This is a genomic window from Flavobacterium frigidimaris, assembly GCF_002217275.1.
Taxonomy (GTDB): Bacteria; Bacteroidota; Bacteroidia; order Flavobacteriales; family Flavobacteriaceae; genus Flavobacterium; species Flavobacterium aquidurense.
Genome location: NZ_MUGV01000019.1, coordinates 57672 through 115342 on the forward strand (window position 1 = coordinate 57672; position 57671 = coordinate 115342).

The 57671-nt window shown below is 33.2% G+C and carries 55 protein-coding genes (2 of these 55 cut by a window edge); 22 read left to right on the plus strand and 33 right to left on the minus strand.

The genetic code is table 11. The features are described 5' to 3' along the window. The 10 genes from B0A65_RS11715 to B0A65_RS11760 all read right to left on the minus strand — a co-directional run. Positions 1–502, minus strand: the 5' portion of a protein-coding gene (locus B0A65_RS11715; protein ID WP_074661214.1) for a leucine-rich repeat domain-containing protein. It extends 98 nt beyond the left edge of the window; the window shows 502 of its 600 coding nt (coding positions 1–502); it begins with the start codon at positions 500–502; its stop codon lies beyond the left edge, outside the window. Between the two features lie 122 nt (positions 503–624). Then, positions 625–1053, minus strand: coding sequence for a hypothetical protein (locus B0A65_RS11720; protein WP_074661211.1), 429 nt, complete (start codon positions 1051–1053; stop codon positions 625–627). 142 nt (positions 1054–1195) lie between these two features. Then, positions 1196–2068, minus strand: a complete 873-nt coding sequence (gene sucD, locus B0A65_RS11725; protein WP_007808093.1) for a succinate--CoA ligase subunit alpha — start codon at positions 2066–2068, stop codon at positions 1196–1198. A gap of 84 nt (positions 2069–2152) precedes the next feature. After that, entirely contained in the window at positions 2153–2515 is a 363-nt protein-coding gene (locus B0A65_RS11730) for a nuclear transport factor 2 family protein (protein WP_074661209.1), read from the minus strand. 1 nt (position 2516) lies between these two features. Continuing rightward, positions 2517–3446 carry a UDP-3-O-(3-hydroxymyristoyl)glucosamine N-acyltransferase gene (locus tag B0A65_RS11735; protein ID WP_074661206.1) on the minus strand — a complete coding sequence of 310 codons (930 nt, stop codon included), beginning with the start codon at positions 3444–3446 and terminating at the stop codon, positions 2517–2519. Between the two features lie 137 nt (positions 3447–3583). Next, positions 3584–4150: an elongation factor P gene (gene efp / locus B0A65_RS11740; protein WP_074661204.1), complete on the minus strand. Its 567-nt coding sequence runs from the start codon at positions 4148–4150 to the stop codon at positions 3584–3586. Between the two features lie 91 nt (positions 4151–4241). Next, entirely contained in the window at positions 4242–5027 is a 786-nt protein-coding gene (lpxA, locus tag B0A65_RS11745; protein ID WP_017497513.1) for an acyl-ACP--UDP-N-acetylglucosamine O-acyltransferase, read from the minus strand. 74 nt (positions 5028–5101) lie between these two features. After that, positions 5102–6490 carry a bifunctional UDP-3-O-[3-hydroxymyristoyl] N-acetylglucosamine deacetylase/3-hydroxyacyl-ACP dehydratase gene (locus tag B0A65_RS11750; RefSeq protein ID WP_074661717.1) on the minus strand — a complete coding sequence of 463 codons (1389 nt, stop codon included), beginning with the start codon at positions 6488–6490 and terminating at the stop codon, positions 5102–5104. Next, positions 6483–7526, minus strand: coding sequence for a UDP-3-O-(3-hydroxymyristoyl)glucosamine N-acyltransferase (gene lpxD / locus B0A65_RS11755; RefSeq protein WP_074661201.1), 1044 nt, complete (start codon positions 7524–7526; stop codon positions 6483–6485). Before lpxD ends, B0A65_RS11750 begins: the two co-directional genes overlap by 8 nt. A 39-nt stretch (positions 7527–7565) precedes the next feature. Beyond that, positions 7566–8795 (minus strand): HD domain-containing protein, encoded by a 1230-nt coding sequence (locus B0A65_RS11760; protein WP_074661198.1) that lies wholly within the window; start codon positions 8793–8795, stop codon positions 7566–7568. Between the two features lie 222 nt (positions 8796–9017). Here B0A65_RS11760 and porX point away from each other — a divergent pair, with 222 nt between their 5' ends. The 6 genes from porX to B0A65_RS11790 all read left to right on the plus strand — a co-directional run bounded on the left by porX (position 9018) and on the right by B0A65_RS11790 (position 14047). Beyond that, positions 9018–10571, plus strand: a complete 1554-nt coding sequence (gene porX / locus B0A65_RS11765) for a T9SS response regulator signal transducer PorX (RefSeq protein ID WP_074661196.1) — start codon at positions 9018–9020, stop codon at positions 10569–10571. A gap of 86 nt (positions 10572–10657) precedes the next feature. Continuing rightward, positions 10658–11065, plus strand: a complete 408-nt coding sequence (gene tsaE, locus B0A65_RS11770; protein ID WP_074661194.1) for a tRNA (adenosine(37)-N6)-threonylcarbamoyltransferase complex ATPase subunit type 1 TsaE — start codon at positions 10658–10660, stop codon at positions 11063–11065. Between the two features lie 50 nt (positions 11066–11115). Beyond that, positions 11116–11859 carry a hypothetical protein gene (locus B0A65_RS11775; protein WP_074661191.1) on the plus strand — a complete coding sequence of 248 codons (744 nt, stop codon included), beginning with the start codon at positions 11116–11118 and terminating at the stop codon, positions 11857–11859. A 17-nt stretch (positions 11860–11876) separates the two neighbouring features. Beyond that, positions 11877–12341 (plus strand): GNAT family N-acetyltransferase, encoded by a 465-nt coding sequence (locus tag B0A65_RS11780; RefSeq protein ID WP_074661190.1) that lies wholly within the window; start codon positions 11877–11879, stop codon positions 12339–12341. 83 nt (positions 12342–12424) lie between these two features. Continuing rightward, positions 12425–13624, plus strand: coding sequence for an alanine dehydrogenase (locus B0A65_RS11785; protein WP_072970800.1), 1200 nt, complete (start codon positions 12425–12427; stop codon positions 13622–13624). Between the two features lie 36 nt (positions 13625–13660). Next, a complete protein-coding gene (locus B0A65_RS11790) occupies positions 13661–14047 on the plus strand; it encodes a DUF4258 domain-containing protein (RefSeq protein WP_074661189.1) in 387 nt (128 codons plus the stop codon). Between the two features lie 76 nt (positions 14048–14123). On the opposite strand, the gene ung is transcribed toward B0A65_RS11790, so the two are convergent. After that, positions 14124–14792: a uracil-DNA glycosylase gene (ung, locus tag B0A65_RS11795; RefSeq protein WP_074661186.1), complete on the minus strand. Its 669-nt coding sequence runs from the start codon at positions 14790–14792 to the stop codon at positions 14124–14126. Between the two features lie 110 nt (positions 14793–14902). On the opposite strand from ung, the gene B0A65_RS11800 reads away from it, so the two are divergent. From B0A65_RS11800 to B0A65_RS11810, 3 genes are all read left to right on the plus strand, one after another. Continuing rightward, complete coding sequence (locus tag B0A65_RS11800) at positions 14903–17068, plus strand: endonuclease MutS2 (RefSeq protein ID WP_074661184.1); 2166 nt, start codon at positions 14903–14905, stop codon at positions 17066–17068. A 361-nt stretch (positions 17069–17429) separates the two neighbouring features. Continuing rightward, positions 17430–17735 (plus strand): GIY-YIG nuclease family protein, encoded by a 306-nt coding sequence (locus B0A65_RS11805; RefSeq protein WP_074661183.1) that lies wholly within the window; start codon positions 17430–17432, stop codon positions 17733–17735. 106 nt (positions 17736–17841) lie between these two features. Next, complete coding sequence (locus B0A65_RS11810) at positions 17842–18285, plus strand: thiol-disulfide oxidoreductase DCC family protein (RefSeq protein WP_074661181.1); 444 nt, start codon at positions 17842–17844, stop codon at positions 18283–18285. A 240-nt stretch (positions 18286–18525) separates the two neighbouring features. On the opposite strand, the gene ettA is transcribed toward B0A65_RS11810, so the two are convergent. The 3 genes from ettA to holA all read right to left on the minus strand — a co-directional run bounded on the left by ettA (position 18526) and on the right by holA (position 21541). After that, positions 18526–20217, minus strand: a complete 1692-nt coding sequence (gene ettA, locus B0A65_RS11815; protein WP_026985169.1) for an energy-dependent translational throttle protein EttA — start codon at positions 20215–20217, stop codon at positions 18526–18528. 70 nt (positions 20218–20287) lie between these two features. Continuing rightward, positions 20288–20464, minus strand: coding sequence for a CAL67264 family membrane protein (locus tag B0A65_RS23275; RefSeq protein ID WP_089069631.1), 177 nt, complete (start codon positions 20462–20464; stop codon positions 20288–20290). A 72-nt stretch (positions 20465–20536) separates the two neighbouring features. Further along, positions 20537–21541, minus strand: a complete 1005-nt coding sequence (holA, locus tag B0A65_RS11825; RefSeq protein ID WP_074661714.1) for a DNA polymerase III subunit delta — start codon at positions 21539–21541, stop codon at positions 20537–20539. 96 nt (positions 21542–21637) lie between these two features. On the opposite strand from holA, the gene B0A65_RS11830 reads away from it, so the two are divergent. Genes B0A65_RS11830 through B0A65_RS11840 form a run of 3 tightly spaced genes read left to right on the plus strand, consistent with a single transcriptional unit; the run spans position 21638 to position 23997 of the window. Then, positions 21638–22090: a type I restriction enzyme HsdR N-terminal domain-containing protein gene (locus B0A65_RS11830; RefSeq protein WP_074661180.1), complete on the plus strand. Its 453-nt coding sequence runs from the start codon at positions 21638–21640 to the stop codon at positions 22088–22090. A gap of 19 nt (positions 22091–22109) precedes the next feature. Continuing rightward, on the plus strand, positions 22110–23129 hold the full coding sequence (locus tag B0A65_RS11835; protein ID WP_074661178.1) for a glycosyltransferase family 2 protein: 1020 nt from the start codon (positions 22110–22112) through the stop codon (positions 23127–23129). 34 nt (positions 23130–23163) lie between these two features. After that, on the plus strand, positions 23164–23997 hold the full coding sequence (locus B0A65_RS11840) for an OmpA/MotB family protein (RefSeq protein ID WP_074661177.1): 834 nt from the start codon (positions 23164–23166) through the stop codon (positions 23995–23997). 189 nt (positions 23998–24186) lie between these two features. Here the strand turns inward: B0A65_RS11840 and B0A65_RS11845 are convergent, their stop codons facing one another. Together B0A65_RS11845 and B0A65_RS11850 are read right to left on the minus strand one after the other, a co-directional pair. After that, positions 24187–24807, minus strand: a complete 621-nt coding sequence (locus B0A65_RS11845; protein ID WP_074661175.1) for an L-threonylcarbamoyladenylate synthase — start codon at positions 24805–24807, stop codon at positions 24187–24189. A gap of 175 nt (positions 24808–24982) precedes the next feature. Further along, positions 24983–27319: an ATP-dependent helicase gene (locus B0A65_RS11850; protein ID WP_074661174.1), complete on the minus strand. Its 2337-nt coding sequence runs from the start codon at positions 27317–27319 to the stop codon at positions 24983–24985. Between the two features lie 287 nt (positions 27320–27606). Between B0A65_RS11850 and B0A65_RS11855 the strand changes: the two genes are divergently transcribed. Continuing rightward, the gene (locus B0A65_RS11855; RefSeq protein ID WP_074661172.1) at positions 27607–27885 is read left to right on the plus strand and encodes a hypothetical protein; all 279 of its coding nucleotides are present in this window, start codon (positions 27607–27609) and stop codon (positions 27883–27885) included. On the opposite strand, the gene B0A65_RS11860 is transcribed toward B0A65_RS11855, so the two are convergent. Then, complete coding sequence (locus tag B0A65_RS11860; RefSeq protein ID WP_074661171.1) at positions 27869–28168, minus strand: hypothetical protein; 300 nt, start codon at positions 28166–28168, stop codon at positions 27869–27871. The two genes, B0A65_RS11855 and B0A65_RS11860, sit on opposite strands and share 17 nt — an antisense overlap. 93 nt (positions 28169–28261) lie before the next feature. Beyond that, positions 28262–29029 carry a sulfite exporter TauE/SafE family protein gene (locus B0A65_RS11865; RefSeq protein WP_074661169.1) on the minus strand — a complete coding sequence of 256 codons (768 nt, stop codon included), beginning with the start codon at positions 29027–29029 and terminating at the stop codon, positions 28262–28264. 125 nt (positions 29030–29154) lie between these two features. On the opposite strand from B0A65_RS11865, the gene B0A65_RS11870 reads away from it, so the two are divergent. Further along, a complete protein-coding gene (locus tag B0A65_RS11870) occupies positions 29155–29676 on the plus strand; it encodes a DUF7935 family protein (RefSeq protein ID WP_072970813.1) in 522 nt (173 codons plus the stop codon). Between the two features lie 80 nt (positions 29677–29756). Here the strand turns inward: B0A65_RS11870 and B0A65_RS11875 are convergent, their stop codons facing one another. Both B0A65_RS11875 and B0A65_RS11880 read right to left on the minus strand, forming a co-directional pair. Then, positions 29757–30656, minus strand: a complete 900-nt coding sequence (locus B0A65_RS11875) for a patatin-like phospholipase family protein (RefSeq protein WP_074661167.1) — start codon at positions 30654–30656, stop codon at positions 29757–29759. A 266-nt stretch (positions 30657–30922) separates the two neighbouring features. Continuing rightward, positions 30923–32983, minus strand: coding sequence for a M1 family metallopeptidase (locus B0A65_RS11880; protein WP_074661165.1), 2061 nt, complete (start codon positions 32981–32983; stop codon positions 30923–30925). A 94-nt stretch (positions 32984–33077) separates the two neighbouring features. On the opposite strand from B0A65_RS11880, the gene B0A65_RS11885 reads away from it, so the two are divergent. Beyond that, complete coding sequence (locus B0A65_RS11885) at positions 33078–33824, plus strand: Dph6-related ATP pyrophosphatase (RefSeq protein WP_074661163.1); 747 nt, start codon at positions 33078–33080, stop codon at positions 33822–33824. Positions 33825–33902: 78 nt separating this feature from the next. On the opposite strand, the gene B0A65_RS11890 is transcribed toward B0A65_RS11885, so the two are convergent. Both B0A65_RS11890 and B0A65_RS11895 read right to left on the minus strand, forming a co-directional pair. After that, entirely contained in the window at positions 33903–34448 is a 546-nt protein-coding gene (locus B0A65_RS11890; protein ID WP_074661162.1) for a DUF1697 domain-containing protein, read from the minus strand. Between the two features lie 76 nt (positions 34449–34524). Continuing rightward, positions 34525–34935: a hypothetical protein gene (locus B0A65_RS11895; protein WP_074661160.1), complete on the minus strand. Its 411-nt coding sequence runs from the start codon at positions 34933–34935 to the stop codon at positions 34525–34527. 265 nt (positions 34936–35200) lie between these two features. Here B0A65_RS11895 and recG point away from each other — a divergent pair, with 265 nt between their 5' ends. Beyond that, positions 35201–37309, plus strand: coding sequence for an ATP-dependent DNA helicase RecG (recG, locus tag B0A65_RS11900; RefSeq protein ID WP_074661158.1), 2109 nt, complete (start codon positions 35201–35203; stop codon positions 37307–37309). 249 nt (positions 37310–37558) lie between these two features. Here recG and B0A65_RS11905 read toward each other — a convergent pair whose 3' ends face one another. The 3 genes from B0A65_RS11905 to B0A65_RS11915 all read right to left on the minus strand — a co-directional run bounded on the left by B0A65_RS11905 (position 37559) and on the right by B0A65_RS11915 (position 39746). Further along, complete coding sequence (locus tag B0A65_RS11905) at positions 37559–38164, minus strand: PAS domain-containing protein (RefSeq protein WP_074661157.1); 606 nt, start codon at positions 38162–38164, stop codon at positions 37559–37561. 96 nt (positions 38165–38260) lie between these two features. Continuing rightward, positions 38261–39124, minus strand: coding sequence for a hypothetical protein (locus B0A65_RS11910; protein WP_074661155.1), 864 nt, complete (start codon positions 39122–39124; stop codon positions 38261–38263). Positions 39125–39149: 25 nt separating this feature from the next. Further along, complete coding sequence (locus tag B0A65_RS11915) at positions 39150–39746, minus strand: peroxiredoxin family protein (protein WP_074661153.1); 597 nt, start codon at positions 39744–39746, stop codon at positions 39150–39152. 528 nt (positions 39747–40274) lie between these two features. Between B0A65_RS11915 and B0A65_RS11920 the strand changes: the two genes are divergently transcribed. The 5 genes from B0A65_RS11920 to B0A65_RS11940 all read left to right on the plus strand — a co-directional run bounded on the left by B0A65_RS11920 (position 40275) and on the right by B0A65_RS11940 (position 47787). Beyond that, positions 40275–41336, plus strand: a complete 1062-nt coding sequence (locus tag B0A65_RS11920; protein WP_074661152.1) for an efflux RND transporter periplasmic adaptor subunit — start codon at positions 40275–40277, stop codon at positions 41334–41336. 105 nt (positions 41337–41441) lie between these two features. Next, on the plus strand, positions 41442–44537 hold the full coding sequence (locus B0A65_RS11925) for an efflux RND transporter permease subunit (RefSeq protein ID WP_074661150.1): 3096 nt from the start codon (positions 41442–41444) through the stop codon (positions 44535–44537). A gap of 52 nt (positions 44538–44589) precedes the next feature. Beyond that, positions 44590–45900 (plus strand): TolC family protein, encoded by a 1311-nt coding sequence (locus tag B0A65_RS11930; protein WP_074661712.1) that lies wholly within the window; start codon positions 44590–44592, stop codon positions 45898–45900. 26 nt (positions 45901–45926) lie between these two features. Beyond that, positions 45927–46790 carry a bestrophin family protein gene (locus tag B0A65_RS11935; RefSeq protein WP_074661148.1) on the plus strand — a complete coding sequence of 288 codons (864 nt, stop codon included), beginning with the start codon at positions 45927–45929 and terminating at the stop codon, positions 46788–46790. A gap of 73 nt (positions 46791–46863) precedes the next feature. Continuing rightward, positions 46864–47787, plus strand: a complete 924-nt coding sequence (locus tag B0A65_RS11940) for an AraC family transcriptional regulator (RefSeq protein WP_074661147.1) — start codon at positions 46864–46866, stop codon at positions 47785–47787. A gap of 268 nt (positions 47788–48055) precedes the next feature. On the opposite strand, the gene B0A65_RS11945 is transcribed toward B0A65_RS11940, so the two are convergent. After that, positions 48056–48430: a DUF779 domain-containing protein gene (locus tag B0A65_RS11945; protein WP_074661145.1), complete on the minus strand. Its 375-nt coding sequence runs from the start codon at positions 48428–48430 to the stop codon at positions 48056–48058. Positions 48431–48505: 75 nt separating this feature from the next. Further along, the gene (locus B0A65_RS11950; RefSeq protein ID WP_074661709.1) at positions 48506–50011 is read right to left on the minus strand and encodes an aldehyde dehydrogenase family protein; all 1506 of its coding nucleotides are present in this window, start codon (positions 50009–50011) and stop codon (positions 48506–48508) included. A gap of 266 nt (positions 50012–50277) precedes the next feature. Between B0A65_RS11950 and pheT the strand changes: the two genes are divergently transcribed. Then, positions 50278–52707: a phenylalanine--tRNA ligase subunit beta gene (gene pheT, locus B0A65_RS11955; protein WP_394335682.1), complete on the plus strand. Its 2430-nt coding sequence runs from the start codon at positions 50278–50280 to the stop codon at positions 52705–52707. Positions 52708–52762: 55 nt separating this feature from the next. On the opposite strand, the gene B0A65_RS11960 is transcribed toward pheT, so the two are convergent. The 6 genes from B0A65_RS11960 to B0A65_RS11985 form a co-directional block, all read right to left on the minus strand. Then, positions 52763–54001 (minus strand): peptidoglycan-binding domain-containing protein, encoded by a 1239-nt coding sequence (locus tag B0A65_RS11960; RefSeq protein ID WP_074661142.1) that lies wholly within the window; start codon positions 53999–54001, stop codon positions 52763–52765. 12 nt (positions 54002–54013) lie between these two features. Next, entirely contained in the window at positions 54014–55687 is a 1674-nt protein-coding gene (locus tag B0A65_RS11965) for a S8 family serine peptidase (RefSeq protein WP_074661140.1), read from the minus strand. Between the two features lie 18 nt (positions 55688–55705). Beyond that, complete coding sequence (locus B0A65_RS11970; RefSeq protein WP_074661139.1) at positions 55706–56158, minus strand: hypothetical protein; 453 nt, start codon at positions 56156–56158, stop codon at positions 55706–55708. Further along, positions 56155–56784, minus strand: coding sequence for a hypothetical protein (locus B0A65_RS11975; protein WP_074661137.1), 630 nt, complete (start codon positions 56782–56784; stop codon positions 56155–56157). The genes B0A65_RS11970 and B0A65_RS11975 overlap by 4 nt, the downstream gene beginning before the upstream one ends. Positions 56785–56847: 63 nt before the next feature. After that, positions 56848–57558: a hypothetical protein gene (locus tag B0A65_RS11980; RefSeq protein ID WP_074661136.1), complete on the minus strand. Its 711-nt coding sequence runs from the start codon at positions 57556–57558 to the stop codon at positions 56848–56850. A gap of 18 nt (positions 57559–57576) precedes the next feature. After that, positions 57577–57671, minus strand: partial view of a hypothetical protein gene (locus B0A65_RS11985; RefSeq protein ID WP_074661134.1) — the 3' portion only. Its footprint extends 310 nt past the window's final position; only the last 95 of its 405 coding nucleotides appear in the window; the start codon falls outside the window, past its right edge — the gene reads right to left on this strand; it ends in the stop codon at positions 57577–57579.

The window sequence follows — 57671 nt, forward strand, 5'->3', positions numbered from 1 at the left end:
TCAAACTTGTTAGTTTGTTACCGGAACAATTTAAAGTTAAAAAAGTATTTACGTTTTGGCTGGATAAATTTAAACTAGTCAACTGATTATCTCCACATCCTAAACTGATTAAATTGGGTAATCCGCTTACATCAATATCTGTAATTTGGTTTCTGGAACATTCCAGGGATATAATTTTCATTCCATTAAGATCAAATACACTAACTTTATTATCGTTAAAAGAAAGATATTTCAGATTCGAAAAATTTTTGACACCTTCCAACGATACAATATTAGAATTTGCCAGAAACAATTCTGTGATTTTTAAAGCTTCACTACTCTCAATTTCTCCATTTTCATTTGTGTCTATTTTAACGGACTTTCCATTTAAATTAGCGATATTATTTGTTTCATTAGCCTCCAGTAACTTAGCCTTAAAATTAGCATCGGGAAAATTAATAGTTTGGGCATTTATAAAAGAAGAAAATAAAAAAAACAGCAACAGCAAGTAGTTCTTGATCATAGGTTTAGTTTGGTTTTGGTTTTTAAATATATAAAATCAAAAACTTAAAACCTAAAAATTCATAAAAAAAGCCTTACTAAATACTTAGTAAGGCTTTTTTAAAGATTTTATTGAAATAACTTTTAGAAAGCTACATTCCATCTTGGTAATTTTGCATTTTCATCTAAGAAATTTTGTAAAACCTGACCTTCAACTGCCGTTGGGATCGCTTTTACATCTCCATTAAAAGTCTCATACCAAACTACTTCTAAAGCATCAATGCTTTCTAATTTCATTTGTGCTGGCCAAGAGTATTTTCTTCCTGTTTTTGCAAATTGGTGACCGTTTACGATTTTGTCGTATAAACCGCCATTTTTGCTTTTTAAAGTTCCGTCATTTTGAACAGTTCCTGTAGAAGCAACCATTATCAATTCTTTTGCATCGCCTTCAATAGCGTAAACAACAAAAATTCCGGCACCACCTTCAGGAGCGTTACAAACTTGTTCTAAACTATCTTCGATTGTAAAAGTAAAACTGTTGCTTACTTTAAACTTTTTTAATTCTTTACTCATCTTTCTAATTTTAAGCTTCTAAGACATTAAGTGACTAAGTTGCTAAGTTTTTAAACTATATTCCAATCATTTTAAAAATGTAAAAAAGTCTCAACACAATATTGAGACTTTTTTTGGAATTTTTTATTTTGAATATTGGAGATTATCCAAGTACTTCTTTTACTTTTTTACCAATTTCAGCTGGTGAATCAACAACGTGAATTCCGTTGTCTCTCATGATTTGTTTTTTAGCAGCAGCTGTATCATCAGAACCACCAACAATAGCACCTGCGTGACCCATCGTTCTACCTGCAGGAGCAGTTTCTCCAGCGATAAAACCAACAACTGGCTTACGGTTACCATCAGCTCTAACCCATTTAGCAGCATCAGCTTCTAATTGACCTCCAATTTCACCAATCATGATGATAATTTCAGTTTCCGGATCGTTCATTAATAATTCCACAGCTTCTTTAGTTGTAGTTCCAATAATTGGATCTCCACCAATTCCGATAGCTGTAGTAATTCCTAAACCTTGTTTTACAACCTGGTCAGCAGCTTCGTAAGTTAAAGTTCCTGATTTTGAAACGATACCAACAGTACCTTTTTTGAAAACAAAACCTGGCATAATACCAACTTTAGCTTCTCCCGGAGTAATAACACCTGGGCAGTTTGGTCCGATTAATCTAGAATTTCTTTCTTTAACATAATTATTTGCTTTAATCATATCTGCTACAGGAATTCCTTCTGTAATAGCAATAATTACTTTAATTCCAGCATCAGCAGCTTCCATAATTGCATCAGCAGCAAAAGCTGGTGGTACAAAAATGATAGATGTATCAGCTCCAGCTTGATCAACAGCATCTTTTACTGTGTTAAAAACCGGACGATCTAAATGGCTAGTTCCACCTTTACCAGGAGTAACACCACCAACAACATTAGTACCGTACTCAATCATTTGAGAAGCGTGGAAAGTTCCTTCGCTTCCTGTAAATCCTTGAACAATTATTTTGGAATCTTTATTAACTAAAACACTCATGATATATATTTTATGTAGTTTTTAAAATTGTGATGCAAAAGTAAGGTTTTGTAATGTATTTTAATCTTTTTGTCTTCAAAAAAATTAAGAAAATTGACTCATTTGATAACCGCGATACAATTTATCATCCTTAATTTGCCAAATTGTAGAAAAATGGGCTAATAACATCTCTTCTCTTGGATTTTCAATCGTTTTCACAAAATGAGAATAACGTATTGAAACCAAGTCATCTTCAGCAATAATATGACTGATTCTAACTTTGGAACGTACATACGCACGACTAAGTTCATTGGCCATATTAACCATAGAATCATAATCCATCTGAATCAATCCTTTACTGCTATTCCACTCCACTATAATATCCGGATGCAAATAGGTTTTAAGGATTTCACTATCAATTAAGGCATCCGACTTATAAAATTTTTGAACAAATTCTTTTATAGACATATTACTTCAATTTATTTAGAATTTCAGGAATCTTTTTGATATTAGCTAATTGTTTTAACTTTTCTCGTGATTCTTCGATTGGAGTTCCAAAATAAGATTTTCCACCTTCAACTGATTTAGTAACTCCGGTTTGTCCCATAATAACAGCCTTCGCTCCTATCGTGATACCACTGGTTGTACCAACCTGTCCCCAAAGCGTGACTTCATCTTCAATAATAACACAACCAGCTATACCGGTTTGTGAAGCTATTAAGCACTTTTTTCCAATAACGGTATCATGTCCTACATGAACCTGATTGTCAATTTTTGTTCCTTCTCCAATTGTTGTATCTCCTGTAACACCTTTATCAATGGTACAAAGAGCTCCAATTCCAACATTATCTTCGATAACAACCCTACCTCCTGAAATTAACTGATCAAACCCATCCGGACGTTTTTTATAATAAAAAGCATCCGCTCCTAAAATTGTTCCTGCATGAATAATTACATTATCTCCAATTACAGTATGATCGTAAATAGAAACATTTGAATGTATTAGGCAGTTTTTACCAATTTTAACGTGGTTTCCAATAAAACTATTTGGCTGAATTAATGTTCCTTCTCCGATTTCTGCAGAAGCTGCAATAGCTACATTTGCATGTTGAAAAGGCTTAAAATGTTTGGTTAAGGTATTAAAATCCCTGAAAGGATCATCAGAAATTAAAAGGGCTTTACCTTCAGGGCAATCTACTTTTTTATTAATTAAAACAATAGTCGCTGCTGATTGCAAAGCTTTGTCATAATATTTAGGGTGGTCAACAAAAACAATATCTCCTGATTCAACAACATGTATTTCGTTCATGCCTAAAACCGGGAAGTTCTGGTCACCAATAAATTCGCAATTAAGCAAACTTGCAATTTCTTGTAAAGAATGAATCTTTGGAAATTTCATATATTTTAATTAGAAAATTTGTTAATTAGAGAATGTGTCAATTAGAAAAATGCGTCAATTAGAAAATAAAAATTATTCAATTTCTGAGTATGTATCAATTTTCTAATTGACTCATTGACAAATTATCTAATTAAAAATTACTCTTTTACACGCTCCATGTAAGATCCTGAAGCAGTATCAATTTTAATTTTATCACCTTCGTTGATAAATAACGGAACGTTTACTGATGCTCCTGTTTCTACCGTAGCAGATTTTGTAGCATTTGTAGCAGTATTTCCTTTTACACCTGGCTCTGCATAAGTAACTTCAAGAACTACAGAAGATGGCATATCTACAGATAATGGTAAATCCGTTTCAGTATTTACCTGAACCATTACACTTGTTCCTTCTTTTAATAATCCCGGAGCATCCAAAATGTTTTTATTCAAAGAAATTTGCTCAAAAGATTCTGTATTCATAAAATGAAATTCATCTCCTTCAGCATATAAAAACTGGTAGTTATGCGTCTCTACACGCACATCGTCAATTTTATGTCCTGCAGAGAATGTATTATCCAATACTCTTCCTGTAGTTAAACTTCTCAATTTTGTTCTTACGAAAGCAGGTCCTTTTCCAGGTTTTACGTGAAGAAATTCAACGATTTTATAAATATCGTGATTGAATTTAATACACAATCCGTTTCTAATATCTGATGTAGATGCCATTTTGTTTTGTTTTTTTAATTTGTTGAATCGTTTATTCGTTTAATTGTTTATTCGATTAAACGATCAAACAAATAAACAGTTAAACGGTATTTTAATAATTTCCTGAATAACCTTTCATAATTCCTCTTGATGAATTTCTGATAAAATCTAAAATCTCATCTCTCTCAGGAGTAGCTTCCATTTCTGCTTCAATAATACTTAAAGCCTGAGTGGTATTGTAATTCTTTTGATATAAAATTCTGTAAATTTCCTGAATTTCTCTAATTTTTTCTGTGCTAAAACCTCTTCTTCGTAAACCAACTGAATTGATTCCAACATAAGATAACGGTTCTTTAGCAGCTTTTGTATAAGGAGGGACATCTTTTCTTACCAAAGATCCGCCAGAAATCATAGCATGATCTCCAATATGGATGAATTGGTGAATCGCTGCCAAACCTCCAATTACAGCATGGTTTCCAACAACAACGTGACCTGCTAATGCAACTCCGTTTACAATAATGGCATTATTTCCAATTTCGCAATCGTGCGCAATATGCGCATAAGCCATTACTAAACAGTTGTTTCCAAGAATAGTCTGACCTGAAGCAACTGTACCTCTATTTATAGTAACACATTCTCTAATCGTACAATTATCTCCAATAATAGCAAGAGAATCCTCTCCGCCAAATTTTAAATCTTGTGGCACTGCAGAAATTACGGCTCCTGGAAAAATATTGCAATTTTTTCCAATACGAGCACCTTCCATAATGGTCACATTAGAACCAATCCAAGTACCGTCACCAATAATTACATTATTGTGAATTGTTGTAAAAGGTTCAATTACAACATTTTTAGCGATTTTAGCGCCGGGATGAACATAAGCTAATGGTTGATTCATCTGTATGTTTTATATTTTAAATTAAAATAGTCTAATTTGGGCAACAAACGTAAACAATAAAATTGACTTAATTATTATTGTTTTCTTGCAATTTGAGCCATTAATTCTGCCTCAGTTACTAATTTTCCGTTTGCATAAGCATTTGCCTGCATATGACAGATTCCTCTTCTGATAGGAGAAATCAATTCACATTTGAAAATTAATGTATCGCCCGGCAATACTTTGTGTTTAAATTTAACATTATCTATTTTCATAAAATAGGTCAAATAGTTTTCAGGATCCGGAACGGTGCTTAAAACCAAAATTCCGCCCGTTTGTGCCATCGCTTCAACGATTAAAACACCTGGCATAACCGGTGCTTCAGGAAAATGCCCTACAAAGAAATTCTCATTCATAGTAACATTCTTCATACCAACCACATGACTATCTGACATTTCTATAATTCTATCAATTAATAAAAATGGAGGTCTGTGAGGTAAAACAGCCATGATTTTATGAATATCCATCAACGGTTCCAAATTCAAGTCATAAACCGGCACATGGTTTCTTTGCTCAATTTTAATAATTTTTGCTAATTTTTTTGCAAACTGAGTATTTACGTAATGCCCTGGTTTATTAGCAATAATTTTTCCTTGAATTCTAACTCCGATTAAAGATAAATCTCCAATAACGTCAAGCAATTTATGTCTTGCCGCTTCGTTTGGATAATGTAGTGTAAGGTTATCTAAAACTCCGTTTGGTTTAACCGAGATTTTATCTTTTCCAAACGCTTTCTTTAAATTTTCCATTGTAGCATCAGAAATTTCTTTATCTACATATACAATGGCGTTGTTTAAATCCCCACCTTTAATTAATCCGTTTTCTAATAAAGATTCTAATTCGTGCAAGAAACTAAATGTTCTTGAATTAGCAATTTCATCTTTAAAATCGGCGATACTTTTTAAAGTAGCATTTTGAGTTCCTAAAACTTTAGTGCCAAAATCAACCATTGCAGTTACCTGATAATCATCGCTTGGCATCACCAAAATCTCGCTTCCGGTAGTTTCATCAGTAAAAGAAATAACTTCTTTAACTACATAAACATTACGTTTAGCATCTTGTTCTTCGATTCCGGCTTTTTCAATTGCTTCAACAAAATATTTTGAAGAACCGTCCATTATTGGAAGCTCAGAAGCATCTAATTCTATAATGACATTATCCAAATCACAGCCAACTAATGCAGCCAAAACGTGCTCTGGAGTTTGAATTTTTACACCTAATTTTTCTAAATTGGTACCTCTTTGTGTATTAACAACATAGTTAGCATCAGCCTCAATGACTGGTTGACCTTGCAAATCTACTCTTACAAAAGTGAAACCATTATTAATTGGAGCTGGTTTAAAAGTCATTGTAACTTCTTTTCCAGTGTGTAATCCAACTCCTGTTAGTGAAATTTCATTTTTGATGGTCTTCTGTTTAACCATTATTTCCATTTTTTGGGTTTATTATTTGTTTTTTTAATTCGTCCAGTTCGGACACAATTTTCGGTAAATTCTTAAAATGAACATACGATTTATTAAAATCAGTATATCCAAGTGAAGGCGTTCCTTGCAATATCTCATCATCCTTGATGTTTCTTGCGACTCCTGATTGAGCCTGAAGCCTTACATTATTACCTATAATCAAATGTCCTGCGATACCAACTTGCCCGCCAATCATACAGTTTTCGCCAATTTTTGTAGAACCTGCAACGCCTGATTGAGCAGCAATTACAGTATTTTTACCAATTTCTACATTATGGGCAATCTGAATCTGATTGTCTAATTTTACTCCTTTTCTAATAATAGTAGAACCAAGAGTTGCTCTGTCAATTGTAGTATTGGCTCCAATATCTACATTATCTTCTATAATTACATTCCCAATTTGAGGTACTTTACTATAAACACCCTCTTCATCTGGCACAAAACCAAAACCATCCGCACCAATTATAGTTCCTGAATGAATGGTGCAATTGTTTCCGATAACGGTTTCTGAATATATCTTAGCCCCGGCAAAAATATATACATTGTCGCCAATAACAACATTATCGCCAATAAAACTGTTTGGATAAATTTTCACATTAGTACCTAAAACCACATTTTGTCCTATATAACTAAAACTCCCTAAATATAAATTTTCGCCATATTTAGTTCCTTCAGACATAAAAGATTGCGCTTCTATTCCGTTTTTATTCAACTTTACCTGATTGTAAAACTGCAAAAGTTTAGAAAAAGACGCATAAGCATCTTCAACTTTTATCAAGGTTGTAGTAATTTCCTGTTCTGGTACAAAGCTATCATTAACAATTGTCACCGAAGCCTTGGTAGTATATATGTAGTTGATATATTTGGGATTAGCCAAAAAAGTAAGCGATCCTTCCTCGCCTTCCTCTATTTTAGATAGCCGAGAAACTTCTGCGTTAGGATTCCCAACAACTTCTCCTTCTAAAATTCCTGCTATTTGTTCTGCTGTAAATTTCATTGCGACAAAAATATAAAAAATAGATTTTAAATGTTAATTTTAGATAAGTTGTTTTGGAAAACAGATGTAATATTTTGTCACCAATTTAGATAACGATTTCAAATTCAACTGATCAGACGCTTCTACAACATCTTCAATTGTTTTATCTTTTTTCAAAATTCGTATCGGTTCAGCCTCTTTACTGTAAGCCTGGTTTTTAATTTTTCCTCTAAAAATAAAATATCCGGCATCTACAGACGAAATATGATGTTCTTCTGCAAATTCTTCTTTCATTGATTGCGATTCTTCCATCGGGATTTTTTCCGCACTCAGTTTTATCTTCAATAAATCCCTGTTAATGATCATTTTACTTAAAGTAGAAAGTATAAAATCATCTTGTTTTTGCCACGCTTTTAAAGCGCTTATAATATCAAAATCGTCTAATTGAGAGAATAAATCCAATTTTTCGGCATCAAAATCTTCCAGGGCTACTTTGTTTTGCATAAAAAACAAAAGTGGCTCACTGCAAGGTAAGGAGTTTCCTTTTAATGTTAGTTCTTTGGCTCTTTTCAATACTTTCATCAAAATTAACTCGGCCACTAAACTTGTTTTATGCAAATAAGCCTGCCAATACATTAATCTTCTCGAAAGCAGGAATTTTTCTACTGAATAAATTCCTTTTTCTTCGATAACCAAAACACCATCAACAACATTCATCATCTGAATTAAACGCTCCGAATTGACATTTCCTTCAGCAACTCCGGTATAAAAACTATCACGTTTTAAATAATCCATTCGATCCATATCTAATTGACTTGAAATCAATTGCAACATGAACTTTCTGTGATATTCGCCTTTAAAAACCTGAATGGCCAAACTCAGTTTTCCATCAAATTCTTCATTCAACTGGTTCATGAATAACAATGAAATTGCTTCATGATTTACATCTTCAACAATACTTTTTTCCATAGCATGAGAAAATGGCCCATGACCAATATCGTGCAATAAAATAGCTATCAATAAAGCACATTCTTCATCATTTGAAATAGCAACTCCTTTAAAACGAAGTGTTTCAACAGCTTTCTGCATCAAATGCATACATCCTAAAGCATGGTGAAAACGTGTATGATTAGCACCCGGATAAACCAAATACGATAAACCCATTTGCGAAATACGGCGTAATCGCTGAAAATACGGGTGTTGAATTAAGTCGTAGATGAGTTCGTTCGGTATAGAAATAAACCCATAAATAGGGTCATTGAATATTTTTAATTTATTGATATGAGTCACTATTTGGTTATTTTTAGGTCAACAAATATAAGTAATTAACTATAAACAGCTTTGTGTTTTACTCTTAAAAATTAACAGCAATTCGCTTTGATTTTCAATGTTATAACTAATTTCAGAAAAGACTTTATCGAAAAATCATAATTCATTATTCCGAATTTTATACTATTTTTAATACTTTTTAAGTTCTATACTTTTAAATTGCATTAAAAACTAATTACGTTTATGGATAAGATAAAAATACTTTGGGTCGACGATGAAATCGATCTTTTAAAACCACATATATTATTTCTGGAGAAAAAAAACTACGCTGTAACTACTTGTAACAACGGATTAGACGCTATTGCTCTATTTGAAGAAGACAATTTTGATATTGTTTTTTTGGATGAAAATATGCCCGGAATGAGCGGTTTGGAAACACTTTCTGAAATGAAAGAAAAAAAATCGGCCATTCCTATGATTATGATTACCAAAAGTGAAGAAGAATATATAATGGAAGAAGCCATTGGTTCTAAAATCGCTGATTATTTAATTAAACCCGTAAATCCAAATCAGATTTTATTGAGTTTAAAGAAAAATCTGGATCATTCACGCTTAATTTCTGAAAAAACAACTTTAGATTACCAGAAGGAGTTCCGCAAAATTTCAATGGAATTAGCAATGGTTAATTCTTTTGAAGATTGGGTTGAATTGTATAAAAAGCTGATTTTCTGGGAATTAGAATTAGAAAATATTAACGATCAGGGAATGATTGAAATCCTTGAATCTCAAAAGGTTGAAGCCAATTCGCAATTCGGAAAATACATTGAAAGAAATTACGAAGACTGGTTTGCACCAAAAGCAGATAAACCAATTCAATCACATAATTTATTCAAGGAATTAGTAGTTCCGGAACTTAAAAAGAAAGACAAACCAATCTTGTTTGTTGTAATTGACAATTTGCGTTATGATCAATGGAAATCTTTTGAAACTGTGGTTTCTAACTATTATAAATTAGAAAAAGAGGTTCCCTATTTCTCTATACTTCCAACAGCGACGCAGTATGCCAGAAATGCTATTTTCTCTGGGTTATTACCAATCGAAATGGAAAAGCAATTCCCACAATATTGGAAAAATGATGTTGAAGATGGTGGAAAAAACCTTTATGAAGCCGAATTTCTTTCGGCCCAACTAAAACGTTTGGGATTAAATCTAAAGGAAGATTATTTTAAAATCACCAATTACGCAGGTGGTAAAAAACTAGCAGAAAACTTCAAAGCTTTAAAAGGCAACGATTTAGTAACAGTTGTTTACAATTTTGTAGATATGTTATCGCACGCTAAAACTGAAATGGAAGTAGTAAAAGAATTGGCTTCTGACGATAAAGCGTATCGTTCTCTGACTTTGAGCTGGTTTAAGAATTCTCCATTATTAGAAATCATTCAGCAAGCACAATTGTTAGGCTTTAAATTAATTCTGACTACAGATCACGGGACAATTAATGTAAAAAACCCGTCAAAAGTGGTTGGAGATAAAAATACAAGTTTAAATTTGCGTTATAAAACAGGGCGTAGTTTAACTTACGAACAAAAGGATGTGTACGTTGTAAAAGAACCGAAAGACATTGGCTTACCAGCCATAAACATGAGTAGTTCCTTTATATTTGCTAAAAATGATTTCTTTTTGGCTTACGTAAACAACTATAATCATTATGTAAGTTATTACAGAAATACGTATCAGCACGGCGGAATTTCATTAGAAGAAATGATTATACCGTTTTTGGTTTTTAACCCGAAATAAAAAGTATTCAGTCGCAGTTTACAGTCGCAGTTGAAAACTTAAAACTGTGACTGTAAACTGAGACTATATAATAAATAAATATAAAAATGAATATCGTTTTTTCATTAGATCAAATTCAGGAAGTAGCGGAGCAAATTATAGCTTCAAATCCAAAAAAAATCATTCTTTTTAATGGTGAAATGGGAGTTGGAAAAACTACTTTAATCAAACAATTATGCAAAAGTTTAGGGGTTGAAGGCGCTACAAGCAGCCCAACCTTTTCTTTAGTTAATGAATATTATACTTCTAACAATCAAATTGTTTATCATTTTGATTTTTACCGTTTAAATAAAGAAACAGAAGCACTTGATATTGGTGTTGATGATTATTTGTATTCTGGAAATTGGTGTTTTATTGAATGGTCTGAAAAAATTGCCAGTTTAATTCCGGAAGAACATTCTACAGTGACAATTGAGTTATTGACTGATGGAAAGAGAACTTTGGAATTAAAATAATTATTTGTATTTTTGTAAGATTATATTTACAAATAAACGAATAATTATTTATGACAAACAAACAAAGAAGCAAGTACAAAAAATGGGGAATTATCGTAATATGTAGTTTAGTTTTAATATCTGCGATTGGATTTTTTACATTCAAAGAAAAAACTAAATCAGAAGAAGCTGAAACTACTTATGAATCTGATAAAGAATGGTCTAGTGGCTGGGTGTCAATAGAAGATTGCAACTATTGGGGAGCTCGAACATTTACAATTTCAGAATACGATGATATTCCATTAAATTTTAAAAGAGGAATTGTAAAAATTTTTAAAGACAATAAATATTATAATATAGATGGAGACGATAGTCAATATTTTTTCACAAAAATAAAAGATCGGGCAAAAAAGGTAATTGCATATGGTAATTTCACCAACAATAAAAGTGCACAAAATATTGAATTGGCATTTTTATTGGAAAAACAAGATTTCGAAAGTAGTATTATATACATAATATCAGAACGTGGTGATGTTCTATTCAAAAAAGAATATCATAGCGAACTACCAACCATTACCAGTTTTAAAAAAAAGGCATTGATTTATTTAGAAGAAATGAAACTTACTCCTTCTCCAGCAGATGGAATTTTATTAAAATTTAAAAGCTACAAGAGAGTTATTATTTATAATAAAGACTCTAAGAAATTTGAAGATTACTATCAATATGACAACGAGGACTTAAATAGAAAGGACGAATTTGAAGAAGATGGCGAAAGCGAAGAACCTGTTGAGAAAAGTACAGATAGCATTCAATAAATTAGTTTAAATACAATATGAATACAGTAGAAATAATCCCCTATTCTCCAGATATAAAAGACTACATCAAAATCTTAAATATAGAATGGCTTCAAAAGTATTTTAGAGTTGAGGAGAAAGATGAATTAGTGCTTTCAAATCCACAAGAAGAAATTATTAATAAAGGTGGAATGATTTTCTACGCCAAATATAATGATGAAATCCTGGGAACAGTTTCGTTAATGAAGATTGATAATACTACTTTCGAATTGAGTAAAATGGCTGTTTCAGACAAAGCCCAAGGTCTCGGAATGGGAAATAAGCTATTAGTTCATTGCATAGCTGTTGCAGAAGAAAATAACATCAAAAAATTACTTTTGTACTCTAATAGAATTCTACTTCCTGCGCTACATTTATACGAAAAATTTGGCTTTGTTGAAGTTCCATTAGGAGATGTCAGCTACGAAAGAGCCGACATAAAAATGGAAAAAACAATCTCTTAATATTGACTTTTACTATTAGCAGAAAATTTGCACTAATTTTAAAACTTTTTACGTAATTTGTACTCTTAATATTTGCACAACCCATGTCAATTACTTTAACTCCATTTACGAAACAACAATTGTTGCCACAAGAAGAAAAACTTGAAGTGGGCCGATTTAAAAGAGAACTTTTCATAGGAATACCTAAAGAAACCAGTTATCAGGAACGTCGTATTTGCCTGACGCCGGACGCTGTAAATTCACTTACCTATGAAGGTCATCGTGTAATGATTGAGTCTGGAGCCGGAGAGAGTTCGAGTTATTCTGATAAGGAATATAGCGATGCAGGTGCAGAAGTTACAAAAGATACTAAAAAAGTTTTTGGCTGTCCGATGTTACTTAAAGTAGAACCGCCAACTTTGGCTGAAATAAAGATGATTAATCCTGAAACGATTATTATTTCAGCTATTCAATTAAAGACAAAAAAGAAAGAATACTTTGAAGCTTTAGCGCAAAAAAAGATAACTGCCTTAGCATTTGAATATATCAAAGATGAAGACGGATCCTATCCTGCAGTAAAATCCTTAAGCGAAATAGCGGGAACAGCTTCTATACTTATTGCTGCCGAATTAATGATTACGGATGAATTTGGTAAAGGACTTTTATTTGGAAATATTACCGGAGTCCCTCCTACTGAAGTTGTGATTTTAGGTGCCGGAACTGTTGGTGAATTTGCTGCTAAAACAGCAATTGGACTTGGTGCAAACGTAAAAGTTTTCGATAATTCGATTACTAAATTACGTCGTCTACAGAATAATTTAAATCAAAGAATTTTCACTTCAACAGTTCAGCAAAAAGCTTTATTAAAAGCTTTGAGACGTTGTGACGTAGCCATTGGCGCCATGCGTGGAAAAGAACGCTGCCCAATTGTAGTAACAGAAACTATGGTGGAGCATATGAAAAAAGGAGCCGTAATTGTCGATGTTAGTATTGATACCGGTGGATGTTTTGAAACTTCAGAAGTTACTACTCATGAAAAACCAACTTTCATAAAAAGTAATGTTTTGCATTATTGTGTACCAAATATCCCGTCAAGATATTCCAAAACTGCCTCATTATCAATCAGTAATATATTAACGCCATATCTACTTCAAATAGCAGACGACGGTGGTTTGGAAAGCTCTATCAGATGTAATAAAGGTTTGAAAAACGGAGTTTATTTATACCACGGAATCCTAACAAATAAAGCAATTGGCGATTGGTTTGATTTGCCAGACAACGATATTAATTTACTTGTATTTTAAAGGAACTTTAGCTTACCTTTGCAAAAAAATTATTTCATGAAGTTCGTACATCGTTTTGCTTATTATTTGATTGGTTTGATTATGGGATGCTTTTTTGTAGCCCTTGTTTTTAGTGGAAAAGATACGCGTTGCAATTACTTTCCAAATGCCAGGGTTTTAAATAATTTACGCACAAAACCTTTTCAATATTCCGATAAAGCAATTCAGACTTTGAACGAAAAATGGGTTGACACTACAGATATCAAAAATACGCTACAATTTGGAGATGTTGATTTTGATCAAAGTAATGTTCCGTTTAATAAAGGGAAATTATATATCATCGAAGGAAAGACAGTAAAAAACCAGGAGATTATCCTTAAAATTACGAATTATGAGAATAAAGCGGTTTTAGAAGAAATTGTAAAGAAACCGGCTGAAAAATAAAAACACAGTTTTCAGAATTTTTACTAACTAGAATTTGCAAAATATTCAATTGGTAAAAATTCGTCTAATTAGTGTTTTACCACTCAATTTCCTTAAGTCCTTTTGACCTCAGAAACACATTTGTTTTACTAAAATGTTTATTACCAAACCATTTTCCCTGATTGGCACTCATTGGAGATGGATGTCCTGATTCTAAAACATAATGTTTTGAACGATCAATTTTTAATCCTTTTTTCTGAGCAAAGCTCCCCCATAATAAAAAGACAACATTTTCGTTTTTATCTGAAATCGTCTGAATAACGGCATCTGTAAAAAGATTCCATTTTAAATGTTTATGACTATTTGGGACGTCTTTTCGAACTGTCAAAGAAGCATTCAAAAGTAAAACACCCTGATCTGCCCATTTTTCTAAATTCCCGGAAGTTGGCATAAAAACAGAATCTAAATCTGAATTTATTTCCCTGAAAATATTACGTAAAGAAGGCGGGATTTTTACATTATCATTTACTGAAAAGCTCAAACCATTAGCCTCTCCCGCTCCATGATAGGGATCCTGGCCAATAATAACCACTTTTACATCTTTGAAAGAACAGTGATTAAAAGCAGAAAAAATCAAATCTAAAGGCGGATAGCATATATGATGTTTGCAATCTTCCTCTAAAGAGGAAAGCAATTCGTTAAAATACGGTTTTGCAATTTCGTTAGCTAAAACATCTTGCCATTCCTTAGAAAGATTAATTTTCATATAATTAAATTTATTACAAATTTCGCAAAGTTTTTTTCAAAGTACTAATTAATAGTACTATTTCGTTTTAAAACTTTGTAACTTTGAACCTTTACAACTTACGATATATAATGATATCCATTACCGAAAAAACATTACAAGATTTACAATTTCCAACAGTGCTCGAAACCATTTCGGCTGGCTGTAACACAGATATTGGAAAAGAAAAAGCTTTACAAATAACACCATTTAGAGACAAAGAAACCTTGATGCAGGCTTTGATGCAGACATCAGAATATGTTTCGTCTTTTCAAAATAACAACGCTATTCCGAATCACGGATTTGACGCTATTACACACGAAATCAAATTTCTGGCAATTGAAGATAGTTTTCTGGAGGTTGGTAGTTTTAGAAAAATTGCTACACTTTCATCGACTACAAATTTTCTTTTAAATTTCCTGAAAAAATTCGATGATTATTATCCAAATTTAAACGCTAGAGCTTCAAGAGTTGAATATACAAAGGACATTGTAACTTTAATCGACGCGATTGTAGATAAATATGGAGAGATAAAAGACAATGCATCTCCTGCTTTACTAAGTATTCGTCAGAATATGAATATTGTTCGCGGTAAAGTCAATCAAAGTTTTGGAGTTGCTCTTTCACATAATAACAGCCTTGGTTATCTGGACGATATTAAGGAAAGCTTTGTTCAAAACCGTAGAGTATTAGCGGTTTTAGCCATGTACCGTCGCAAAGTAAAAGGTTCTATTTTAGGAAGTTCTAAAACCGGAAGTATCGCTTATATTGAACCGGAAGCTACTTTACAATATTCCAGAGAATTAGCGAATCTGGAATATGAAGAAAAAGAAGAAATTACCCGAATTCTAAAACAACTATCCAATCAAATTCGTCCTTATTTACCTTTATTAATTGAGTATCAGGAATTTTTAAGTGATATTGATGTGGTTTCCGGAAAAGCTAAATATGCTAATAGAATCAACGGAATATTACCGACAATTACCGAAGAAAGAAGATTATTCTTTAGAGAAGCGTATCATCCTATTTTGTATTTGAATAATAAGCAAAAAAACGAAGTTACACATCCGCAAACTATTGAATTAAAACAAGATAACAGAATTATTGTAATCTCAGGTCCAAATGCAGGTGGGAAAACTATTTCGCTTAAAACCGTTGGTTTATTGCAATTGATGTTACAATCAGGAATGTTGATTCCTGTTCACGAACGTAGTGAAACTTTCTTATTTGACAGAATTTTAACTGATATTGGAGACAATCAATCTATTGAAAATCATTTAAGTACTTATAGTTATCGTCTAAAAAACATGAATTACTTCTTGAAAAAATGCAACAAGAAAACCATGTTTTTGATTGATGAATTTGGTACGGGTTCTGATCCGGAATTAGGTGGTGCTTTGGCTGAAATTTTCTTAGAAGAATTTTACCATCGTGAAGCCTTCGGAATTATTACAACACATTATTCCAATTTGAAAATTCTCGCTAACGAATTGCCATTTGCAACAAATGCAAATATGATGTTCGATGAGAAATCATTGGAGCCAATGTATAAACTGGCTTTGGGTCAGGCAGGAAGTTCATTTACTTTTGAGGTTGCCTTAAAAAATGGTATTCCGTTTGGATTGATCAATCGAGCCAAAAAGAAAATTGAAGTTGGAAAAGTTCGTTTTGACAAAACGATTGCAACTCTTCAAAAAGAAAGATCAAAGCTTGAAAAAACTTCCATTAATTTAAAGGAAGAAGAAACTCGTGCACGTGAGGAAAGCAAAAAGATGGAAAACATTAATGTAAAAATCAAACAAAAACTGGAAAGCTACCAGGAATTATATGATAGCAACCAAAAGACGATTTACATTGGTCAGAAAATTGAAGACATCTCTGAAAAATATTTTAACAATAAAAACAAGAAGGAACTTATTGGTGAGTTTTTGAAAATCATAGAAATTGAAAATTCAAAACGTAAAAAAGCAACTCCAAAAGAAGCTAAAGCTATAATCGAAAAGAAAAAAGAAGTTATTGCTGAAGTTTCAGTTCAGGTTGAAGAAATTCGAAAAGAGAAAAAAGAAAAGAAACTCAAACCTGTTATCGAAAAACCAAAACCAATTTTAAAAGTTGGTGACCGTGTAAGAATGTTAGATGGAAGATCTGTTGGAAGTATCGATTCAATAGAAAAAAATAAAGCAACTGTAAATTACGGAATCTTTACTTCGAAAGTAAGTTTAGATGAATTGGAATTTGTTGAGGCGGGGAAGAAATAAGTTTTCAGTCGCAGTCTCGGTTTTCAGGTTTTAAATTATGAAGGGAAATATTAAAAAATCAAAATAAAGCGATTTAAACAAAGATCTTCAAAAATACGAGAGTCAACATCCGAAATTTACAAAAAGCTTTTAAAATAAATTTATGAGGGTCTATTTTGATTTGGTAAATTTATTAAATTATAACTCTTAATAGATAAAATATATAATACTAAAAATCTTACATAAACTTATTTTTTTTAGTTTTGTCATTGCGAGGAACGAAGCAACCACACGAACATAAGTAAGTTCACACTTGCTTAATGGAATCAAAGCGCTATTCCCTCTTTTTCTTCAAGAAATTGACAACTCAAAAAAATAAAATATGAAACCAGGATTCGTATACCTCATTACCAATAAACATCAAACAGTAATTTACACTGGTGTAACTTCAAATCTACCAAAAGGAATTCTAGAACATAAAAATAAAAAGTACCCAAAATCGTTCTCTGCAAAATATAATGTAAATATTCTAGTTTATTACGAACAATTTCAATTGATCGAAGATACAATAGGTAGAGAAAAGCAAATCAAAGCTGGATCAAGAGAAGCAAAGAATGAACTCATTCATTCGATGAATCCAACTTGGAAAGATTTGTTTGAAGAAATTGAAGGCATAATGATAGTATAATAAAAATGAAAAAACACAGTGTGGTTGCTTCGTTCCTCGCAATGACCTTGCATGTGCGGCTTTACGAGGAACGAAGCAATCTCACCAAAATAAGCAATTACAGTATATGAAAACACAAACCGAAATTGCGTCATTACTTGCAAACATTCCTAAAGACAAAAAAATAATCCTTTTCGACGGCGTTTGCAATCTTTGCAACAGCGCAGTTCAATTTATCATCAAAAATGATAAAAAAGATATTTTTCGTTTTGTCGCTTTACAATCAGAATTGGGAAATGAAATTTGTAGATATATTGGGGTTGATCAAAATAAAATAGATAGTATAATTTTATATCATCCTGGAGTTGCTTACTATTATAAATCTTCAGCAGCTATAGAAATAGCAGAAGACTTGGGAGGAATTTATAGCTTGATTTCGATATTTAAAATTTTTCCTGAAAAATTAAGGAATTATATTTACGACTATATTGCCAAAAACCGATATAAATGGTACGGGAAAAAAGAAAGCTGCATGATTCCTACGCCGGAATTAAAAGCGAAGTTTCTTTAAAAATTCCAATTTATAAATTCCAAATTCCAATCTTTACACAATATTGTCATTTCGACGAAGGAGAAATCCCCCGCAAGTAACTCCGCAACGAGAGTCTAATCTTTGTCGAATTTCTAGTGTGATTTCTCCTTCGTCGAAATGAACATAAAATGCGTGAATAAACAAAATTAAAAAATCCCAAATTCAAATCAGGTAAAGATTGGAATTTGGGATTTTAAAAATTGAAATTTAACTAGAAAACTATCTAATCAACTTTCTGTATTTTAAACGTTTTGGAGTTAAATCTCCACCTAAACGTTTCTTTTTATTTTCTTCATATTCAGAGAAACCACCTTCAAAATAGTACACTTCAGAATCTCCTTCGAAAGCCAGAATGTGAGTACAAATTCTATCTAAGAACCATCTGTCGTGTGAAATAATAACGGCACAACCAGCAAAATTCTCTAAACCTTCTTCAAGAGCACGAAGTGTATTTACATCTAAATCATTCGTAGGCTCATCTAATAAAAGTACGTTTCCTTCTTCTTTCAAAGTCATTGCAAGGTGCAAACGGTTACGTTCTCCACCAGACAACATTGAAACTTTTTTATTTTGTTCTCCACCACCAAAATTAAAACGAGATAGATAAGCTCTTGAGTTTACTTGCTTTCCTCCCATCATAATCAATTCCTGACCGTCAGCAAAGTTTTCCCATATTGATTTATTTGGATCAATATTAGAGTGTGATTGATCTACGTAAGCGATTTTTACAGTTTCTCCAACTGAAAATTCTCCGCTATCTGTAGCTTGCTCCCCCATAATCATTTTAAAAATGGTCGATTTACCAGCACCGTTTGGTCCGATAATTCCAACAATTCCGGCTTGTGGCAATGTGAAATTTAAATTATCATATAATAATTTATCACCAAAAGCTTTGGCAACATTTTTAGCCTCAATAACATTGGTTCCTAAACGTGGACCGTTCGGGATATAGATTTCCAGATTTTCATCCAGTTGTTTTTGATCTTCGTTTAATAACTTATCGTAGTTCTGTAAACGTGCTTTTTGTTTTGTCTGACGACCTTTTGCTCCCTGACGAACCCAGTCCAACTCGCGCTCTAATGTTTTTCTACGTTTAGACGCTACTTTTTCTTCTTGTGCCATACGACTAGATTTTTGATCTAACCAAGAAGAATAATTTCCTTTCCACGGAATACCTTCTCCTCTATCCAGCTCTAAAATCCAACCTGCTACATTGTCAAGGAAATATCTATCGTGCGTTACCGCAATTACAGTTCCGGCATATTGTGCTAAATGTTGTTCTAACCAAAGTACCGACTCAGCATCTAAGTGGTTGGTAGGCTCATCTAATAACAATACATCTGGTTGTTGCAATAATAAACGACATAAAGCCACACGACGACGCTCTCCTCCTGAAAGGTTTTTGATCGGCGTATCACCTTCAGGTGTACGCAAAGCATCCATTGCGATTTCTAGTTTTGTATCAATTTCCCAAGCACCAAGAGCATCAATTTTATCCTGTAAAGCTGCCTGACGATCCATCAACTTATCCATTTTATCAGGATCTGAATAGTTTTCTTCAAGACCGAATAAGTCATTAATTTGATTGTACTCTTCTAAAACTGCCATAGTTTCAGCAGCTCCTTCACGAACAATTTCAATAACCGTTTTAGAATCATCAAGAATTGGTTCCTGCTCTAAATAACCTACAGTATAACCTGGTTGAAAAACAACATCACCCTGATAATTTTTATCTACTCCGGCAATAATTTTCAAAAGAGAAGATTTTCCAGAACCGTTTAAACCTAAAATACCAATTTTTGCTCCGTAAAAGAAACTCAAATAGATATTTTTAAGAACTGGTTTGTCTGCTCCCTGATAGGTTTTACTCAACTTTTGCATTGAGAAAATTACTTTCTTATCGTCTGACATTTTATATGTTTTTTATTTTAATTAATTATTTTTTATTGACTTTTGATCTTTTAATTGCAAACTGATTTTGCTAAACTCTTCCTTTCAACGCATTAAAAACCCATGCATTAGCAAAGAAACCAACGCCAACGGCTACAAATCCCCAGCCTGATACTTCGCTGTATCTAAAAGCACCAAGACCTATAAGCAACAATCCCATAAGTATCATTATAAAAGTAGCCCATCCTAAAACGGTATTTTTATTCATTCCCATAATTGTGATAATTATTTTTTAATGTGATTTATTTTTAGAAGTGCAAATATCGTGAATTTTCACGGCTTAATTAAATATTTTATATAGCATTTCTTTTAGTAAATCTGATTGCGGTAAAGCATTGGCTCCAACTCCTTTACTTTTAATGTCAATATCACGTAAGGCACCTATAATTTGGCTCACTTTTCGCATGGGATAATTCTTTATAGCCAAGTCATATTCCTTTAAAAAATAAGGATTTACACCAATTGCAGCAGCCACATTTTTAGGATTTTTATCCTTAAGCCCATGGTATTTTAAAAGCTGAACAAAAAAGCCAAAAACCAAACCAGTTGTCATTACAAGTGGATATTCTTTAGGATTATGAGCAAAGTTTTCTGCAATTTTATACGCTTTCAACTGATTGCGTTCTCCAATTGCTTTTCGAAGTTCAAACACATTATAATCTTTACTGAAACCAATATTTTCCTCGATATGTTGTGGTGTAATCATCGTTCCCTGAGGTAAAATAATCTGTAATTTCTCTAATTCATTATTAATTTTACTCAAATCGGTTCCTAAAAATTCAACCAACATCGCATTCGCTTTTGGATCAATGGTGTATTTTTTTCCGGCAAGAATTCGTTTTATCCAGTCGCCTACCTGATTTTCGTATAATTTTTTACTCTCGTAAACGATTCCGTTTTGCGCTAATAATTTAGTGACTTTTTTACGTTTGTCAAGTGTTTTGTATTTGTAGCAAAAAACTAAAACCGTTGTTTCCATTGGATTATTTACATACGATTCGATTTTATCTATTGTTCTGGATAAATCTTGTGCTTCTTTTACAATAACAACTTGACGATCAGCCATCATAGGATAGCGCTTGGCCGTTGAAACAATATCTTCAACAGAAACATCTCTTCCATATAAAACTGTTTGATTAAAGCCTTTTTCTTCTTCAGAAAGAACATTCTGCTCGATATATTCTGCTAGTTTATCAATATAATAAGGCTCTTCACCCATTAAAAAATAAATCGGTTTTATATTTCCTGCTTTAATATCATTAACAATTTTTACAACTTCGTCCATTCCAATCTTTTGTTTCAAGTTTAAAGTTTCAGGTTCTGGTTTCAATAACTTGAAACTTTAAACTTGAAACCTGAAACTATTTTATATTTTTGCTTTATGTTAAAGCTAAATTTTCCTTCCTATACTTTTCGATTCAAAAATAGCGAAAATAAAGTGTCTATTTTTGATGAAATCAGAAAAAAATTTATCATTCTCACCCCGGAAGAATGGGTTCGCCAGCATGTTGTTCATTATTTAATGAATGAAAAAAAATATCCAAAATCTTTAATCAATGTTGAGAAAGTTTTAACAGTCAATGGTTTACGAAAACGATACGATGTAGTGGTATTCAATTCTGATGGTTCTATACATATATTGGTAGAATGCAAAGCACCGGAAGTAAAAATATCACAGGCAACTTTTGATCAAATTGCACGTTATAATATGACAATGCAGGCACGGTTTTTGAAAGTCACAAATGGTCTGAATCATTTTTATTGTCAGATGGATTTTGAAAATGAAAAATATGAGTTTTTAAAGTCACTACCCGATTACAAAGAAATTTATTAAATTATAACATCAAATACTTTTGGATAAAATAGCAGTTGTCATTTTAAATTGGAACGGAATAAAATTGCTTGAGCAGTTTTTGCCTTCAGTTCTTCAATTTTCAGCAGAAGCTACGATATATGTAGCCGATAATGCTTCTACAGATGCTTCCGTAAATTTCGTTAAAGAAAACTTTCCAACCGTAAAAATTATCCAAAACAATGGGAATCATGGTTTTGCAAAAGGCTATAATGACGCTTTAAAAGAAGTAAATGCCGAAATATACGCTTTAGTCAATTCGGACATTGAAGTAACAGAAAATTGGCTCCAACCCATTATTGAAACTTTTGACACCGAAAAGCAGACTGCTATTATTCAACCAAAAATTCTTGATTTTAAAAACAAGGAATATTTCGAATACGCCGGTGCAGCTGGTGGATTTATTGATAAATATGGTTTTCCATTTTGTCGCGGACGTATTTTCGATACCATTGAAAAAGATAACGGACAATACGATGATAACATTGAACTGTTCTGGGCTTCAGGAGCCTGTTTTTTTATAAGAAGAGAAGTCTACAATGATCTGAAAGGCTTTGATGAAAGTTTCTTTGCACACCAGGAAGAAATTGATTTATGCTGGCGTGCCGCAAATGAAGGCCATATCATTAAATACAACTCCAAATCAGTTGTTTATCATGTGGGTGGCGCAACATTACAGCAAGGAAATCCGAAAAAGACCTATTTAAATTTCAGGAATTCATTACTAATGCTCGTGAAAAATCTACCTAAAAAAGGTTTATTTTTTATCATTTTCTTCCGTATGGTTTTAGATGGTATTGCGGGTATCCGTTTTCTTACACAGGGAAAATTCAGTCATACTTTTGCAATTTTAAAGGCGCATTTCTCTTTTTATTGCATATCTTTAAAGTATCTGCGAGAAAGAAAAGATTTTCAAATACAACAATACTATACCGTAAAAAGTATCGTTTACCTATATTACATAAAGAAATTGCTTGTTTTTAAAGAAATCTTTAACAGTAATCAAAATATTAAAAACTAAATTTGTAATCAACGTTTAATTAAATATAATACCTATGAGAAAAATAGTTATCGCACTATCAGTATTAATGGCCTTAACTTCGTGTGTATCGAAAAAGCAATACGCAGCATTAGAAGCTAAGAACAAAGAGACACAAGATTTATTAAACTCTTGCACAGTTAAATTAAATTCTTGTTTAGAAGAAAAAGCAGGATTAGCAGCAACAGCTGAAAGTTATAAAGCACATAATCAAGACTTAATAAACAGTTCTAAGGATTTAACTGTATTAACTACTAAGGGAGCTGAAAATCTTGAAAAATCTTTAGAAAGTTTAAAAGAGAAAGATTTAAAAATCTCAAGACTTCAGGATGCTTTAACTAAAAAAGACAGTGTAACTTTAGCTTTAGTTACAAGTTTAAAAGGTGCTGTTGGAATCAACGATCCGGATATCGAAATCAATGTTGAAAAAGGAGTAGTATTTATTTCTATTGCAGATAAACTATTATTTAAAAGTGGTAGCTATGATGTAAGTGATAAAGCGAAATCTGTTTTAGCAAAAGTTGCAAAAGTTGTTAACGACAAACCAGATTTTGAATGTATGGTTGAAGGTCACACTGATGATGTTCCATACAAAAGCAATGGTGTAATATTAGACAACTGGGATTTAAGTGTTAAACGTTCTACATCTATTGTACGTGTATTAACAAACGACCTTGGTGTTAACCCTGCAAAACTAATTGCTGCTGGTAGAAGTTCATATGTACCATTAGTTGCTAATGATACTCCTGAAAACAAAGCTCGTAACAGAAGAACTCGTATTGTGGTTATGCCAAAAATCGATCAATTCTACGATATGATTGAAAAAGAAATGAAAAAACAAGCTAAATAATTTAGCGTTTTACATACTTTATAAAACAGAAAAAGCAGGTCAATTGACCTGCTTTTATGTATCCTTAATTTTTTTAATAACCAATTAAATATAAATCAAGAATAGCATTATTTTTAATTAACTAACTAAATTTTAACTATAATAAAGTTAGTTATTTATTTCAAACTTTTATGCAATTTCAGTTTTTTTTTACAAAATTCCAATATCTCCTTTTCCTTCTCTGACAATTATTGGCTCATGCTCTGATAAATCAATAATTGTAGAACCAACATTGTCACCATATCCTCCATCAATTACCAAATCAACAAGATTTTGCCATTTTTCAAAAATTAGCTCTGGATCTGTTGTATATTCTATAACGTCATCTTCATCACGTATAGATGTTGAAACGATTGGATTTCCAAGTTGCCGAACAATTTCAAGAACAATATTATTATCCGGAACACGAATACCTACCGTAGTTTTCTTTTTGAATTCTTTTGGTAAATTATTATTTCCCGGCAAAATAAAAGTATACGGTCCTGGTAAAGCTCTTTTTAAAATTTTAAACGTTGCTGTATCAATCTGCCTTACGTAATCTGATAAATTACTTAAGTCATGACAAATAAACGAAAAATTTGCTTTCTCTAACTTAACTCCCTTAATTTTTGCAATTTTTTCTAAAGCACGTGAATTGGTAATATCGCAACCTAAACCATAAACAGTATCTGTGGGATAAATTACCAAACCACCATTCTGAAGGACTTTAACCACTTTTGCAATTGCAGCTTCACTTGGTTTATCAGGATATATTTTTATAAATTCGGCCATCTAAAATTTTGTTTAAAGTTTAATTTTGTTTTAGGTTTCAAGTTCGAAAATCGTATAATACCTAACCGTAAAGTTCGCAAAGATTTACGCTATGAACGCAAAGGTTATATGTAAGCTTTACTGTTAAATTATGTTCAAAGCAGGAAACTTGAAACCTGAAACTTTGAAACTTTATTTAACCTATTACATCTAGTTTTGCAAATCGGAGTAATAATTTCTTAATTCCGCCAACTTCAAATTTAATTTCAGCTTTTTTATCTGCTCCAAAACCCTCTAAGTTAACCACTTCACCTTTTCCAAAACGTTCGTGCATTACTACGTTTCCGATCGTTAATTTGCTGTCAAATAAATTGGGTGCAGCTGAATTTGGATTATTAGACACTACAGGTTTCAACTTTCTGATATTCAAATCTGGTTTTGGCTCGTTATCCGTAATATGTTTCGGTGGCGTTCCTCCTATTGGTTTTGCCAACCTTAATTTCGATTTATCTACATCTCCAAAAATATCACTATCAATCTGTGATTTATAGCGGTAATTGCTTTCTGCAGGCGTTAAGTATTCTAAATATTGCGGATCAATTTCTTCAATAAAACGAGAAGGTTCACTATCTGTCAATTTCCCCCAACGATAACGCGATTGTGCATATGTCAAATACGCCTGATGTTCTGCGCGAGTTAAAGCTACATAAAATAATCGACGTTCTTCTTCCAATTCACTTCTGGTACTCATACTCATGGCACTCGGAAACAGATCTTCTTCCATTCCCACTACAAAAACATGCGGAAATTCAAGTCCTTTTGCTAAGTGAATCGTCATCAAAGCCACACGATCCTCGTCAGAAGTATCTTTATCTAAATCCGTCGCAAGCGCTACATCTTCCATAAATTCAGATAATGCTCCTCTTGCACCGTCAATCTCTCTCTGACCTTCAGTAAAATCTTTTATACCATTTAAAAGTTCTTCGATATTCTGAATTTTTGCCATTCCTTCCGGCGTAGCATCTTTCTTCAATTCCTGAACCAAACCCGTTTTTTTTGCAACGTGGTCTGTAATATAAAAAGCATCCTGATTTTCATTGATTACCTGAAAACTCTGAATCATAGTCACAAAATCATTCAGTTTGTTCTTTGTTCCGGTATTCAGTTTCAAATCGATTTTATCGATATTAACCATTACTTCCCAAATCGAACGCTTGTAATGATTGGCTGCAATAGTTAATTTTTCTACTGTTGTATCTCCAATTCCACGAGCCGGATAATTGATTACACGAATTAAAGCCTCCTCATCTTTTGGATTAATTACCAAACGCAAATAACACAATACATCTTTGATTTCCTTACGTTGATAAAAAGATAATCCACCATAAATTCGATACGGAATATCACGTTTTCTCAATGCATCCTCCATTGCGCGCGACTGCGCATTAGTACGATACAAAATGGCAAAAGCTCCATTGTTAAGCTGATTTTGCATTTTCTGTTCAAAAATGGTGCTGGCCACAAAACGTCCTTCTTCTGCATCTGTCAGGCTACGATGCACTTTAATTTTCGCGCCAAAATCATTCGCCGTCCAAACAACTTTATCTAATTTGGTTTTATTATGCTCCATTATCGTGTTTGCCGCTTCCACAATATTTCGGGTCGAACGGTAATTTTGCTCTAAACGAAACATTACAACACCTTCATAATCCTTCTGAAAATTCAGGATATTATTAATGTTCGCACCACGAAAGGCATAAATACTCTGCGCATCATCTCCAACAACACAAATATTTTGAAATTTATCTGATAAAGCCCTTACAATCAAATACTGAGAGTGATTTGTATCCTGGTACTCATCAACCAGAATATAACGAAAACGATTCTGATATTTCGCTAAAACTTCTGGAAAACGAGTCAATAACTCATTGGTTTTCAGTAATAAATCATCAAAATCCATTGCGCCGGCTTTAAAACAGCGGTCTACATATTGTTGGTAAATTTCACCTAATCTTGGTCTTTTTGCCATTGCATCGGCTTCAACCAATTCAGGATCATTGAAATAAGCTTTCACTGTAATCAAGCTGTTTTTATAACTTGAAATTCGGCCTAAAATCTGCTTTGGTTTATAGATATCACGATCCAACTGCATTTCCTTAATAATTGAAGAAATAAGTCGAGCTGAATCTTGGGAATCGTAAATTGTAAAATTGGAAGGGTATCCTAAATGATCCGATTCTGAACGCAGAATACGGGCAAAAATCGAGTGGAAAGTTCCCATCCACAAATTCTTCGCTTCTGTTGCGCCCACAATATCCGAAATCCTGTGTTTCATCTCACGGGCCGCTTTATTCGTAAAAGTAAGTGATAAAATGTTGAATGCATCAACACCCTGCGCCATCAAATAAGCAATTCTAATCGTTAAAACACGAGTTTTTCCAGATCCTGCACCAGCAATAATAATCATTGGCCCGTCCTTCTTTAAAACGGGTTCTCGTTGTGCTTCGTTGAGCTGGTCAATATATTTTTGCATGAAATTGTTCTCCTTTAATGCAAAAATAGCAATTTAAAAAGAAAGTTCCTAAGATGCAAAAGAAAGGTTCTGAGGTTCTAAGATACTAAGGTTCTAAGTGTTTTTTTGAAGCACGGCAATTGGTATTTTTTGAAACATAGTTCCCGCTTTCGGCTATATCTCTCCGTTGCACTTCGAGGATACCGCCTCTATCGGGGTTAGGCTCAGATAATTGGTGTTTTTTTTTAATAAAAAGAAAGAAAATTCTTATTTTTTTAGTCTTATATTTGTAAACTTATGAATGAAAAATGAAAATAGAACTTACGAAAATTGCTGAAGAAAGTTATTTTGAGATTATTAATAAATATTCTGAAGCCAAGACTGCTTCTTTTTCAAAAAGTACTATTTCAATTCTACATCTAATTCAACAAAATAATCTAATTGGATCAAGATATAAAAAAACATTTTATAGAAAATTTTTAATTTCAAACCAAGTCTTTGTTTCACAAAATAGAATTTCAAATAATTTATATAACCCTTTTTTGGGACAACAAAAGAAATCCTTCAAATTTAGATATTATACTTAGCTCTTAATTTTTCTTTAAAATCTGAAAAGTCTATAGCTCTTCCCTCTTTAATATCTTCTTCGCTTTTTTCAAGTTGCTGAATTAAAATTTCTTCAGGAAATAATAAGGCCGTAATTAATTTAACTTCCTGATGGGTAAAGTTTTTTGATTTTAATTTTCTATAATATGTTGCATGTTTCAAACCTAATTTTTGCATGAAAAACTCGGCTTTATAATAAGATTTACTTATCAATTCAGGCAAATCATTAATGTAATTCTCGTAATTTTGAACTATTTCTATCATTTTATGAGACTATTAGTATTAATATTGCACAAATATAATCTAATTAAATGATAGCAAATAAAAAAGCCTATAAAACTTACCACACCAGAACCTTCATTTAAAAAACACATCATAAGCAAATCGAATCAACGTTCCAATTACCACAATCAAAAAGAAAATTCGAATAAAACCATTTCCTTTATTGATCGCTAATTTTGCACCCAGCCAACCGCCAAGTCCGTTGCTGACTGCCATCGGAATTGCAATGGTCCAAATGATCTTTCCTTTTATCATAAACAAACAAATCGAACCAAAATTTGTTGCCAGATTTACCATTTTTGCATTCGCGGAAGCATGCAAAAAATCAAAACCTAAAAGTGCTATAAAAGCCACTACAAAAAAACTTCCGGTTCCAGGGCCAATAAATCCATCGTAAAAACCAACAATTACACTTATGACAACTGCATAAATGATTTGAGTAGTAGCCGAATGATCTTTGGCAACATGCTGCCCGAAATTCTTCTTTGCATAAGTGTAAATAAACAATAAAGACAAAACTACCAGCAAAAGCGGTTTCATAAAATTATTACTGACCATGGTCAAAATTGTAGAACCCAAAAATGCTGATGGAACAGCTAAACACATCATTATCAAAAGTAATTTCCATTGAATTACTACCTTTTTCAAATATTGAAAAGCAGCAAAAGCGGTACCTGTAAAGGCCGGTAATTTTAACGTTCCAATGACTGTCGAAACAGGTAAATTTGGCAATAGAATTAATCCCATTGGAGTTTGAATCAGTCCGCCACCGCCAACAATAGCATCAATAAATCCCGCAGCAAAAGCGGCTAAACAAAGTAAAATTATAATATAGCTTTCCATTACTTTTCTGTATCGGTTGGTTTTAAGAACTGTGCACAAAAATAGAGTTCCCTTTTGTTTATTACAACAGAATTACTATTGTTTTCTCATCAAAAAGTATATTTTTGTTGAAAAATTGAACCCAAATGGACTATACAAGAATTATAGAATTAGCCAGTTATACTTTGCCTGCTATTGTGACTGGATTTGTAGCTTACAGTTTTTTTGAACTGCATATTAAAAACAACGATAAGAAACGTGCTTTTTTATTAAACAGAGAATATCAAAAACAATCATTACCAATACGTTTACAGGCTTACGAGCGTATGACTTTATATTTAGAGCGTATCAACCTAACCAAATTATTGATTAGAATTGCTCCCATATCTAACGAAAAACACGATTATGAAAACTTCGTAATCGACCAAATCGAACAGGAGTTTGAACACAACTTAACGCAGCAAATTTACATGTCTGACGAATGCTGGACGATCATAACGACTGCTAAAAATTCAACTATACAAATTATTCGCAAAGCTGCAATGAGCGACAGAGTGGATAGTGCAGATAAATTGAGAGAGAAAATTTTGAATGATTTATTAGAGAAGCAATCACCTAGTAATGCTGCTTTAGGGTACATTAAAAATGAGGTTTCGGAGTTGTGGTAAATAATTTAAGATTATTGATTTTAGATTTCAGATTTTAGATTATTGGTAGCAATCAAAAATCTAAAATCAGAATTCTAAAATCACTTATTATCACTCATAACTTCAGACTTATTCTGAGCATATTCATAACCTTGTTGCCACCATTCTTTCATCACTTCTTTATTAAAAATAAGGGCGTTGTCTGTTAGTTTTATTGGAGTGTAATATAAGTTAAGTTTCACATTCTTGTTATTTGCCATCAGTTTTCCTATAGCAATATCATGTTTTTCAACTTGATCTAAAGCAATTCTGAACAAATCAATCATTAACGAGAATGGGTTTTTACCAATAACCGTTTTATCCATATTTACTTCAGTTTCTAAGATAATAACATCAATTTCTGTGGCTCCACGGTTGATAGCTTCACGAATCGGAACCAGGCTTGAAAACCCTCCATCACCATATTCGCAATTGTCTTTCTCCACCAAACTCATAAACGGGACATAGTTGCTCGAGATCCACGACCAATCGCAAAACTCCTCATACGTACAATCTTTTACTGATTTGTATTCTGATTCATTTCGAGTAAAATTAGTTACAGTAATAACAACATCGTTATTTAGTTTTTTAAGTTTGTTAAAATCAGAAAGAGAAAAGTTATTTCGGATATATCTCTTCAGTCCTTTGCTTTCTCCAAAAGTTCTTTTTCCTTTAAAAAACTGTCGCAACACATTGAAGTGATTAATCGTTACAATGTCAACTCCATCTTTATTTTTAACTACAAACGGGCAAATATTAAAAATACTTCCCATGGTAACATTCGTATAAACCGAGTGAATTTTTTTGATATGTCCCAAAGCCAAATGCGGAATAAGCAAACTTCCGGTAGAAGTTCCTAAAAACAAATCGTATTCGTGATTTTTTTCTTCTATTAGATATTGCGCCACACCACCGGCAAATGCGCCCTTACTTCCTCCGCCAGAAATAACCAATGCTCTCATAAATTTATTGTAGGTTTATTTTTTTTAGAAAATAGAAAAAAGAATAAAGAGCAAAGACTTTCCTATCTTTATTAAATCTTGCCTCTTGCTTCTATTCTCTGTATTCTATATTCTATTCTCTTCAATCTTTCCTCTTGCTTCTATTCTCTATATTCTATATTCTATTCGCTCCAATCTTTCCTCTTGTCTCTTGCTTCTATTCTCTATATTCTATATTCTATTCTCTATTCGCTCCAATCTTTCCTCTTGCCTCTTGCTTCTATTCTCTATTCCTTCAGCAAACGACTCAATTGAAACTGTTCATCGGGGGTCAAATTAGGCAAAATTCTTTCAAAGGAAGCACGCATATCTGAATTTTTTAATAAAAACCGAATTGTATCTCTTCCAAATTTTGAAAATTGCCACATATGATGCGTTGTTGCGCCAACTAAATTACTCAAAACCTGATCGTTAATAATTTTGAAAGCTATAAGTTTTTCGAGTGCATTTTGTCTTGTTGTCGCCTCATATTTTGTAGAAGAAAAAGAGATTAATTCAGCAACTAAAGTATCTGGACTCTCTGCATAATTTGGAGTGGATAATGCCAATGAAAGCCACATGGTACGTAAATTATAATCATTAAATCCAATCCAGTTTTTGGATTTTTCAAGATATACTGAACGATGCTCCGGGAAATTTTTCCAAAGCCAATACAATGCAATCTCCTGAGTTTGGTACGATTTATCATCAAGTAAAGTTTCATAATCAGTTCTAAAATCTTCCGGAATCTTACTCAAAGTTGTCGCAACATCCTGACGAACCTGAATGGTATAGGTTTTTAAAGCGGTTAACAATAGTGTTTTTTTGGCTTCAAATTTTTCATTTTCCAATTGATCAACAATCGCTTGCTTTACAGAATAATAAACATCTGACTCTAATGTCTTCTTAAAGAAAGCCTCTTTTTCCGCTAAAGGTGTTTTCTTTAATTTATCAACTTCTAATCGAACCTGAATTGCTTTGTTTTTACTCAGTAAAGCATTGGCTGTTGGTGTATCAAAAACAGTCGATTCTAACCAGGTTTTCTGAAATTTATCTAAATCAAAATTGGAAACTTTTTTAATTTCTTCAATGAAGTTCTGCGTATTTACGGTTTGATACGCGTACTTTTTTAAATAACTTTTTATTGCTTTTTTGAAAGCTTTGTCTCCAATCGATTCATGCAGGACAAACAACGCCCACGCCCCTTTTTCATAAAAAGTAAGCGAACTGGCTTTGGCATTTAAAACCGGAATCGTATCTGTTCTGGAAGCAAATTTAATCTGCTGTGCCGTATCGTATAATTTCGAATAAAAATAGTCATCTCCGTAAATTTCCCTTTCGGCAAGAGCAGCATAATAAGTAGCAAAACCTTCCTGAAGCCAATGATGTTTGCTGCTTTCGGCGGTAATTAAATCTCCAAACCAATGATGGGCCAATTCATGCGCATCAACATTGGTATAGTTTCGGTCTTCAAAACCAATAGAATCTACCACATATCGTGTCGCGAAAAGTGTAGAAGTTGTATTTTCCATTCCGGCATAAAGAAAATCACGAACCGGAATTTCTCTGTAAATTTCCCACGGATATTTTACTCCGATTTCATTCTCTAAAAAATCAAAAATACGCTTCGAATAGCGATAGGTTGGCTCAAAACGACTTATGTCTTTATTCTCTAAATAATATTCTAACGGAATTTTAGATTTTGCTGTCAGTTCTTTTTTATCATATTTCCCAATGGCAAGCATTAATAAATAAGAACTCATTGGTTTCTCCATTTCGTATTGCCAATGATTTGAATTTCCGTTTGACGTTTTATCTTTTAAAATTCCATTTGAAACTACCTGATATCCTGTCTCAAAGTTGATTCCTAAATTGAAAATTACTTTTTCATTTACATCATCAAAACTCGGAAACCAATTACTTGTATATCTTCCCTGCCCTTGCGTCCAGATTTGCACTTCTGAATTCTCAATAGCAACAAAATAAAGTGCCTGTTTTGGTTTAACGGAATACTCAAAAGTTAAATGGTTTTTTCCTTTTTGAAAATTATTGACAATTTGTAATTGTTTGCCTGTATTTACAAATTGAACATCCTTATTATCAATTTGAACCTTTGTAAATTCCATGTTTTTAGCATCGATTTTAATGGTATCAAGCGGTTTCAAAACCTCAAATTGATAATCAACAAAACCGGAAACCAATTTTTCTTTTGGATTTAAAGACAATTGTCCCGAAACGGTTTTGAAATCTACAAACTGAGTTTGCTGTGCAAAAAGGAATGTGGTAAATAATAGAAGGATGTATTTCATTGAAATAAATTTGTAGGCGAAATTCCAAAGTTACAAAGGTTTCATCAACAAATCGAATGAAATTTGTAAGTTTACCAGATAAAATAACAACAACGTGCCAGCACCAAAAAAAGCCTTATTCAACTGGAGCAGCGGAAAAGATTCTGCTCTTACTTTATATAAAATTCTACAAAATCCCGAATATAAAATTGAATGTTTATTGACAAGCGTTAACCAACAATTTCAACGCATTTCGATGCATGGTGTTCGTGTTGAATTACTTGAAGCACAGGCAAAAAGTATTGGTTTACCACTGGAAATTTTGCAAGTTCCTGAAATGCCTACTATGGAAGTCTATGAAAATGTTATGACTAAAGCTCTCACAGAATTAAAAAACCAGGGCATATTACATTCTGTTTTTGGAGATATTTTTCTGGAAGATTTACGTAACTATCGCGAAGACCAATTGGCAAAAATTGGTTTTGAGGGTGTTTTTCCGATCTGGAAAATTCCAACAAAAGAACTGATTCAGGAATTTATTTCATTAGGATTTAAAACGATCGTAGTTTGTGTAAACGAACGCTATCTAGATAAAAGTTTTGTGGGAAGAATAATCGATCAGGATTTTATTAATGATTTGCCTGATAATGTAGATGTTTGCGGCGAAAACGGCGAATTTCACACCTTTGCTTTTGATGGTCCGATTTTCTCTCAACCAATCAATTTTGAAATTGGAGAAATCGTCTATAGAAAATATGAAAAACCTAAAAATGAAGATTCATCCGATACGGCTTGCGATACAAGTGCCAGCGATGCTTTTGATTATGGATTTTGGTATTGCGATTTGATTCCTAAAAATTAAATTAGACAATTAGAAAATGTCTCAATTTGATAATTTAGGAATCGCTATAATTATCACATCTTCTAATTGACGCATTTTCTAATTTTCAACATACATTTTAAGCAAATTCGTAACCGTATTCCAGTTTCGAATTGTAGCAACTACATTTAGCTTTTTCTCAATGTACTTTTGATCAAATCTTGTTTTTCCTGCTCCAACAGCATATTTTATAAAAATTCTGTTGCCGTCGATAGTTGCTTCATCAGGTTTAAACTGGCTGATTTTTAAATCATTTATGTTTTCCTTTTTTAATTCAGCTGAAACAAAAGCTACGTATAGTTTTTTTGTGTCAATATCTTTTTCTTTAAGATAAGGACTGTTTTTAAAACACAATTCCAAATCTTCCTGAGTAATGACGATTGTTGGAACTTCATGTCCAAAAATCTTAAAAATTTCTTGCTTGATCGTAAAACCTACTTTCGATGTACTTTCTTCATCGATATCAACAAAAACATTTCCAGATTGCAGATAGGTTCGCACATTTGTAAAACCAATATTCTCCAACATTAACTTTAAAGCTTCCATTTTCATCATATTGTGGCCAGAAACATTAATGCCTCGTAAAAGTGCTAAGTGAGTTGTCATTTGTAAGTGTTTTAAAAAGAAAAAAGTATTCAATTATAATTGAATACTTTTAAATATAGGAACAAACTTAAGTCTTTTATTTGTCTTTTTTATACGTTAATTTATAATCGCACATTTCGGCTGAATTTTCTAAATAACCATTGTAAATATACAAAAGCTCGCTGTTGCCTCCAAATCCACTATAACAACTGTATATTAAATTAGAAGGCCCTGAATAAGTCAATTGAAAATTAGGTCTTTCATCACGTGTAAAAATTTCAAAAGTTCCAGACAAATTCGTAGTTACTCCATTAACTTTTTTTGCTCTCGTAAAAGTATTGTCTTTATTGAAAACATATTGGTCAGTGAAGTCTTCTTTTGTATAAATATTTGTCCACTTTCCATAATAATCAGTTCCCGTATATCTCGCATCTTCTTCTGAGTTGCTATCATTTGAGCAAGAAACCAGCGAAATAAATACTATAATTAAAAGTCCAATTTTTTTCATCTTTTTTAAGGTTTTTAAGGTTAACTAGTATTAAGATTTTACTTTCTTATAATGGTTGCGTTCCATTTGAGTAACTTAACGTTAAGTTAATATTCGAAATTGGAAAATAACAATACATTTTCAAATTTCCCAATTAAAATCTATCTTCGCTGTTTCAGAGATAAAAGAGTATAGAATAAAGAATATAGACAAAAATCTGTTCTCTATTCTCCTTTTTTGTATACTCTATTTTATAAAATCAACAATCTAAACTCTACAATAATTAATGTCTAATAATCTCCTTGAAACCCCAATAGAATACTTAAAAGGTGTTGGTCCGAGTCGTGGCCAGTTGCTTCGTAAGGAATTGGGTATTCATAAATATGGAGATTTGGTTAATTTTTTCCCGAATAGATATATTGACAGAACGCGTTATTATAAGATAAATGAACTTCAGAATACAGGAGCCGAAGTTCAGATTATTGGTAAAATCATCAATATAAAAACGGTTGAATTTGCTAAAAATAAAAAACGTTTGGTTGCCACTTTCGTGGATGACACAGGGCAAATCGATTTGAATTGGTTTCAGGGACATAAATGGATTAGAGAAAGTTTAAAACTCAATGAAGTTTGCGTTATTTTCGGAAAATGTTCCTTGTACGGAAGTCAGTTTAGTATGGCGCATCCTGAAATTGAATTGTGGAGCGAGCACGAAAGAAGCCTTCGTTCTGCCATGCAGCCCGTTTATCCCTCGACAGAAACATTAGCCAATCGCGGAATTTCAAACCGAACGATTAATAAGTTGATGGAGCAGCTTTTTATAGAAACACAGGCTTTATTTACGGAAACTTTTCCGCCTTATCTAATCGAAGAATTAAAGTTAATTCCGAAAAGAGCGGCTTTGTTCAACATCCATTTCCCAAAAAGTACTGATGCTTTGGCAAAAGCGCAATTCCGCTTAAAATTTGAAGAACTATTTTTTATTCAGCTTCAGTTAATTACTAAAAACCTGATTCGGAAGCACAAAATAAAAGGGCATCCCTTTACCAAAGTAGGTGAGCTTTTTAATGAATTTTATCAGAATCATTTGCCGTTTGAATTAACAAATGCTCAAAAAAGAGTGATCAAAGAAATTCGTTCAGATATGGGAAGTAATGCCCAAATGAATCGTTTGTTACAAGGAGACGTTGGTTCTGGAAAAACAATTGTGGCTTTTATGAGTATGCTTTTGGCTATTGATAATGGTTTTCAGGCTTGTTTAATGGCTCCGACTGAAATTCTGGCGAATCAGCATTTTGTTGGTTTATCAGAATTGGCTAAAACTTTAGATCTTAACATCAAAATACTTACCGGTTCAAGCAAAACTGCAGCTCGCAAAATCATTCACGAAGAACTTGAAAATGGCAGTTTACATATTTTAATTGGGACGCATGCTTTACTGGAAGATAAAGTACAATTCCAAAATCTAGGTTTGGCCGTAATTGATGAGCAACATCGTTTTGGTGTAGAACAACGGTCGAAATTGTGGAAGAAAAATAGTATTCCGCCACACGTTTTAGTGATGACTGCTACTCCAATTCCAAGAACTTTGGCAATGAGTTTATATGGTGATTTGGATATCTCTGTGATTGATGAGTTACCTCCGGGAAGAAAACCTATACAAACGGTTCATCGTTTTGATAGCAACCGATTGAAAGTCTGGAAATTCCTTCGTGACGAGATTGCTTTAGGAAGACAAATTTACATTGTTTATCCGTTGATTCAGGAATCCGAAAAAATGGATTATAAAGATTTAATGGACGGTTACGAAAGTATTTCTCGTGATTTTCCGTTGCCTCAATATTCGATTTCGATTTTGCACGGAAAAATGAAACCAGCAGATAAGGATGCTGAAATGAAACGCTTTTCAGAAGGAAAAACAAATATAATGGTGGCAACAACTGTAATTGAAGTTGGTGTTAATGTACCAAATGCAAGTGTTATGATCATTGAAAGTGCCGAACGCTTTGGGTTGTCACAATTGCATCAGCTACGTGGTCGCGTTGGTCGCGGTGCCGAACAGAGTTATTGTATTTTAATGACAAGCTACAAATTAAGTGCTGACAGTAAAACCAGAATGGAAACTATGGTTCAAACCAATGATGGTTTTGAAATTGCCGAAGTTGATTTGAAATTACGGGGACCTGGCGATTTAATGGGAACACAACAAAGTGGTGTCTTAAATCTTCAGATTGCAGATATAGTCAGAGACCGTGATATTTTGAGTTTAGCCCGAAACTATGCGATGAAAATTTTAAAAGAAGATGGTCCTCTTCAAAAACCTGAACATGCTGTCCTAAAAGCTGTTTTTATCGAATTGACTAAGAAGAAAAATATCTGGAATTATATTTCTTAAGGTGCTGAGATACTACTACTAAAATTTAAGGTTCTTAGATACTAAGGTTCTAAGATACTGAGATACTTAGTTATTAATCTTAGAACCTTAGCAACTTTAAAAAAAAAACCTCATTGTATCAGTCTTAATCATGATGAATTAAGATAAAAATATTCAATTGTCCTTGGTAGGGTGATTTAGATTTGTTGGGGTGCAAATTCGTTGATTTGAATATTTTATTCGATACAATGAAGTATATTTTAATTTTGATTATTTCTTTTTAGGCACTTCTTTCTTTTCAAAAAGACCATTAAAAAGACCTTTGCTTATTTTATTTTTATCATCTTTTCCTGTTGCGACAAGATGATCAATATATTCCATATATGTTTTTTTACGTTCTTCTAAAAACCCAATCAGATATTCCTCAGATGCTAACATTCCACTGGCCTCTTCGATATGCAAAAGTTTCTTATACAGAGGTTCGATAAATTTTATAATAATATCCTCCGGAACAGATTTTCTTGTTCCAAAGTAACCAACGATTTGTCCATCAGAATCGGCTATAATTTTAAAATCGGTAATTACCCAATAATATCTGCCCGTTTTAGACATATTCTTGATGATGGCATGAATATTATTACTTGCTTTAATACTGTCCCATAAGAATTTAAAAATCACTTTTGGCATGTCTGGATGCCGAATTATATTGTGAGGTTGTCCAATAAGTTCAAATTCATCATAACCAGATACGTCAATAAAATCTTCATTGGCATACAAAATAGTTCCTTTTGTATCCGTTTTGCTAAGTAATACTTTATTTTTATTCCAATCAACTTCTCTGTCTGATGGATTCGGGCGGGTAATTCTGGTATCCATAAATCTTGTATTTTAAATTAATTTGTAATTACATTCTGAGTGTAGTATTTAATTCCATAAAGTATTAATTATTAATTACGAATAAAATAAAAGCTTTTAGTGCCCCGGTGGTCTGCTATTTATCGACTTTACATGAATATCATTAACCATATCGTCAATTTTTTTAGCACTATCGCGCATCATATCCAAATAACTCAAAAGCTGATCATTATCTGTATGCCCTTTTGAAACATCAATAAGTTTTAATACTGAACTAACAGGCAATTTTAGATCTAGAGTTGTTTTGTGAACAAAATCATTATATTCTTTTGTGGCCGTTAAAGAAGTATACTTTGCTGATGCCAATTTCATGTTTTCTAACTCATATTCATCAGATATTTTAGAAATATGGTTTTGACTATGTGTTTTAAAGTAGTAAGCCCAATAGCCGTTCATAAAGAAAACAACAGCAGCAAGTACAATGTGTATAACAAGGGTTTCGGTATCAAAATTAACTTGCGAAAAATACAATTGTATTCCTTTTGGATCAGTGTAAACAACATTTTGCATGTATGCCAAAGCAACGTGATGTCCTACAACCAAAAGTGTAAGCGGGATTTGCAATTTCCAGTTTTGATAAATAATCAGGATTGTACTGGCAATGAAAACAGTAAAATGCATTTCGAATAAACCATGCATCTGATAAATGTACTGAGCCATAAAAATAGCGAGCACAACAGAAAGAACGTACTGGTAAAATTTGGAATTTTTAAGAAGAAATTTTGCTGAATAATAGGCTAATAAATTTAATGTTCCTACTCCTGCTCCAATCTCCCAAGTATCGTATTTAAAAGCTAAAGCAATCCCCAGGAGAAAATAAATGGCGAGAACATAATTAATAATCGTATCCGATTTTTGTGTCATAGTAGACATAAAATTGTGCAGGTAATCCTGTTCGTTCAAACTAGCTTTTGCTTTCATAATTTAGGTAATGTTAAGGTTAGATTTATTTAGTGCATTTTGGTAACGAACATCCATAAGCCTGGAGAGCTAACGCATCAAATGATGGGGTATTTGTATGACTTAATAAAGAATCTATTGCCTGTTGGGCATAATTACTGTCAGCATTGGTACAGTACCTGGTTTTATTATAATTTCCGCGATAGTACAAGTTCTGATAAGCATCGACCAGAACCGCCTGAGGTGTTGAGAAAACACCACAATTTTTTGCTATTTGTTCATCAAAATAGACAGGAATTTTTGCGTCAAATTTTTTCTGAATTTCTTCAATTGTAAACGTCTTCTCTTTATTTAAAACTACAATTTTGAAATTTATACGGTCTCCATATTTTTTAATCAGCCCGCTAACATGAGGAACATTAAAACGAGAACATGGACAATCAGGATTAAAAAAATGTATAAAAACAGGCCTTTGATCTGTTATGCAACATTTTAAATCCACTTTACTTCCTAGGGCTATAGCGTGATAATTTTGAGGAACCGGTGTAGGCAAACTGTATTTATATTCATTTTGCCAAAACAAATAAGAAATTGCAAAAAGTAAAAGTGAAAACCATAAACCAAGAAGTAATTTTTTCCTCATAAACAGATGACTTTTAATTTAAAAATATAAACAGTTGTTAATTTATTGATTCCTAAAAAGCACAAAATTTAACTTAATACAAATAAAAAACCTACATATATTAACGATTAAATGGTAAAAACATTAATATTCTCACAAAAAAATTAAATAATTGTTTAACACTACCAATGTTACAAATAAAATCGATAAAGAGCAAAATAAATCAGTTAAAATACGTAAAAAAGGCACAATGTGTTATTTTTCTTATTTTTAAAGCAGGTATTTTTACGTATTTTATAAGTTATAACTGAACAAAAAAATCTTGTTTATCTCATTTTTAGACATTTAATTTTTTTGTAATTCCATCTGCATTTTTTTTTTTGCTCCAACATTAAACCTTTGTAAAGAGAAATAGTCTAATACGTAATCTAATTTAAAAACTTGTACATACAAATGTTAAATAAACGCCAACCTCTTTCGATTTCGGTTCAAAAAGTTAAATTTGTAAGCTACTAAAAACAATCCCAAAAAAACATTTACCTCAATTTTATGAAAGTAAAAAATCTAATTTATGCCCTGTTAATTATAGTACTCGGAGGGTTTATCGCCTATAGAGTTGTTTCTAACAAAAGTAAAAACGACGAATCTAAAAAATCTGGCGATAAAGACCGTCCAACAACTGTAACAGGACTTGTAGTTAAAACTTCTACATTTGATAATAACCTTTCATTATCCGGATCTATTGAGGCCAATGAGCAAATAGAAATTCATAGTGAAGTTTCCGGAATTGTCGAAGGTATTTATTTTACTGAAGGCACCAATGTGAATAAAGGCCAGGTACTTTTTAAGGTAAATGATATTGAATTAAGAGCACAACTAAGGCAAGCTCAGACTAAAGAAGGATTAGCTGCTGAAAACGAAAGAAGAGCTAAATTATTACTACAAAAGGAAGCTATCAGTCAGGAAGAATTTGATGTTGCCAATGCAGATTATGCTTCTATGAAAGCACAAACTCAATTAATCAAAGCCCAAATTGCCAAGACTTCTGTCAAAGCACCTTTCTCAGGAAAAATTGGTTTACGTTCGATTTCACCGGGAACGTATATAACGCCTACTGTTTTAGTTGCAAAATTGGTCAACACAGGAAAATTAAAAATAACTTTCTCTATTCCTGAAAAATATGCTTCTCAAGTGCGATCAGGTTCAACTATTGATTTTTCAGTTTCAGGATCTGACAAAGTTTATTCAGCAAAAATATATGCAATTGAACCAGAAGTAGAAGTAGCAACCCGTACATTAAAAATTCGTGCTATTGCTGATAATATCGATGGAAAACTTTTCCCGGGAACTTTTGCCGACGTAAAATTACCTTTAAGTATTATTAAGGATGCAATTGTTGTTCCTTCAGAATCAATTGTACCGGTACAAGATGGTAAAAAAGTCTATATTGCCAATATGGGAAAAGCCAAGGAAGTTATGGTGGATGCAACAACAAGAACTGACGCTTCAATTTTAATTCTTTCAGGATTAAAAGCTGGTGATACATTAATCACAAGTGGAGTTATGTCATTGAAAAATGAAGCACCTATAAAAGTTCAAGTTAAAAAATAGTTTTGAGTTATGAATTTTGAGTTATGAGTTTTTCAAATTCATTCTCTATGTTCTATTTTCTTTATTATAAAATCTAAAATCAAAACTCTAAATCTAAAATCTAACATGAGTTTATCAACTACAAGTATAAGAAGACCCGTTTTAACTATTGTACTGAATCTTTTAATTATTTTATTCGGTTTCATTGGTTATACTTTTTTGGGTGTTCGGGAATTCCCATCAATTGATCCTGCACAAGTTTCTATCAGAACAAACTATACCGGAGCCAATTCAGATATTATTGAATCACAAATTACAGAACCCTTAGAAAAAGCAGTAAATGCCATTGACGGAATTCGAAATATCACATCGTCAAGTAATCAGGGTAGCAGCAGTATTACAATAGAATTTAATTTAGATAAAAACTTAGAAGAAGCTGCAAACGATGTTCGTGACAAAGTTTCACAAGCCGTTAGAAGTTTACCACAAGATATTGATGCGCCGCCGGTAGTTTCTAAGGCAGATGCAGATAGTGAATCTATTATTTCGATGACGGTTCAGAGTGACAGTCGAAGTTCTTTAGAATTAAGTGATTATGCCGAAAATGTTATTTCGCAACGTTTAGAAACTATTCCAGGAGTGAGCGGTGTTCAGATCTGGGGACAGAAACGTTATGCGATGCGTTTGTGGATTGACCCGGTAAAACTAAATGCCTATAAATGTACTGTTTCTGATGTTCGAAATGCCTTAAACGCACAAAACGTAGAATTGCCATCCGGAAAGTTAACCGGAAACAATACCGAATTGACTGTAAAAACAATCGGAAATCTTTCTAAACCAGAAGAGTTTAATAATATTATCATTCGAACAGATGGAGATAAAATCGTTCGTTTAAGTGATGTTGGTGGTGCCGAACTAGGACCTGAAAATATAGAAACTTCTTTAACATCATCTGGACTTCCAATGATTGGTCTTGCCATTGTACCAATGCCGGGAGCCAATTACTTAGATATTTCAAATGAATTTTATAAAAAATACGACGCTTTAAAAAAGGATTTACCTAAAGATATCAAACTTAATATTGCACTGGATAATACGCTGTTTGTAAAAAAATCAGTATTGGAAGTAGCCGAAACTCTTGGAATTTCGATCATTCTGGTAATTATCATTATCTATTTATTCTTCAGAGACTGGGCAATTGCTTTTAGACCTTTAATTGATATTCCGGTATCTTTAATTGCTACGTTCTTTATCATGTGGCTTTTTGGATTCTCGATAAACGTATTAACTCTTTTAGCTATCGTTCTGGCAACCGGTTTGGTGGTTGATGATGGAATTGTGGTTACTGAAAATATCTTCAAAAAAGTAGAAGAAGGAATGTCACCAATTGAAGCCGCTATTAAAGGTTCTAACGAAATTTTCTATGCTGTAATCTCAATTTCTGTGACTTTGGCAGCAGTGTTTTTACCTGTTATTTTCTTAGAAGGTTTCGTAGGCCGACTCTTTCGTGAGTTTGGAGTCGTAATTGGTGCGGCGGTACTGATCTCTGCCTTTGTATCTTTGACTTTAACGCCAATGTTGAATGCTTATTTGATGAAAGGCGGCGAACAGAAAAAATCTAAATTCTACATTAAAACAGAACCCTTTTTTGAAAAATTAAATAGTGGTTATGCTGATGCATTACAACGTTTTATGGATAAAAAATGGATCAGTTTTCCTATTCTAATTGCTTGTTTTGGATTGATCTATTTGTTTTTTACAATACTTCCAAAAGAAACAGCTCCATACGATGACCGTAGTTCTGTAACGATGCGTATGACAACTCCGGAGGGTTCTTCTTATGAATATACGAACCGTTTTATGCAGGAAATGTCAAAACTGGTTGATGACTCCATTCCGGAGAAAAAAGTAAGTTTGGTAATTACTGCGGGAGGTTCAGGAGGTTCTGCAACAAATTCCGGTTTCATTAGGCTTTCATTGAAAGCTCCCGATGAAAGAAAGAAGTCACAAAAAGATATTGCTGACCAATTAACAAAATGGACTAAAAAATATCCAAGCGCCAAAACATCTGTGCTTCAACAGCCAACAATTTCCGTGAACAGACGTGGAGGTTTGCCAATTCAATATATTATTCAGGCCCCCAATTTTGAGAAATTGAGAGAGAAAATTCCTGTTTTTATGGATGAAGTGGGTAAAAGTGATGTTTTCTCAACAACAGACGTTAACCTGAAATTTAACAAACCGGAAATCAACGTAAGTATTGATCGTGAAAAAGCGGAAAGCTTAGGAATATCTATCATTGATATTGCTCAAACCCTGCAACTTTCATTAAGTGGTCAACGTTTTGGCTATTTCATTAAAAACGGAAAACAATATCAGGTAATTGGTCAGTTTGATCAAAAAGACCGTTCTAAACCTTTGGATTTGACTTCGATGTTTGTAAAAAACAAAAGTGGAGAGTTAATTCAGATGGATAATGTTGTTAAAATAGAAGAACAAAGTAATCCGCCACAATTGTATCACAATAACCGCTATATGTCGGCAACTGTTTCTGCAGGTTTAGCACCGGGGAAAAGTATTAGTGATGGTATTGAGGAAATGGACCGCATCAAGGCTAAAGTTTTAGATGAAAGTTTTACCACCGACTTAAGTGGAGAATCGAGAGATTTTGTTGAAAGTAGTTCGAATACTTCTTTCGCTTTCGGATTGGCATTATTATTAATCTTTTTGATTCTTGCGGCACAATTTGAAAGTTTCATTGATCCGTTTATTATTATTTTAACTGTACCAATGGCAGTAGCCGGAGCCTTATTCTCCTTATGGTTATTCAATCAAACATGGAATATTTTTAGTCAGATCGGAACGGTAATGCTGATCGGGCTGGTAACTAAAAACGGTATTTTGATCGTAGAATTTGCGAATCAGTTACGAGAACAGGGAAAACCAAAATTAGAAGCCATTTTAGAAGCTTCTGAGGCACGTTTACGTCCAATTTTAATGACCAGTTTGGCGATTGCTTTAGGTGCATTACCAATTGCAATGTCACTTGGAGCTGCATCTACCAGTAGAATCGGGATGGGAGTTGTAATTGTTGGAGGAACTATCTTCTCTTTGGCACTAACACTTTTTGTAATTCCGGCTATTTATTTAATGTGGTCTAAAGCCAGAAAACATTATCCGGAATTTGATCACATTGACGAATACGAAAAAGAAAGTAAATAATTTATTGGCCCCGAATTTAAGTCAATTGAATTCGGGGCAAAAGAAAACAAATATGAATACTAAAATTTTGTTCCGCAGTTTAATATTCTTCTTCTTTTGCATTACAAATATAAATGCCCAGGAAGTTCTGACTATTGAAGATGCTATGAAAATAGCTTTAGAAAATAATTTTGAAATTAAGATTGCCAAAAATAATTCCACAATAAGTGAAACGAATGTAACTATCGGAAATGCCGGAATGTTGCCTGTTGCAACTGCATCAATTACAGACAATAATAGTGTTACAAATTCATCTCAAACGCGTCAGGATGGTACATCTACCTCTTTGAACAATGCTAAAAACAACAATTTAAATTACGGCGTAAGTTTAGGATGGACTGTTTTTGACGGAATGAAAATGTTCGCCAGACTGGACCAGTTAAAAGAGCTTCAAAAACTGGGTGATGCCCAGTTAAAACAAACCATTTTATTGAAAATTGCTCAGGTTAATTCTTCGTACTACGATTTAGTGCAGCAGCAACAACAATTGTCTGCGTTAGATACTACAATCGTGATTTCGCAACAACGTTTAAAGCTGGCTCAGAACCGTTTTAGCATTGGAAAAGCATCAAAATTAGAAGTTTTAAATGCTCAGGTCGATTTAAATTCGGATCAGGTTGCCTTATTAAGACAAAAAGAATCATATGCGAATGCTAAAATATTATTGAATCAATACTTAGCCCGTGACCCAAAAATCGATTTTAAAGTTAGTGATTTGGTTACTGTTGATAACACATTAGTTTTGGCTAATTTAATGGAATTGGCACAAAAACAAAATCCCGGTTTAGAAGCTCAAATCATAAATAAACGAATAGCCGAGTTACAATTGAAACAAGTAAAAGCAGACAGATACCCAGTTGTAAACTTAACATCAGGATATAACTTTACCGAAAGTCAGTCTAGTTTAGGCTTTACCAGTCAGGCTTCATCAAAAGGTTTGAATTATGGTTTTAATGCAACGCTAAATATATTTGATGGTTTTAACCAACATCGAAATGAAAAAGTAGCAAAACTGGAAATTGTGAATTCTCAAATTGCAATTGAGCAACAAAATATGATTCTGAACACACAATTAAGTACCGCTTTTCAAACGTATTTAACCAATTTAGAATTAATTGGTCTTGAAGAAGATAACGAGGCTATTGCCCGTCAAAATTTAGAAATCACGTTGGATAAATTCAAAATTGGAACTATAACTACACTTGATTTCAGAACGGCGCAGCTTAATTATGTAAATGCAAAAGTACGTTACAGTAATGCACAATATGTAGCTAAATTATCTGAAATTGCATTAAAAGAATTAGCTGGAAATATGAATTTTTAAGTAAATTTGTTTCAAAACAGACTTAAATGATTTCATACAATACCAAAGATTGGCTTACTTTTATATTTCGTTTTCATAAATCAGATACAGTTCGACAATTATTCCCTTTAATGATTGCAATTGGAATTTATTCCGGAATTGTTGGTTATTTAGAAGTCGGTTATTTGGGAATTGACAACAATCATTATATCAAAAATATTCCGTTAATGCACGGAATATTAGGTTTTGTAATTTCACTTTTATTGGTCTTCAGAACCAATACAGCGTATGATCGTTGGTGGGAAGCACGAAAACTTTGGGGTGGCTTAGTCAACAACAGCCGCAATTTTGCAATTAAACTTTCCGCTATTTTAAAAGATGAAAACGATCGTAAATTTTTCAGGAAGTTTATTCCCGGTTATGCTTCTATTTTGTACAAACATTTAAATAATTCTGACACGGCCAAACAACTTTTTGATGATGTAGATTTAGAATTAGATCATCATAAGCACAAACCAAATCAGATAAAACGAATGATGTATCATAAAATTAATGATTTATACGAATCTAAAAAGATAACAGGCGACCAGCTTATTATTCTAAATAACGAACTGGTTGCTTTTACTGATATTTGTGGTGCCTGTGAGCGAATTAAAAACACCCCTATTCCCTACTCTTACAGTGCTTTTATCAAAAAATTCATTTTCTTTTACACGATGACTTTGCCTTTTGGTTATTCTTTAAGTCTGGGTTATTATGTAGTTCCTGTAGTTGTTTTTATCTTTTATGTTCTGGCAAGTTTAGAATTAATTGCTGAGGAAATCGAAGATCCTTTTGGTGATGATGAAAACGATTTACCAATTAAGAAAATTTCAGAAAACATTAAAAAACATGTAGAAGAGCTGATTTAATAAAACGTTAAATCTTAAATTGTTGCGCTTATTTTGATTAAATTTAAAGTTCCACTAACTAAATTTAATCACAATGCAAAATCAACGTGTTTTAATTCACCCACCTCATTTATCCAATGAAAAATCTTTAAAAACATTAGTTGAGAACAGAAGTGTTTACACCCTGAATCATTGTGAATTAAATCTTTTTGAAACTTACGAATCTTCAAAATTAGTTCCGCTTAAATTCAACGATTTTGTAGTAACCAGTATGCTACGTGGCAAAAAAGTGATGCATCTTTTTGATGAACCGGGATTTGATTATTTGCCAGGGGAAACAGTTGTTATTCCTTCTAACATTGAAATGAAAATCGATTTTCCGGAAGCGTCTAAAGAAAATCCAACACAATGTCTGGCTCTGGCAATTGACAACTCTAAAATAAATGAAACTTTAAATTTTCTGAATGAACGTTATCCCAAAGAAGGAAACGATGTATTCTGGCAATTGAATTATCAAAATTATTTTTTCTACAATAATATTGACCTTGCCACTACAATCAATAAACTTATCAAAGAATGCATGAGCACTTCAATTACCAAAGATGCTCTGGCCGACTTGACTTTACAGGAATTATTGATCAGAATTATCCAGACACAAACTATCAAATCAATTGATGAAGGTTTGGCAATCCATCCCAACAATCCTATTTTTGAAGTAACCGAATTCATCAAACTCAATCTAAAAGAAAACATCAACCTAAAAATTCTGAGTGATAAGGCTTGTATGAGTACGACCTCTTTTTATCGGTTTTTCAAGCGAGAACTAGGCATGAGTCCGATTGAATATATTTTAAATGAGAAAGTAAAACATGCCAAAAAACTACTTCGAAATCCTGGAATTCAGATTAACGAAGTTTGTTATTTATCTGGTTTTGAAGATGCCAGCTACTTCATTAGATTATTTAAAAAACACGAAGGAATTACGCCGAAGCAGTATCAGTTGTTGTATGTTAACTGAGGTTCTGAGATGCTAAGGTTCTGAGTTTTTTTAAAAAAACTTGTATTTAGCTGTTTACGGTTATTTTGTCATTCCTCCTCCGTCGGAGTGACATAAATGCGTAAAAACTTCTACAACGTTTATTCTACAACTTTATATCACAACATTTATCGTAGAGGTGCACCGCAGTGCGTCTACGCTCCTATTATCCATATTTAGTGTTAAACGCGCTGCTGTGCACCTCTACAAAAAAAAACTTAGAACCTCAGAACCTTAGCAACTTAGAACCTTATTCAATAAAACTAACCGGTTCCAAATTCTTTTCTTCTTCCTCGGTAAAAATCCTGTATTCAATTTGAAAAGTCTTTTTTAGAGGTGTTTCTAAAGAAAAACCTCCGACACCAAAGGCATCAATAACGGTTAATGTAAAATGTGCATGTTTCCAATATTCAAATAGATCTTTGTCGACCCAAAATTCTGTATCTTCAATAGTTCCAATACAGACATCGCCCATTCTTTGGTAGTAACCGCCTTTTTCAAAACATTGCGGTTGTGTTCCTTCGCAACATCCTCCTGCTTGGTAAAACATTAGATCGCCATGTTTTTCTTTTAATATTTTTATCAGCCCAATGGCTTTTTCTGTGGCATCAATTCTTTTAATCATGACCTCTTTTTTAAATTAAATTTACAAAAAAAGGTAAGTCAGAAACTTACCTTTTCGAACCAATATAATAACAAATTAAAAGAAGCCTAATTTCTTTTTATCATAAGAAATAAGCATATTTTTCGTCTGACGGTACTGCCCTAACATCATTTTATGGTTTTCACGACCAATTCCGGATTGTTTGTAACCTCCAAAAGGTGCTCCCGCAGGGTAAGAATGGTACTGGTTGATCCAGACACGTCCAGATTGAATCGCTCTCGGAACCTGATAAATTTCGTGTGCGTCACGTGTCCATACGCCCGCTCCCAATCCATACATGGTATCATTTGCAATTTCAATTGCTTCCTCAGTCGTTTTAAATGTAGTAACGGCCAAAACAGGCCCGAAAATTTCTTCCTGAAAAATCCTCATTTTATTATGCCCTTTAAACAATGTTGGTTTGATATAATAACCACCTTCCAGATCTCCGCCTAAATGATTTTCATCACCACCGGTTAGTAATTCTGCACCTTCTTCTTTTCCTAATTTAATATATGACATAATTTTTTCCTTCTGAACAATTGAAGTCTGTGCTCCTATCATGGTCGATTTATCCAGAGGATTTCCGGCAATAATAGCCTCGGTTCTTTCGATAACTTTGGCAATAAATTTGTCGTAGATGTCCTCGTGAATTAATAATCTGGATGGGCAGGTACAAATCTCTCCCTGATTTAAAGCAAATAAAACGGCACCTTCAATGGCTTTATCAAAAAAGTCATCATCATGATCTGCCACAGACGGAAAGAAAATATTAGGCGATTTACCACCCAATTCTAATGTAACCGGAATAATATTCTCTGTTGCATATTGCATCACCAGACGGCCTGTTGTGGTAGAACCCGTAAATGCTGCTTTAGAAACTTTTTTATTAGTTACCAATGCACGGCCTAATTCGGCACCAAAACCATTTACAATATTTAGAACTCCGGCAGGAAGAATATCTCCAATCAATTCCATTAAAACTAAGATTGAAATTGGTGTACTTTCGGCTGGTTTTAAAACGATTGTATTTCCTGCAGCCAATGCCGGTGCAATCTTCCAAACGGCCATTAAAATCGGGAAATTCCACGGAATAATCTGCGCTACAACTCCTAAAGGTTCGCTTAATGCGATGGAAACCGTTTGAGAATCTAGTTCTGCAATTGAGCTTTCTTCGGCGCGAATAACTCCTGCAAAATATCGAAAGTGATCAATCGCCAACGGAATATCGGCTGCAAGCGTTTCTCTAATTGGTTTTCCGTTATCGATAGTTTCAACTGTGGCAATATATTCAAGATTATCTTCTATTTTCTGTGCAATCTTGTTTAATAAAATACTTCTTTCGGTTACAGAGGTTTTTCCCCAGGATTTAAACGCTTCATTGGCAGCATCAACTGCCAGTTCTAAATCTTCTTTGCCTGAATGTGCGGCTTTTGTAAATACTTTTCCATCAATTGGAGAAAGAACATCAAAATACTCTCCTTTTACCGGTGCAGTAAATTTTCCGTTGATGTAATTGTCATATTTTGCTTTAAATTCAGGTCTTTGTGCGATAGTGCTCATAAGTTTAATTTTTTGGATTCCTTTCAAATTTACCTTCATAATCCCGAACGGAATAGCACTTTTCGTTCAACAAATAGCACAAAAATAACACATTCATTTTTTTGAACTACTTTTAGCATTTAATTATCAAAATATTAAGACTAAAAATATAAAATACTCAATTACAGACCATTTCAGGTGAATCAAAAACAGCCCGAAAAAACCAAATAAATTGTTTCTTACTACAATACGCAATCCTTATATTTGTATCCTCATACAAGAATAAAATAGTTAACATGAAAATATCTTACAACTGGTTAAAACAATTTATTAAAACAGACTGGACATCTGAACAAACTTCAGAATTACTAACAGATTTAGGTCTGGAAGTAGAAGTTGTCGAAAAATACCAGTCTATAAAAGGTGGTTTAGAAGGAGTTGTTGTAGGACACGTACTTACTTGCGAAAAACACCCTGATGCCGACAGATTAAAAGTTACAACTGTAAATATTGGTTTAGAAGCGCCTGTGCAAATTGTTTGTGGAGCGTCAAATGTTGCTGCAGGACAAAAAGTTCCGGTTGCTACCATAGGAACTGTTTTATATGATAAAGAAGGAGCTGAATTCACTATCAAAAAAGGAAAAATTCGCGGACAGGAAAGTCACGGAATGATTTGTGCTGAAGATGAATTAGGTCTTGGAAATGGTCACGACGGAATTATGGTTCTAGATGATGCTTTAGAACCTGGAACGCCAGCTTCTGTAGTTTTCAAGATTGCAAATGATGAAGTATTCGAGATTGGATTAACGCCAAACCGTGCCGATGCTATGAGCCATTATGGAACTGCACGTGATTTAAGAGCCGGAATGTTGCAACGTGGTGTAAATATAGAATTGATCACACCATCTGTAAGCAACTTCAGAGTTGACATGCGTACCTTAAAAATTGACGTTAATGTTGAAGAACCTCAATTAGCACCAAGATATTGTGGGGTAACTATTTCAGGAATTACAGTTCAGGAATCTCCTGCGTGGTTACAAGATCGTTTAAAAGCTATTGGATTAACTCCAAAAAATAATATTGTAGACGTTACCAATTATGTATTACATGAATTAGGACAACCGCTACACGCCTTTGATGCTGCCAAAATCAATGGAAAAATAATTGTAAAAACACTTCCTGAAGGAACTAAATTCACCACTTTAGACGATGTTGAAAGAACATTACATAAAGAAGATTTGATGATTTGCGACGAAAAAGGTCCGTTATGTATTGCGGGTGTTTTTGGTGGGAAAAAATCAGGAGTTTCAGAGGGTACCACTTCTATATTCTTAGAAAGTGCTTATTTTGATGCGGTGAGTATTCGTAAAACAGCCAAAAGACACGCATTAAATACAGATGCTTCTTTTAGATTTGAAAGAGGAATTGACCCAACGATTACAGAATATGCCTTAAAACGTGCTGCCATATTAATTCTGGAAGTTGCAGGTGGAAAACTAACTTCTGATGTTGTGGAAGTTTATCCTAAAAAAATAGAAGATTTCTCTGTTCTATTGAATTTCAGTCATGTGTCTAAAATTATTGGACAGGAAATTCCAAAAGATACGATCAAAAAAATACTAGTTTCTTTAGACATCAAAGTAAACAGTGTTTCTGATTCAGGTTTAGGATTAACAATTCCGGCGTATCGCGTTGATGTACAGCGTGAAATCGACGTAATTGAAGAAATTTTGAGGGTTTATGGTTACAACAACATTAATTTCTCTAAGAAATTCAATGCCACTGTTGCCAACTCACCCAGAACAGAAGATTATAAAGTTCAAAATGTAATTGCTTCTCAATTGAATTCTCAGGGTTTCCACGAAATGATGGCGAATTCTTTGACTACAGCAACCTATGCAAAATTGTCAACTTCATTAAAAGAAGAACACAATGTAGTAATGCTGAATCCGTTGAGTAGTGACTTGTCTACTATGCGTCAGTCTTTATTGTTTTCAGGATTGGAAGCTATTTCATACAATATTAACAGAAGAAATTCTGATTTAAAATTATTTGAATTCGGAAAAACCTATCACAAATATCTTAACGGGTATGAAGAGCACAAACATCTTTCATTATTGATTTCCGGAAACAGAAACAAAGAGAGCTGGACAAATCCTCAAAAAACTACCGATTTCTTTTTAATGAAGGGGTATGTAAAAGGTATTTTGGCACGTTTAGGAATCGATAAAATTTCGAATGCACCGGTACAATCTGATGTATTTTCAGAAGGAACTGCAATTTGCTACAACAATGATACTTTAGTTGAAATGGGTGTGGTTAAGAAATCTATTCTAAAACATTTCGGAATTAAGCAAGATGTTTATTATGCTGATTTTAACTGGGATCTGATTTTAAAAATCATAACAGGAAAAATCAAATATTCAGAAATTCCTAAATACCCTGAAGTTCGAAGAGATTTGGCTTTGTTAATTGACCAAAATACAACATATGAAAGTATATTCAATTTGGCTAAACAAACAGAAAAAGCACTTTTAAAAGACATTAATTTATTTGATGTTTATGAAGGAAAAAATCTTCCGAAAGGTAAAAAATCATACGCTTTGAGTTTTACTATTCAGGACAACACGAAGACACTTACAGATAGTCAGATTGATAAAATCATGTCTAAACTGCAACAAACTTTTGAAACTGAACTTGGTGCAAGTTTGAGATAAAAAAAGTTTTCATTCATAAAAAAACCCGACCATAAAAAAGTTGGGTTTTTCTATTTTAAAAAGTAACGCGAGTTGATAATCTCCTTGCTCCTACTGAATTGGGATGAATTTCATCTCGCCAGTATTCGGACGAATTCAATAAACCGCGATAATCTATTATCCGGCTTTGAAAACGATAACCGTAGTAATTGAAATGATTTTTTATCTGGTATAAAAGTGCATAAAAACGATCTAATAATCGGATGATGCTATAACATCTCAAAATCTCATCTGTAATTCCTAACCGGTCAAAAACAGGTTTTATCCATGGTCCTAAAGGCAAACTCAATCCCGCTACTGATGGCTGTACTCCAAGCTTGAATAAAGGATAATCGTACGTATGCATATAAAATATGGTGTTTGGCGTACAATATGCGTTTACGATACTTCCAAAGCCCATATAATTGCGCATAATAGTCGTAAAAATAGCATTGAGATTGGCCGAATTGAAAAGTGCGCTGTCAAAAGTACTGGTATTTAAATATCTTTTGTATAAAATACATTTTTGATACAAAGCATCGCCAGACAAACTTCTCAATTCATTTAGTTTTGCTGTATCCGTAAAGAAACCAGGATTAAATGTGGTCACTCCGGCATTTAATATTCTGCCTAGTTGTGGAAAAACGTCATTTCCGCCTCCACTAAAATAAATTCGGTCAATTCGATACCCACTTACATATTGCACAAAATGAGCTTTGTCCGCATACATTTGTGAAGTTGTTTCTCCAAATTTTGCCAAATGAAGGCAATTTAAGTTGAGCCTTTGATTATGATCTGTAATGGTATCATACAGATCTAAAACTCTCGGAACTGGATAATCCAACCACGAATCTCCTTCAAAAATGACATTAAGTGTATTGGCGTTGCCGGCATTTCTTCTGAAGATAAATGAGTTTGTCAAAAACGGCTGATGCAGCGATTCATCTTCACTTTCTGTCAATGCTGTAATAGCTCTTGGCAATTGTTTCAAAGCAATAAAGGTGACATCATTTGGAGTAATGATTCCGGAAACCTGAATGTTGTTATTGGCCTGAAAGTTCAAGATTGAAACAATAGTATTATCCGTTTGACTGTTGGAAATGTTGCCACTAACAGTAAGTGGATAACCTAATTCTTTAAGATAATTTTGAATTTGAAGAACATCCTGCGGATTATTCACTGCATTCAATCCTACGCTATTGCTTAATAATTGTGCTGATGAAACCGAACCGGAATTCTGATTTATAATGGGGGAATTAGAAACTAAATTTTCCATAATATTTGCTTTTTATATTATTTTACCTGGATTGATGTAACCATGTCCGGCTCTGAATATCTCGATATTATTCTCTTTAAAAGAGACTGAATCACAAGCCTTAAAGAGCTTTTTTCTAATAGAAATAATATCAAGCCGGGGCTCTTTTTCAAGAATGTTCATTACCAAAGAAGCTACATAAGGTGCTGCCATACTACTTCCGCTTTTAGAAGTAAGTTTATTTGATGCTTTGTTTTCTTTGCCCGAAGAAGAACAGGATGATCTTATTTTAAAACCCGGTGCTACCACTTCCGGTTTCATCCGGCCATCAACAGTTGGCCCTGAACTACTAAAAGACAGAATAGGTTTTGAATCATCATTTTGATTGTATGCTCCAACCACTATGCTATATTTCGAATTGCAAATCGAGTTTGTTGTGTGCGTTTTATTCGCAATTTTTGGCAAAAAAATAGATTGTCCGCCGTCATCACGCTCTATATAACAATGATAACGTCCGTTTTTTACTTTATTTCCAACTAACTCAATGGTCCAGAATTTGGAGTTTAATTTGCCGTTAACGAGAATATTAATTTGGTTTTTATTGGTATTAGGTTCCTTACTTCTATGGAGACAAATACCAACTTCATCACCATCTTTTATAATTAATTCATCTTTAAAAGGTGTTGAGGAAAGCAATATTTTCTGAGTGTCATCATACACATTTATACTCAAAATATCATCGCCATGGTACCAAATTTCCATTTCATTAGGCGTACGATCGTGTTTTTTGAACATCCACGGAATTTTAATTTTCTGATTGTTCCTGATATCACCATAAGTATGCACATTTGCCTGATGATAATTTCCTGTACTCTGTACAATCGCAGTTCCTTTTCTGGCTGTCAGAATATTGTCAATTGCCTGTTCAACTAAAGTTTGTCCCGTGTGCGCATCTCCGTGCCCACCAAGACTCATATTAATAACAATTGGGCGATCTCCGGCTTCTGTGAGTAAAAAATCTAAGCCTTCAATTAATTTAACCGAATCTCCAAGAGACAAGTTGCAGCCATTAACCAGATTTGTTCCCATATCAACTGCTAAAATTTCAACATTTGGCGCAAAACTTTTTTGAGCAACGGCGCCATTTCCACAGGCAATTCCAAGAACATGCGTGCCATGCGTACCATTTCCAAACAAATCTGATTTTCCCGGGTGATATCCTATTTTCTTAAATGGAAAATCATCTAATAAGGCCTCATTAATCTGGGTTTTAGTAATAATTCTACCGTAGCCAAATTTATTTTCCTCATATCGGTCCGATTGTATCCAGATTTTTTCGAAACGTGTTTTATCATCTTTAATAAAATCAGAATGCGTAAAATCAAAGCCAAAATCTATGATTCCAAAAATAACATTCGACGTATTTTCGGCAGAAGTATTGATTTTCTTTTCCAAAATTTCATGTGATGATACCTCCTCCACAGCAATATTTGCAGGAACTACACGAGGTGCTTTTAAGCTTTTAACTTTCTTGCTATCATAAATGCGGCATAAATACCGGCGTTGTGTCCTGATACTTACAATAGTTCCAAATTCCGAAATAATTTTGCAATGTTCCGGATATTCTTTTTCCTTTTCTAAACGCATTAACAACGATAATTCTTCGTCGGGATTACCGTATAATATTATTTTGAGTCTCGGATCCATAAGCTTTGGTTTAACTTTTTAATTGATAGTTAATAGCTTACGTTCAATCGAACCTAACTCTGAGCCTAAAAGAGTGAAATAAATGGTTTCTTCGATTATTATTGAAAAACCATCTTCGACATTCTTTGACTGAGAAATAAATTCATCGATTTCCTTGATGTAAAGACTATTTTTAAATCCCATTTTATCTAATCCTGAAATAAAATCCCGATCTTCTTTTTCTAATTTTGAAAAGTTGGCATGTTCTGAAATTCTATTAAAAGTTTCTACTGAACTCTTAATAGAAAACAGACTTTTAGGAAATAAATTTTTAATCAGAAACGCTTTCTCTTCTTTTGCTTTGCCTGATAATTTAAAATCACTTTTAAAAATAGTAGGGCGAATTTGATTGATCTTTTTCAGAATCTGATCCGTTGTTTTTTCAATTTTTTCTAAATTAATTATTTCGTGGTTAGATGCTGCTGTTTTCATTTTGGTTCGTTTTTAGTCGATGTTTTCTGAGTAGGAGCTTCTTTAGTTGGCACGACAGTATCAGGCGTTGGCGCTGGCGTAACTTTCAAAATTTCATCTACTCTCTTTTTAAGTACCAGAATAGCATCGTTCAAATCTGCAGTTTTTATTTCTAAACTTTCAATTTTAGGACTAAGTGTTTCTGATATCATTTTCTGCAGCTCTATTTTGTTGCTTTCCGGAATTTTAGCAATTTCTGCTTTTATAGCTTTAGTACTTTCTGAAATTTCTGCTTTAACAGCTTCTAAGGTTACAACATTAACAGGAGCAGTTTCTACTGTTGATCCTTCCTTAGTTGGTTCATTTGTCTTGGCAGGTTCTTCTTTTCCAGTAGTAGCACTACCTTTTTCCGGTAAGCCCTGAAAACTATCTTTTTCGTCAGACGCTTTTGTAGTTACCGGAACAATCCCCTTTTCTCCTTCGAATTTGGCTTTGTTGTCGATAATTAAATAGCTCATCAACGGATTTTCAGACACCATTCCTGTCAAAAGTGCTGTATTGGTTACTTCCTGATTTCCGGGAACATTGTAAAAATTTGCTCTGCTATTGGCTATCACATAATTGATTAATAAATTAATTGGATTCATTGTTTCCTATTTTAAGGTTCATAAAAAATAAAGGGCAATTGGGTATCAACTGCCCTTTTAGACTTACTTATTCATCATCATCATCATGACAAGTGGCAGCATTGTATTGTTGGTGCCTGTATTACCCTGACCTTGCTGAGACATAATTAAAACTAATGGTAACATCATGTTCGAATTGTCAGATTTTCCAGAACCCGAATCGCCCATTGTCGTCATCATTGGTAACAATAAAGACATCGTTTGGTCAACAACTATAGCAGTACCATCCTGAACAATTGTGTCTGGTTTACCTGTTTCAGTTGCTTTAACGACTTTAAGTTTTGTAACATCTAACTTTGGCTGGTTTAGCAGTGATCCCATCATATTCATCATTTGCATATTTTTTAAAACCTTAGTTTGATTATCACCTTTACGGGCATCTAACTTAGCAAGTTCTGTATGTTTTTGATCTAAGGCAACCAGGGTTTTATTAGTGGCTAATGACGTTTTCTTAAGTTCGTTTACCTGGTTTGAAATCGCATCCAATGATTTTTTTAGTTCGCTTTTTGTAGCATAATCATTAGCTCTTCCGCTTAACGCTTTCCCAAAGTTTGATTTTTGCTTCACAGCCGAACTTACATTTGGCCTAATCCCTCTTGTAGAAGGTCTTCTGCGCTTTGCGGCTTCATCATAACTTTCGTCATAACTTTCTAATAGATCTTCGCCTAAAAGATCTTCGTTAAAATAATCTTCATTTAATAAATCTTCGTCTAAATAACTTTCGAAATAGCTCATAATTTTAATTTTTAATGGTTAATTTTTGTTGAAATAATGTTTGTTATACTTCTGGATAGCAGGCTGAATATATTTATTGAAAAGAATAAAATCAGGAATGCTGTTACCTGGTT

Excerpts from the sequence above, each read along its gene's own strand:
- B0A65_RS11720 (WP_074661211.1), bottom strand. The coding sequence starts at position 1,053 with ATGAGTAAAGAATTAAAAAAGTTTAAAGTAAGCAACAGTTTTACTTTT.
- sucD (WP_007808093.1), bottom strand. The coding sequence starts at position 2,068 with ATGAGTGTTTTAGTTAATAAAGATTCCAAAATAATTGTTCAAGGATTT.
- B0A65_RS11730 (WP_074661209.1), bottom strand. The coding sequence starts at position 2,515 with ATGTCTATAAAAGAATTTGTTCAAAAATTTTATAAGTCGGATGCCTTA.
- B0A65_RS11735 (WP_074661206.1), bottom strand. The coding sequence starts at position 3,446 with ATGAAATTTCCAAAGATTCATTCTTTACAAGAAATTGCAAGTTTGCTT.
- efp (WP_074661204.1), bottom strand. The coding sequence starts at position 4,150 with ATGGCATCTACATCAGATATTAGAAACGGATTGTGTATTAAATTCAAT.
- lpxA (WP_017497513.1), bottom strand. The coding sequence starts at position 5,027 with ATGAATCAACCATTAGCTTATGTTCATCCCGGCGCTAAAATCGCTAAA.
- B0A65_RS11750 (WP_074661717.1), bottom strand. The coding sequence starts at position 6,490 with ATGGTTAAACAGAAGACCATCAAAAATGAAATTTCACTAACAGGAGTT.
- lpxD (WP_074661201.1), bottom strand. The coding sequence starts at position 7,526 with ATGAAATTTACAGCAGAACAAATAGCAGGAATTTTAGAAGGAGAAGTT.
- porX (WP_074661196.1), top strand. The coding sequence starts at position 9,018 with ATGGATAAGATAAAAATACTTTGGGTCGACGATGAAATCGATCTTTTA.
- tsaE (WP_074661194.1), top strand. The coding sequence starts at position 10,658 with ATGAATATCGTTTTTTCATTAGATCAAATTCAGGAAGTAGCGGAGCAA.
- B0A65_RS11775 (WP_074661191.1), top strand. The coding sequence starts at position 11,116 with ATGACAAACAAACAAAGAAGCAAGTACAAAAAATGGGGAATTATCGTA.
- B0A65_RS11780 (WP_074661190.1), top strand. The coding sequence starts at position 11,877 with ATGAATACAGTAGAAATAATCCCCTATTCTCCAGATATAAAAGACTAC.
- B0A65_RS11785 (WP_072970800.1), top strand. The coding sequence starts at position 12,425 with ATGTCAATTACTTTAACTCCATTTACGAAACAACAATTGTTGCCACAA.
- B0A65_RS11790 (WP_074661189.1), top strand. The coding sequence starts at position 13,661 with ATGAAGTTCGTACATCGTTTTGCTTATTATTTGATTGGTTTGATTATG.
- ung (WP_074661186.1), bottom strand. The coding sequence starts at position 14,792 with ATGAAAATTAATCTTTCTAAGGAATGGCAAGATGTTTTAGCTAACGAA.
- B0A65_RS11800 (WP_074661184.1), top strand. The coding sequence starts at position 14,903 with ATGATATCCATTACCGAAAAAACATTACAAGATTTACAATTTCCAACA.
- B0A65_RS11805 (WP_074661183.1), top strand. The coding sequence starts at position 17,430 with ATGAAACCAGGATTCGTATACCTCATTACCAATAAACATCAAACAGTA.
- B0A65_RS11810 (WP_074661181.1), top strand. The coding sequence starts at position 17,842 with ATGAAAACACAAACCGAAATTGCGTCATTACTTGCAAACATTCCTAAA.
- ettA (WP_026985169.1), bottom strand. The coding sequence starts at position 20,217 with ATGTCAGACGATAAGAAAGTAATTTTCTCAATGCAAAAGTTGAGTAAA.
- B0A65_RS23275 (WP_089069631.1), bottom strand. The coding sequence starts at position 20,464 with ATGAATAAAAATACCGTTTTAGGATGGGCTACTTTTATAATGATACTT.
- holA (WP_074661714.1), bottom strand. The coding sequence starts at position 21,541 with ATGGACGAAGTTGTAAAAATTGTTAATGATATTAAAGCAGGAAATATA.
- B0A65_RS11830 (WP_074661180.1), top strand. The coding sequence starts at position 21,638 with ATGTTAAAGCTAAATTTTCCTTCCTATACTTTTCGATTCAAAAATAGC.
- B0A65_RS11840 (WP_074661177.1), top strand. The coding sequence starts at position 23,164 with ATGAGAAAAATAGTTATCGCACTATCAGTATTAATGGCCTTAACTTCG.
- B0A65_RS11845 (WP_074661175.1), bottom strand. The coding sequence starts at position 24,807 with ATGGCCGAATTTATAAAAATATATCCTGATAAACCAAGTGAAGCTGCA.
- B0A65_RS11850 (WP_074661174.1), bottom strand. The coding sequence starts at position 27,319 with ATGCAAAAATATATTGACCAGCTCAACGAAGCACAACGAGAACCCGTT.
- B0A65_RS11855 (WP_074661172.1), top strand. The coding sequence starts at position 27,607 with ATGAAAATAGAACTTACGAAAATTGCTGAAGAAAGTTATTTTGAGATT.
- B0A65_RS11860 (WP_074661171.1), bottom strand. The coding sequence starts at position 28,168 with ATGATAGAAATAGTTCAAAATTACGAGAATTACATTAATGATTTGCCT.
- B0A65_RS11865 (WP_074661169.1), bottom strand. The coding sequence starts at position 29,029 with ATGGAAAGCTATATTATAATTTTACTTTGTTTAGCCGCTTTTGCTGCG.
- B0A65_RS11870 (WP_072970813.1), top strand. The coding sequence starts at position 29,155 with ATGGACTATACAAGAATTATAGAATTAGCCAGTTATACTTTGCCTGCT.
- B0A65_RS11875 (WP_074661167.1), bottom strand. The coding sequence starts at position 30,656 with ATGAGAGCATTGGTTATTTCTGGCGGAGGAAGTAAGGGCGCATTTGCC.
- B0A65_RS11880 (WP_074661165.1), bottom strand. The coding sequence starts at position 32,983 with ATGAAATACATCCTTCTATTATTTACCACATTCCTTTTTGCACAGCAA.
- B0A65_RS11890 (WP_074661162.1), bottom strand. The coding sequence starts at position 34,448 with ATGACAACTCACTTAGCACTTTTACGAGGCATTAATGTTTCTGGCCAC.
- B0A65_RS11895 (WP_074661160.1), bottom strand. The coding sequence starts at position 34,935 with ATGAAAAAAATTGGACTTTTAATTATAGTATTTATTTCGCTGGTTTCT.
- recG (WP_074661158.1), top strand. The coding sequence starts at position 35,201 with ATGTCTAATAATCTCCTTGAAACCCCAATAGAATACTTAAAAGGTGTT.
- B0A65_RS11905 (WP_074661157.1), bottom strand. The coding sequence starts at position 38,164 with ATGGATACCAGAATTACCCGCCCGAATCCATCAGACAGAGAAGTTGAT.
- B0A65_RS11910 (WP_074661155.1), bottom strand. The coding sequence starts at position 39,124 with ATGAAAGCAAAAGCTAGTTTGAACGAACAGGATTACCTGCACAATTTT.
- B0A65_RS11915 (WP_074661153.1), bottom strand. The coding sequence starts at position 39,746 with ATGAGGAAAAAATTACTTCTTGGTTTATGGTTTTCACTTTTACTTTTT.
- B0A65_RS11920 (WP_074661152.1), top strand. The coding sequence starts at position 40,275 with ATGAAAGTAAAAAATCTAATTTATGCCCTGTTAATTATAGTACTCGGA.
- B0A65_RS11925 (WP_074661150.1), top strand. The coding sequence starts at position 41,442 with ATGAGTTTATCAACTACAAGTATAAGAAGACCCGTTTTAACTATTGTA.
- B0A65_RS11930 (WP_074661712.1), top strand. The coding sequence starts at position 44,590 with ATGAATACTAAAATTTTGTTCCGCAGTTTAATATTCTTCTTCTTTTGC.
- B0A65_RS11935 (WP_074661148.1), top strand. The coding sequence starts at position 45,927 with ATGATTTCATACAATACCAAAGATTGGCTTACTTTTATATTTCGTTTT.
- B0A65_RS11940 (WP_074661147.1), top strand. The coding sequence starts at position 46,864 with ATGCAAAATCAACGTGTTTTAATTCACCCACCTCATTTATCCAATGAA.
- B0A65_RS11945 (WP_074661145.1), bottom strand. The coding sequence starts at position 48,430 with ATGATTAAAAGAATTGATGCCACAGAAAAAGCCATTGGGCTGATAAAA.
- B0A65_RS11950 (WP_074661709.1), bottom strand. The coding sequence starts at position 50,011 with ATGAGCACTATCGCACAAAGACCTGAATTTAAAGCAAAATATGACAAT.
- B0A65_RS11960 (WP_074661142.1), bottom strand. The coding sequence starts at position 54,001 with ATGGAAAATTTAGTTTCTAATTCCCCCATTATAAATCAGAATTCCGGT.
- B0A65_RS11965 (WP_074661140.1), bottom strand. The coding sequence starts at position 55,687 with ATGGATCCGAGACTCAAAATAATATTATACGGTAATCCCGACGAAGAA.
- B0A65_RS11970 (WP_074661139.1), bottom strand. The coding sequence starts at position 56,158 with ATGAAAACAGCAGCATCTAACCACGAAATAATTAATTTAGAAAAAATT.
- B0A65_RS11975 (WP_074661137.1), bottom strand. The coding sequence starts at position 56,784 with ATGAATCCAATTAATTTATTAATCAATTATGTGATAGCCAATAGCAGA.
- B0A65_RS11980 (WP_074661136.1), bottom strand. The coding sequence starts at position 57,558 with ATGAGCTATTTCGAAAGTTATTTAGACGAAGATTTATTAAATGAAGAT.